51 protein-coding genes, 1 pseudogene and 1 riboswitch (1 of these 53 cut by a window edge) are annotated in these 56,053 nt (G+C 73.5%); of the genes and pseudogenes, 27 read left to right on the top strand and 25 right to left on the bottom strand.

All coding sequences use genetic code 11. From position 1 onward, the window contains the following. Both RBH18_RS09260 and RBH18_RS09255 read left to right on the top strand, forming a co-directional pair. A protein-coding gene (locus RBH18_RS09260; RefSeq protein ID WP_306205767.1) for an NAD(P)/FAD-dependent oxidoreductase crosses the window boundary here: on the top strand, window positions 1–41 show its 3' end. Its footprint begins 907 nt before the window's first position; only the last 41 of its 948 coding nucleotides appear in the window; the start codon falls outside the window, past its left edge; the stop codon is at window positions 39–41. Beyond that, window positions 38–1,597: a DHA2 family efflux MFS transporter permease subunit gene (locus RBH18_RS09255; protein WP_306205764.1), complete on the top strand. Its 1,560-nt coding sequence runs from the start codon at window positions 38–40 to the stop codon at window positions 1,595–1,597. Before RBH18_RS09260 ends, RBH18_RS09255 begins: the two co-directional genes overlap by 4 nt. Window positions 1,598–1,707: 110 nt before the next feature. On the opposite strand, the gene RBH18_RS09250 is transcribed toward RBH18_RS09255, so the two are convergent. Then, window positions 1,708–2,817, bottom strand: a complete 1,110-nt coding sequence (locus tag RBH18_RS09250; RefSeq protein ID WP_306205762.1) for an alpha/beta hydrolase family protein — start codon at window positions 2,815–2,817, stop codon at window positions 1,708–1,710. A gap of 96 nt (window positions 2,818–2,913) precedes the next feature. Here RBH18_RS09250 and RBH18_RS09245 point away from each other — a divergent pair, with 96 nt between their 5' ends. Then, complete coding sequence (locus RBH18_RS09245; protein WP_306205760.1) at window positions 2,914–3,318, top strand: hypothetical protein; 405 nt, start codon at window positions 2,914–2,916, stop codon at window positions 3,316–3,318. Here the strand turns inward: RBH18_RS09245 and RBH18_RS09240 are convergent. Then, complete coding sequence (locus tag RBH18_RS09240; protein ID WP_306205758.1) at window positions 3,291–4,277, bottom strand: Glu/Leu/Phe/Val dehydrogenase dimerization domain-containing protein; 987 nt, start codon at window positions 4,275–4,277, stop codon at window positions 3,291–3,293. The two genes, RBH18_RS09245 and RBH18_RS09240, sit on opposite strands and share 28 nt — an antisense overlap. An 80-nt stretch (window positions 4,278–4,357) precedes the next feature. Here RBH18_RS09240 and RBH18_RS09235 point away from each other — a divergent pair, with 80 nt between their 5' ends. After that, a complete protein-coding gene (locus RBH18_RS09235) occupies window positions 4,358–4,816 on the top strand; it encodes an Lrp/AsnC family transcriptional regulator (protein WP_306205756.1) in 459 nt (152 codons plus the stop codon). Window positions 4,817–4,933: 117 nt separating this feature from the next. Here RBH18_RS09235 and RBH18_RS09230 read toward each other — a convergent pair whose 3' ends face one another. Continuing rightward, on the bottom strand, window positions 4,934–7,120 hold the full coding sequence (locus tag RBH18_RS09230) for an alpha-galactosidase (protein ID WP_306205754.1): 2,187 nt from the start codon (window positions 7,118–7,120) through the stop codon (window positions 4,934–4,936). 48 nt (window positions 7,121–7,168) lie between these two features. On the opposite strand from RBH18_RS09230, the gene RBH18_RS09225 reads away from it, so the two are divergent. From RBH18_RS09225 to RBH18_RS09215, 3 genes are all read left to right on the top strand, one after another. Next, entirely contained in the window at window positions 7,169–8,557 is a 1,389-nt protein-coding gene (locus RBH18_RS09225) for an AMP-binding protein (RefSeq protein ID WP_306205752.1), read from the top strand. Window positions 8,558–8,731: 174 nt separating this feature from the next. Next, a complete protein-coding gene (locus RBH18_RS09220; protein ID WP_306205749.1) occupies window positions 8,732–9,655 on the top strand; it encodes a DUF5995 family protein in 924 nt (307 codons plus the stop codon). Between the two features lie 508 nt (window positions 9,656–10,163). Continuing rightward, window positions 10,164–10,904 (top strand): discoidin domain-containing protein, encoded by a 741-nt coding sequence (locus RBH18_RS09215; protein ID WP_306205748.1) that lies wholly within the window; start codon window positions 10,164–10,166, stop codon window positions 10,902–10,904. A 209-nt stretch (window positions 10,905–11,113) separates the two neighbouring features. Here the strand turns inward: RBH18_RS09215 and RBH18_RS09210 are convergent, their stop codons facing one another. Then, window positions 11,114–12,868 carry a GGDEF domain-containing protein gene (locus RBH18_RS09210; protein ID WP_306205746.1) on the bottom strand — a complete coding sequence of 585 codons (1,755 nt, stop codon included), beginning with the start codon at window positions 12,866–12,868 and terminating at the stop codon, window positions 11,114–11,116. A 421-nt stretch (window positions 12,869–13,289) separates the two neighbouring features. Further along, a complete protein-coding gene (locus RBH18_RS09205; RefSeq protein ID WP_306205744.1) occupies window positions 13,290–13,763 on the bottom strand; it encodes an Hsp20/alpha crystallin family protein in 474 nt (157 codons plus the stop codon). A gap of 191 nt (window positions 13,764–13,954) precedes the next feature. Between RBH18_RS09205 and RBH18_RS09200 the strand changes: the two genes are divergently transcribed. Further along, window positions 13,955–15,079 carry a threonine synthase gene (locus RBH18_RS09200; protein ID WP_306205742.1) on the top strand — a complete coding sequence of 375 codons (1,125 nt, stop codon included), beginning with the start codon at window positions 13,955–13,957 and terminating at the stop codon, window positions 15,077–15,079. Window positions 15,080–15,388: 309 nt separating this feature from the next. Here RBH18_RS09200 and RBH18_RS09195 read toward each other — a convergent pair whose 3' ends face one another. Continuing rightward, window positions 15,389–16,747, bottom strand: a complete 1,359-nt coding sequence (locus tag RBH18_RS09195) for a TIGR04013 family B12-binding domain/radical SAM domain-containing protein (protein ID WP_306205740.1) — start codon at window positions 16,745–16,747, stop codon at window positions 15,389–15,391. A gap of 736 nt (window positions 16,748–17,483) precedes the next feature. Here RBH18_RS09195 and RBH18_RS09190 point away from each other — a divergent pair. The 6 genes and pseudogenes from RBH18_RS09190 (at window position 17,484) to RBH18_RS09165 (ending at window position 26,244) form a co-directional block, all read left to right on the top strand. Next, complete coding sequence (locus RBH18_RS09190) at window positions 17,484–18,605, top strand: uroporphyrinogen-III synthase (protein ID WP_306205738.1); 1,122 nt, start codon at window positions 17,484–17,486, stop codon at window positions 18,603–18,605. Then, entirely contained in the window at window positions 18,602–19,411 is an 810-nt protein-coding gene (locus RBH18_RS09185; protein ID WP_306205736.1) for a sirohydrochlorin chelatase, read from the top strand. The genes RBH18_RS09190 and RBH18_RS09185 overlap by 4 nt, the downstream gene beginning before the upstream one ends. A 69-nt stretch (window positions 19,412–19,480) precedes the next feature. Continuing rightward, a pseudogene (locus RBH18_RS09180) lies at window positions 19,481–21,541 on the top strand (molybdopterin oxidoreductase family protein); the annotation flags it as partial. A gap of 583 nt (window positions 21,542–22,124) precedes the next feature. Beyond that, on the top strand, window positions 22,125–24,578 hold the full coding sequence (nirB, locus tag RBH18_RS09175; RefSeq protein ID WP_306205734.1) for a nitrite reductase large subunit NirB: 2,454 nt from the start codon (window positions 22,125–22,127) through the stop codon (window positions 24,576–24,578). Continuing rightward, window positions 24,575–24,895, top strand: coding sequence for a Rieske (2Fe-2S) protein (locus RBH18_RS09170; protein ID WP_306205732.1), 321 nt, complete (start codon window positions 24,575–24,577; stop codon window positions 24,893–24,895). Before nirB ends, RBH18_RS09170 begins: the two co-directional genes overlap by 4 nt. Then, complete coding sequence (locus tag RBH18_RS09165) at window positions 24,892–26,244, top strand: nitrate/nitrite transporter (protein WP_306205730.1); 1,353 nt, start codon at window positions 24,892–24,894, stop codon at window positions 26,242–26,244. The genes RBH18_RS09170 and RBH18_RS09165 overlap by 4 nt, the downstream gene beginning before the upstream one ends. Before the next feature lie 50 nt (window positions 26,245–26,294). Here the strand turns inward: RBH18_RS09165 and RBH18_RS09160 are convergent, their stop codons facing one another. Together RBH18_RS09160 and RBH18_RS09155 are read right to left on the bottom strand one after the other, a co-directional pair. Further along, window positions 26,295–26,951 carry a carboxypeptidase-like regulatory domain-containing protein gene (locus RBH18_RS09160; RefSeq protein WP_306205728.1) on the bottom strand — a complete coding sequence of 219 codons (657 nt, stop codon included), beginning with the start codon at window positions 26,949–26,951 and terminating at the stop codon, window positions 26,295–26,297. Between the two features lie 10 nt (window positions 26,952–26,961). Further along, window positions 26,962–29,007, bottom strand: a complete 2,046-nt coding sequence (locus tag RBH18_RS09155) for a S9 family peptidase (RefSeq protein WP_306205727.1) — start codon at window positions 29,005–29,007, stop codon at window positions 26,962–26,964. 59 nt (window positions 29,008–29,066) lie between these two features. Between RBH18_RS09155 and RBH18_RS09150 the strand changes: the two genes are divergently transcribed. Then, entirely contained in the window at window positions 29,067–30,290 is a 1,224-nt protein-coding gene (locus tag RBH18_RS09150; protein ID WP_306205725.1) for an AGE family epimerase/isomerase, read from the top strand. Window positions 30,291–30,320: 30 nt separating this feature from the next. Next, window positions 30,321–31,931, top strand: a complete 1,611-nt coding sequence (locus tag RBH18_RS09145; protein ID WP_306205723.1) for a methyl-accepting chemotaxis protein — start codon at window positions 30,321–30,323, stop codon at window positions 31,929–31,931. Here RBH18_RS09145 and RBH18_RS09140 read toward each other — a convergent pair. Then, entirely contained in the window at window positions 31,912–32,205 is a 294-nt protein-coding gene (locus RBH18_RS09140) for a hypothetical protein (protein WP_306205721.1), read from the bottom strand. The genes RBH18_RS09145 and RBH18_RS09140 overlap by 20 nt on opposite strands. Window positions 32,206–32,307: 102 nt before the next feature. Here RBH18_RS09140 and RBH18_RS09135 point away from each other — a divergent pair, with 102 nt between their 5' ends. Next, the gene (locus RBH18_RS09135) at window positions 32,308–32,727 is read left to right on the top strand and encodes a hypothetical protein (protein WP_306205720.1); all 420 of its coding nucleotides are present in this window, start codon (window positions 32,308–32,310) and stop codon (window positions 32,725–32,727) included. Window positions 32,728–32,811: 84 nt separating this feature from the next. Continuing rightward, window positions 32,812–33,750, top strand: coding sequence for a S66 peptidase family protein (locus tag RBH18_RS09130; RefSeq protein ID WP_306205809.1), 939 nt, complete (start codon window positions 32,812–32,814; stop codon window positions 33,748–33,750). On the opposite strand, the gene RBH18_RS09125 is transcribed toward RBH18_RS09130, so the two are convergent. From RBH18_RS09125 to RBH18_RS09115, 3 genes are all read right to left on the bottom strand, one after another. Beyond that, a complete protein-coding gene (locus tag RBH18_RS09125; RefSeq protein ID WP_306205718.1) occupies window positions 33,747–34,781 on the bottom strand; it encodes a hypothetical protein in 1,035 nt (344 codons plus the stop codon). The two genes, RBH18_RS09130 and RBH18_RS09125, sit on opposite strands and share 4 nt — an antisense overlap. A 75-nt stretch (window positions 34,782–34,856) precedes the next feature. Continuing rightward, window positions 34,857–35,924, bottom strand: coding sequence for an alkene reductase (locus RBH18_RS09120; RefSeq protein WP_306205716.1), 1,068 nt, complete (start codon window positions 35,922–35,924; stop codon window positions 34,857–34,859). 71 nt (window positions 35,925–35,995) lie between these two features. Continuing rightward, window positions 35,996–36,739: an SDR family NAD(P)-dependent oxidoreductase gene (locus tag RBH18_RS09115; protein WP_306205714.1), complete on the bottom strand. Its 744-nt coding sequence runs from the start codon at window positions 36,737–36,739 to the stop codon at window positions 35,996–35,998. Window positions 36,740–36,820: 81 nt separating this feature from the next. Here RBH18_RS09115 and RBH18_RS09110 point away from each other — a divergent pair, with 81 nt between their 5' ends. Next, window positions 36,821–37,420, top strand: a complete 600-nt coding sequence (locus RBH18_RS09110; RefSeq protein ID WP_306205712.1) for a TetR/AcrR family transcriptional regulator — start codon at window positions 36,821–36,823, stop codon at window positions 37,418–37,420. Here RBH18_RS09110 and RBH18_RS09105 read toward each other — a convergent pair. The 3 genes from RBH18_RS09105 to RBH18_RS09095 are packed head-to-tail and all read right to left on the bottom strand — an operon-like array spanning window position 37,393 to window position 40,501. Next, window positions 37,393–38,238: an alpha/beta fold hydrolase gene (locus RBH18_RS09105; protein ID WP_306205710.1), complete on the bottom strand. Its 846-nt coding sequence runs from the start codon at window positions 38,236–38,238 to the stop codon at window positions 37,393–37,395. The two genes, RBH18_RS09110 and RBH18_RS09105, sit on opposite strands and share 28 nt — an antisense overlap. Window positions 38,239–38,246: 8 nt before the next feature. Beyond that, entirely contained in the window at window positions 38,247–39,074 is an 828-nt protein-coding gene (locus tag RBH18_RS09100) for an SDR family NAD(P)-dependent oxidoreductase (RefSeq protein WP_306205807.1), read from the bottom strand. A gap of 5 nt (window positions 39,075–39,079) precedes the next feature. Further along, window positions 39,080–40,501: a flavin-containing monooxygenase gene (locus tag RBH18_RS09095; RefSeq protein ID WP_306205708.1), complete on the bottom strand. Its 1,422-nt coding sequence runs from the start codon at window positions 40,499–40,501 to the stop codon at window positions 39,080–39,082. A 69-nt stretch (window positions 40,502–40,570) separates the two neighbouring features. Between RBH18_RS09095 and RBH18_RS09090 the strand changes: the two genes are divergently transcribed. Then, window positions 40,571–41,575, top strand: a complete 1,005-nt coding sequence (locus RBH18_RS09090; RefSeq protein ID WP_306205706.1) for an AraC family transcriptional regulator — start codon at window positions 40,571–40,573, stop codon at window positions 41,573–41,575. Here the strand turns inward: RBH18_RS09090 and RBH18_RS09085 are convergent. Beyond that, window positions 41,529–41,801: a DUF4873 domain-containing protein gene (locus RBH18_RS09085; RefSeq protein WP_306205704.1), complete on the bottom strand. Its 273-nt coding sequence runs from the start codon at window positions 41,799–41,801 to the stop codon at window positions 41,529–41,531. The genes RBH18_RS09090 and RBH18_RS09085 overlap by 47 nt on opposite strands. Then, window positions 41,798–42,427 carry a TetR/AcrR family transcriptional regulator gene (locus RBH18_RS09080; RefSeq protein WP_306205702.1) on the bottom strand — a complete coding sequence of 210 codons (630 nt, stop codon included), beginning with the start codon at window positions 42,425–42,427 and terminating at the stop codon, window positions 41,798–41,800. Before RBH18_RS09080 ends, RBH18_RS09085 begins: the two co-directional genes overlap by 4 nt. Window positions 42,428–42,480: 53 nt before the next feature. Here RBH18_RS09080 and RBH18_RS09075 point away from each other — a divergent pair, with 53 nt between their 5' ends. From RBH18_RS09075 to RBH18_RS09065, 3 genes are all read left to right on the top strand, one after another. Beyond that, window positions 42,481–43,350: an AurF N-oxygenase family protein gene (locus tag RBH18_RS09075; RefSeq protein ID WP_306205700.1), complete on the top strand. Its 870-nt coding sequence runs from the start codon at window positions 42,481–42,483 to the stop codon at window positions 43,348–43,350. Between the two features lie 91 nt (window positions 43,351–43,441). Next, complete coding sequence (locus RBH18_RS09070) at window positions 43,442–44,020, top strand: DUF6642 family protein (RefSeq protein WP_306205698.1); 579 nt, start codon at window positions 43,442–43,444, stop codon at window positions 44,018–44,020. Window positions 44,021–44,305: 285 nt separating this feature from the next. Then, window positions 44,306–44,815 carry an excalibur calcium-binding domain-containing protein gene (locus RBH18_RS09065; protein WP_306205696.1) on the top strand — a complete coding sequence of 170 codons (510 nt, stop codon included), beginning with the start codon at window positions 44,306–44,308 and terminating at the stop codon, window positions 44,813–44,815. A gap of 151 nt (window positions 44,816–44,966) precedes the next feature. Here the strand turns inward: RBH18_RS09065 and RBH18_RS09060 are convergent, their stop codons facing one another. The 3 genes from RBH18_RS09060 to RBH18_RS09050 all read right to left on the bottom strand — a co-directional run bounded on the left by RBH18_RS09060 (window position 44,967) and on the right by RBH18_RS09050 (window position 48,061). After that, on the bottom strand, window positions 44,967–45,908 hold the full coding sequence (locus RBH18_RS09060; protein ID WP_306205694.1) for a ricin-type beta-trefoil lectin domain protein: 942 nt from the start codon (window positions 45,906–45,908) through the stop codon (window positions 44,967–44,969). 72 nt (window positions 45,909–45,980) lie between these two features. Beyond that, window positions 45,981–46,490, bottom strand: coding sequence for a hypothetical protein (locus RBH18_RS09055; RefSeq protein ID WP_306205692.1), 510 nt, complete (start codon window positions 46,488–46,490; stop codon window positions 45,981–45,983). Beyond that, entirely contained in the window at window positions 46,487–48,061 is a 1,575-nt protein-coding gene (locus tag RBH18_RS09050) for a serine/threonine-protein kinase (RefSeq protein WP_306205690.1), read from the bottom strand. Before RBH18_RS09050 ends, RBH18_RS09055 begins: the two co-directional genes overlap by 4 nt. A 32-nt stretch (window positions 48,062–48,093) precedes the next feature. Here RBH18_RS09050 and RBH18_RS09045 point away from each other — a divergent pair, with 32 nt between their 5' ends. The 4 genes from RBH18_RS09045 to RBH18_RS09030 all read left to right on the top strand — a co-directional run bounded on the left by RBH18_RS09045 (window position 48,094) and on the right by RBH18_RS09030 (window position 51,505). Then, a complete protein-coding gene (locus RBH18_RS09045) occupies window positions 48,094–48,861 on the top strand; it encodes a GNAT family N-acetyltransferase (RefSeq protein ID WP_306205688.1) in 768 nt (255 codons plus the stop codon). Then, a complete protein-coding gene (gene menC, locus RBH18_RS09040) occupies window positions 48,858–49,964 on the top strand; it encodes an o-succinylbenzoate synthase (protein ID WP_306205685.1) in 1,107 nt (368 codons plus the stop codon). The genes RBH18_RS09045 and menC overlap by 4 nt, the downstream gene beginning before the upstream one ends. Window positions 49,965–50,004: 40 nt before the next feature. After that, a complete protein-coding gene (locus RBH18_RS09035) occupies window positions 50,005–50,301 on the top strand; it encodes a DUF2064 domain-containing protein (RefSeq protein WP_306205683.1) in 297 nt (98 codons plus the stop codon). A gap of 365 nt (window positions 50,302–50,666) precedes the next feature. Next, a riboswitch (cyclic di-AMP (ydaO/yuaA leader) is annotated at window positions 50,667–50,823 on the top strand. 1 nt (window position 50,824) lies between these two features. After that, window positions 50,825–51,505, top strand: a complete 681-nt coding sequence (locus RBH18_RS09030; RefSeq protein WP_306205681.1) for a LysM peptidoglycan-binding domain-containing protein — start codon at window positions 50,825–50,827, stop codon at window positions 51,503–51,505. A gap of 7 nt (window positions 51,506–51,512) precedes the next feature. Here RBH18_RS09030 and RBH18_RS09025 read toward each other — a convergent pair whose 3' ends face one another. The 5 genes from RBH18_RS09025 to RBH18_RS09005 all read right to left on the bottom strand — a co-directional run bounded on the left by RBH18_RS09025 (window position 51,513) and on the right by RBH18_RS09005 (window position 55,894). Continuing rightward, entirely contained in the window at window positions 51,513–52,697 is a 1,185-nt protein-coding gene (locus tag RBH18_RS09025) for an RNA polymerase sigma factor (protein ID WP_306205679.1), read from the bottom strand. After that, window positions 52,694–53,113 carry a YciI family protein gene (locus tag RBH18_RS09020; RefSeq protein ID WP_306205676.1) on the bottom strand — a complete coding sequence of 140 codons (420 nt, stop codon included), beginning with the start codon at window positions 53,111–53,113 and terminating at the stop codon, window positions 52,694–52,696. The genes RBH18_RS09025 and RBH18_RS09020 overlap by 4 nt, the downstream gene beginning before the upstream one ends. A gap of 274 nt (window positions 53,114–53,387) precedes the next feature. Beyond that, a complete protein-coding gene (locus RBH18_RS09015; protein ID WP_306205674.1) occupies window positions 53,388–54,161 on the bottom strand; it encodes a hypothetical protein in 774 nt (257 codons plus the stop codon). Between the two features lie 47 nt (window positions 54,162–54,208). Continuing rightward, window positions 54,209–55,264: a lipopolysaccharide kinase InaA family protein gene (locus RBH18_RS09010; protein WP_306205673.1), complete on the bottom strand. Its 1,056-nt coding sequence runs from the start codon at window positions 55,262–55,264 to the stop codon at window positions 54,209–54,211. 6 nt (window positions 55,265–55,270) lie between these two features. Next, the gene (locus RBH18_RS09005) at window positions 55,271–55,894 is read right to left on the bottom strand and encodes a vWA domain-containing protein (RefSeq protein ID WP_306205671.1); all 624 of its coding nucleotides are present in this window, start codon (window positions 55,892–55,894) and stop codon (window positions 55,271–55,273) included. Between the last annotated feature and the right edge of the window lie 159 nt (window positions 55,895–56,053).

The following is a 56,053-nucleotide window of genomic DNA, read 5'->3' as shown; positions in this document are numbered from 1 at the left end:
CCCGCCACGCCGTCTTGATCCGGGGGGATTCGACACAGTGAGTACGCAGAGCGCGGCGGCGCCGGGGAAACTCGACGCCGCCGTCCTGAAGATCGCCGGGGTGGTCGTCCTCGGCGCCATCATGTCGATCCTCGACGTGACCGTCGTGAGCGTGGCGCTGCCCACGTTCCAGACCGAGTTCGGCGCCTCCTACGCCGAGGTCGCCTGGACCATGACCGGCTACACCCTGGCCCTGGCCACGGTGATCCCGCTGACCGGCTGGGCGGCCGACCGGTTCGGCACCAAGCGGCTCTACATGGCCGCGATCCTGCTCTTCACGCTGGGCTCCGGCCTGTGCGCGACGGCGGACGGCATCGGGCAGCTCATCGCCTACCGGGTGCTGCAGGGCCTGGGCGGCGGCATGCTGATGCCGCTCGGCATGACCATCATGACCCGGGCGGCGGGCCCGGAGCGCATCGGCCGGCTCATGGCCGTCCTCGGCATCCCGATGCTGCTGGGCCCGATCGGCGGCCCGATCCTCGGCGGCTGGCTGATCGACGCCGCCAGCTGGCACTGGATCTTCCTGATCAACCTGCCGATCGGCGTGATCGCGCTGATCTACGCGCAGTTCGCGCTCCCCAAGGACGACCCGTCGCCGTCGGAGAGCTTCGACTTCGTCGGCATGCTCATGCTGTCCCCGGGCCTGGCCCTCTTCCTGTACGGGGTCTCGTCGCTCCCCGAGACCGGCACGGCGACCGCCACCAAGGTGTGGCTGCCCGCGCTCGCCGGGGCGCTGCTGGTCGTGGGCTTCGTGTTCTACTCGTTCAAGCCCCGGCACCCGCTGCTCGACCTGCGCCTGCTCACCAACCGGAACCTGTCCGTCGCCGCGATCACCCTCGCGGTGTTCACGATCGCGTTCATGGGCGCCGGGCTGCTGTTCCCGAGCTACTTCCTGCAGATCCGCGGGGAGACCACGCTCGCCGCCGGGCTGCTCATGGCGCCGCAGGGCATCGGCGCGATGATCACGATGCCGATCGCGGGCACGCTGGCCGACCGGGTGCCCGTGGGGCGTACGGTGCCGTTCGCGATGCTCCTCATGGCCGTGGGCTTCTTCGGCTTCACGCAGGTGTCGACCGACACGTCGTACTGGCTGCTCGGCGGCTCCCTCTTCGTCATGGGCCTGGGCATGGGCGGCACGATGATGCCGCTGATGACCTCCGCGCTCAAGACGCTGACCAGCCACGAGGTCGCCCGCGGCTCCACGCTGCTCAACATCCTGCAGCAGGTGGCGGGCTCGATCGGCTCGGCCCTGATGTCGGTCATCCTCACCAGCCGCCTCAACGGCTCCCCGGAGATCCCGGGCGCCGGCGTCACCGAGGCCCAGCTGGCCATCGCCGCCGAGCAGGACCCGTCGATCACCCAGCGGATGCCGGTCGAGCCGTCGCTGCTGGAGCGCGGGCTGTCCTTCGCCGCCGACGCGTTCGGCACGACGTTCTGGGTGGCGTTCGGCCTGGTCCTGATCACGCTGATCCCGGCGTACTTCCTGCCGCGCCGCAAGCAGCAGGGCCCCGCCGTCCCCGAGGGCGAAGCAGCGGCAGCGCCCGTCATGCTGCACTGACCGTGATTCGCCGGAGCCGCCCTGCCCGTCCGGGCCGGGCGGCTCCGCTGTGCGTACCCGTCACCGCAGAACCGGAGCTCTGCGGGACGTCGGCCGCCCGTGGCGCCGGGTCACGCCGGCGTTCCCGGCGCCGGGCCGACGAAGGAGACCTCGGGATAGCGGGGCGAGGGCCCGTCGAGCAGCGGCCGCGGCCGCGCGCGCAGGTGCCGGTCGAGGAACGCCCGGTCATAGGCCCGGATGATCTCGATGACCCGGTCGCCGGCCAGGGGCTGCACCGGCTCGCCGATCAGCGGGCCGAACGCCGCGGCGTCGCTGAACGAGAAGTGCTCCACCTGCGCCACCTCGAGCCAGCGCCGCCACCCGGTCAGGTGCGCCCAGGTCGCCGGCCAGGACGGATCGGCGTGCGAGGCCGCACCCATCATCAGGAAGGGCCGGTCGAGCTCGCGCGTGACGTCATGATGGAAGGTCCCGTCCATGTTGATCCCGGCGTCGAAGCGCGCGTCGGCGAGCATGACGGCGGCGGCCGCCGCCCCGCCGAGCGAATGGCCGGCGACGGCGACCCGGCCGGGATCGACGGGCCACCGGCGCGGCGAGCCGAGCAGCCGGTCGAGGACGAACGAGAGGTCCTCGGCCCGGCTCCGGACGATCGCCGCCGGGTCCTTGTCCGCCCGCGCGCAGAGCACGCATCCGATGACGCGCCCGTCCGGGAAGGTGATCGCGGCCGCCTCGTAGGTGTGGTCGACGCCGGCCACCACGTACCCGCGGCTGGCGAGGTCCTCGGCGATCGCCGTCTGCAACCAGCGGGGCGTGCCGAAGCCGGGCGAGAGCAGGACGAGAGGCAGCCGTCCGGCGCTGCGCAGCACGGGCACGCCGGCCCGCGCGTGCGTCCGGACCCGGGTCAGCGCGTCCGGCTCCGCCCCCCGGACGTCGAACAGCTCGACGAACATCGACGACTCGAGCGCCGAGGCGTACGCGACATGCGGGCCGCGGCCGGTCGCGGCCGGATACCAGACGGAGACCATCAGGTGCCGGGGCCCGTCCGGCACCCACGGATCCGTGCGGTCGCCGTCGACCAGGTGCAGATCGTCACGGCCGACCGGGTACGGCCCGGTGGGCCTCGGCAGCGTGACCGAGCCGGCATCGGCGGCGACCGGTGCCGGCCCGGCCACCACAGTCAGTGCGGCAACCAACGCTGCCGTCCATCGCATCAAGGGCTTCATGCCGGCATCATGCGACCGGCCACCTGGGAGCCCGCTGAGGAAGACGGGGGCCGCGTATCTGGGGGCGAGTGCGGGCGCTCTGTGAAGGGTCACCTCATGGGGGAGGTTCCTGTGGTCGTCCAATCACCACCCACCAGCTTCCTGCGGACGCACGGCAAGACCATCGCCGCCTTCGCCGTCACCGTCGCCACCGCGGTCTATCCGCTGCTGCAGCAGGGCCGGATCGGTGCGGCCGGCGCCGTGTCGATCGCCCTTGCCGTCGTGTCGAACGTCGGCGTCTATCTGGTGCCGCTCGCCCCGCGCGCGAAGTCGGCCAAGAGCATCGTCGCGGTGATCCTGGCCGGGCTCAATGTCGCCACGACGCTTGCCCTCGACGGCGGCATCTCGGCCGGCGACTGGGGGCAGATCATCATCGCCGCCGCCGGGGCCGCCGCCGTCTATCTCGCGCCTGCCGCCACACCCGAGACGAACACTCAGGTCGGGTGGGGCAAGGACTCCTGAATCCGCTGCCGGGCCGCTTCGGCCGGGCTTGTTCCCCGGGTACGGGCGGCGGCCAGGATCCCGGTCAGCGTGGCGCCGATGCCGCGCACCCGGGCCGCCGCCGCCTCCGGCGTCTCGTGACCCAGCTCGACGGCGGTCGCGTGGATGATGCCGCCCGCACCGACCACGATGTCCGGTGCCCAGAGGATGCCGCGCTCGTGCAGCATCAGGGCGGTGTCCGGGGCGTCGAGCTGGTTGTTGGCCGGTCCCGCCACGGCGGCACAGCGCAGCCGGGGCACCGACTCCGGCGTGAGCAGCCCGCCCAGCGCGGCGGGCACGAGCACGTCGGCCTCGGCGGTGAGGCAGCTGTCCGGGTCGGTCCAGCGGGCCCCGGAGGCGTGGGCCTTCCGGCGGTCGTCCACGTCGCTCGCGATCAGGGTGGCGCCCTCCTCCGCGAGCAGGCGCAGGATGTGCGATCCGACGCGCCCGACGCCGAGAACGGCGAAAGTGCGGCTGCCGAGGTCGTCGCCGCAGATCGCCCGCAGCGCGGCCAGGGTGCCCTCGGCCGTGTGGACCGACGAGTCGCCGCTGCCCCCGGCGCCGGCGGGCCGACAGAAGACGTGGCCGGTGCGCTCGCCGATGGTGACCATGTCGCCGGGGCCGGTGCCGACGTCGGGCCCGGTCGCGTACGCGCCGCCGAGCCCCTCGATCACGTCACCGACATCGTGCAGGAGCTCGCGGCTCGCCCGGCCGGCGACGACAACCGTCTTGCCGCCCCCGTGCGGAAGACCCGCGAGCGCCGCCTTCCCGGTCATCGCGGCGGACAGTCGCAGGGCGTCCTCGAGCCCCTCCCGCCAGTCCGGATAGGCGGCGACCCGGCACCCGCCGATCGCCGGCCCCCGCGCGGTCGAGTGCACCGCCACGATGATCGTCGCGCCGGAGCGGGCGCCGCGCTCGATGAGAATCTTCTCGTGCGTCATGCCGGGAAACGCTAGCCAGATGATCGGCCGCCACCCGGCCGTCCCGAACATCGTTCGGCAACTCGGGCCATAATCCTCCCGTGGACGAACTTGATGCGGCGATCATCCAGCAGCTCCAGCACGACGCACGGCAGACCAACCGGGAGCTCGCCCGGGCGATCGGCATCGCCCCGTCCAGCTGCCTGGCCCGGGTCCGCGCGCTGCGCTCGCGGGGCGTCATCACCGGCTACCACGCCGAGATCAGCCCGGCGGCGCTCGGCCGCGGCGTCCAGGCCCTGCTGCACGTCCAAGTGCGGCCGCTGAGCCGCACGGTGATCGAGGGCTTCAAGACGTACGCCATGACCCTCCCCGAAGTCCTGTCCGTCTTCGTCCTGGCCGGCGGCGACGACTTCCTCGTGCAGGTGGCGGTGCCGGACGTGGACAGCCTGCACGCCTTCCTGATGGACAAGTTCAGCGGCCGGCGCGAGATCGTGGGCTTCCGCAGCTCGATCATCTACGAACACACCCGCAAACAGGTCATCGAGCCGCTCGACCTCTGAGCACGGCGAGCTTCCACCGTGGTCCGTGGTGGACCGCGCGGCCTTCGGCTCCTCACCGCCGCCTGTTGGGAGGCCGCAGCCACTCTCGGCGCACCCCGGCCGCTCGCCCCTGGACTGCTACACGGCGTCCGCCCGGTAGAGGACGACCTGGTCCGGGAAGAGGCGCGGGGACGCCACGCCGGCGTGTTCGAGGGCTGCTCCGGTGAGGATCAGCTCCTCGCTCCACCACGGCGGCGGGAGCAGGCCGGCGGGTGCGGTGCCTGGCAGGACCGGCTGGATGCGGTAGCGGCGCTCGGGGGGGAGGCCGCGCAGGCGCAGGCGGGGGGCCGGGTCCGGGGTGATGCTGTCGGTCACCGCCATCGCGAGGATCGCCCGGGAGCGGTCCGGTGCCAGCACGCCGTGCACGACGATCCGGTCGTCGTAGCCGTCCATGCGGACCAGGTCGCCGCCCAGCAGGAGGTCGCGGTGCTCCTTGTGGAAGGTGATCCACGAGGCCAGCTCGGTCAGCTCCGCCGGCGTCGCCCCGGCCAGGTCCCATTCGATGCCCAGGTGGCCGAAGACCGCCGTGCCGGCGCGGTAGGCCAGGTCGTGGCGGCGGCCGGTGACGTGGGAGCGGGGCGAGGCGATGTGGGAGCCCAGGTACTCCGGGGGGACGAGCTGGGTGGTCCAGCGGAGGATGCGCTGGCGGTCGTGCGGGTCGATGTTGTCGGAGACCCACACCCGGTCCGTACGCTCCAGCACGCCCAGGTCCACGCGGGCGCCCCCGGACGAGCAGGACTCGATCTCCAGGTCGGGGAACGTGGCGCGCAGCTCGTCGAGCAGCCGGTAGAAGGCCTGCGTCTGGGCGTGGACCGCGGCCCGGCCGCCCCGGGTCTGGTCGCCGGCCTCGGTCAGGTCGCGGTTGTGGTCCCACTTGACGTAGTCGATCGCGTACTCCTGGAGGATCGCGACCAGGTGCGACTTGACGTGCTCGTAGGCGGCCGGGATCGACAGGTTGAGGACCTGCTGGGTACGCGACTCGACCGGCCAGGTCCGGCGCGCGGCCATGATCCAGTCGGGGTGCGCGCGGGCCAGGTCGGAGTCGGGGTTGACCATCTCCGGCTCGAACCAGAGGCCGAACTGCATGCCCAGCGCCCGTACCCGGTCCACCAGGGGGTGCAGCCCGGCCGGCCACACGTCGGGGGAGACGGTCCAGTCGCCGAGGCCGGACGTGTCGTCGCGGCGGGAGCCGAACCAGCCGTCGTCGAGGACGTAGCGCTCGACGCCGGCGGCCGCGGCGCGCTCGGCGAGGTCCACGAGCCGGTCGAGGTCGTGGTCGAAGTACACGGCCTCCCACACGTTGATCGTCACGGGCCGGTCGGGGGAGACCTTGCGGTCGCGCTCGCGCAGGTGGCGGTGGAAGCGGTGGGCGACGGCGTCCAGGCCGTGGCCGTACGAGCCGTAGAGCCAGGGGCTCTCGTACGCGTCCCCGCCCTGCAGGAACAGCTCGCCCGGCAGCAGCAGCTCCCCGCCGCCCAGCAGCTGCTCGCCGGTGTGGGCGCGCTCGGCGTAGTGCAGGTGGTTGCCGCTCCACGCGGTGTGCACGGCCCAGACGTCGCCGGACGCGAAGTCGAAGCCGGTCGTGCCGGCGTGCAGGACGTACGCGCTGTCGGCGCCCGTGCGCCCCTTGCGGTTCTCGCGCGCGTGCACGCCGAACGAGAACGGCGACCGCTGGGGAACGCGCTCCTGGTTGTGCCGTCCGCCGAAGTCGAGCAGCTCGGCGGCCTGCGCGGGGACGGGCAGGGCGACGGCGAGGCCCTGCAGGGCGTACGGGCGGGGTGCCAGATTCTTGATCGTGGCGCGCGTGCGCAGCAGGCCGGTGCCGCGCAGCTCCAGGACGACCCGCAGCTGCAGGCGCTCGGTGTCGTCGACCGCGACCGCCTCGAGCACGCCCGCACCGGCGGCGGTGAACCCCGTCACCGGCGCGCCGTCGAGGGTGACGGACGTGACCGTGAACGCCGGCGACCAGCCCTCGCCCGCGAACGACCCGGCGAAGGGGTTGGCGAACGCGCCGGTCAGGCCGGGGCGCCCGGACCACCCGGTGCTGTGCTCGGGCACCAGCGCCGGCCGGGGCCTCGGCTCGATGTCGTTGGAGCCGGTCATCGGCGCCGCCGCGGTGATCAGGGCGGTGGCCAGCTCCGCGTCGAGCCCGGGCAGCTCCGGTCCCCAGTAGGTCACCGCGGGCAGCCGGTTCCCGCTCGTCTCGACGAGGACGCTGACGCCCCCGGCGGTCAGCGCGCAGACCACGCCGTCGTCGATGCTCATGTCGATGGCCTCCGGTGTGTCAGGGCGGCTTCTGCGATGATCGGGGACATGCGGCTGCTCACAGCGTTGCACGCCCCCGAGGACCGCTCCGCCATGATCATCTCAGACGGCACCGCGGTGTCGCGCCATGAGCTGCTCGAACGGGCCGCCGGGCTCGCCGCGCGGCTGCGGGGAGAGCCCATCGCGGCGGTCCACGCCACGCCCGGGCTCGCCACGATCACCGCCGTCACGGCCGGGCTGCTGGCCGGGGTGCCGATCGTCCCCGTGCCGCCGGACGCCGGCGACGTCGAGCGCGAGCACATCCTGCGCGACTCCGGGGCCGCGGTGTTCCTCTCCGACGATCCCGCCGTTCCCGGCTCGCCGATCACCGGCGTCCCGCCGTCGTCGGACGTCCCGGACGAGCCCGCGCCGGCGGCGCCCGCGCTCGTGCTCTACACCAGCGGCACGACCGGCCCGCCGAAGGGCGTGGTCCTCTCCCGCGCGGCCGTCGCCGCCGACCTCGACGCGCTCGCCGGCGCCTGGCAGTGGACCGCCGACGACACGCTCGTGCACGGCCTGCCGCTCTACCACGTCCACGGGCTCGTGCTGGGCGTGCTGGGCGCGCTCCGGACCGGGTCGCGCCTGGTGCACACCGGCAGACCCACCCCTTCCGCGTACGCCGCAGCGCGCGGCAGCCTCTACTTCGGCGTCCCGACCGTGTGGTCCAGGGTGGTCGCCGAGCCGGAGACCGCGCGCGCCCTCCGCGGCGCGCGGCTGCTCGTGTCGGGGAGCGCGCCGCTGCCCGTGCCCGTGTTCGAGCGGCTCGCCGAGCTGACCGGGCAGGCCCCCGTCGAGCGGTACGGCATGACCGAGACGCTCATCACGGTCAGCGCCCGGGCCGACGGTCCCCGCCGCGCCGGGCACGTCGGGCTGCCGCTGGCCGGCGTCCGCACCCGGCTCGTGGACGAGTCCGGCGCCGAGGTGCCCCGCGACGGCAGCACCATCGGCCAGCTGCAGGTGGCCGGCCCGACGCTGCTGGACGGCTACATCGGGAGGGGCGCGGCGCCCCTGACGGACGGCTGGTTCAGCACCGGGGACGTCGCCACGATCGGCCCCGACGGCTGGCACCGGATCGTCGGGCGGGCGTCCACGGACCTCATCAAGACCGGCGGCTTCCGGGTCGGTGCCGGCGAGGTCGAGGACGCCCTGCTGCTGCACCCGGCCGTGACCGCCGCCGCCGTGGTCGGGACGCCGCACGACGACCTCGGGCAGCAGATCACCGCGTACGTGGTCGCGTCCGGCGTCTCCCCGGACGAGCTGATCGCCTTCGTGGCCGGGCGCCTCGCCGCCCACAAGCGTCCCCGGGTCGTCCACCTCGTCGGCGACCTGCCGCGCAACGCCATGGGCAAGGTCCAGAAGTCCTTACTGTCGGGTAGCCAACGTCACCCTGGACTTTGATTCGACGGATGTGCACTGTGCTCTCGTCGATCCGCGTTTTGCGGCTGCTCGTTGCGCAATCGGGCGCTTGCCCTGCGTGAGGGCGGCCGCGGCGGTGGCTTGAGGGGGCCACCGGCGGGTCGGCATCGGACATCGAGCGCGGCCCGGGCCGCGTGGTTCGGTCAGGGGGCCGTGATGACAGCAACCGTCGCATTCGACCGGAACGGCGTCGAGAGCAGTGCCAGCCTGCTCCGCACCGAGCGCCAGAAGCTGGCGAAGGACGAGCCGGGCCTCGTGCCGCCCGGGCGCGGCTGGGAGCCCGCGTCGGAGCAGATCGCCGAGCTGTGCACCGGGACGCCGGGCACCATCGGCGAGGTGCTGGCCATGCTCCGGCGTACGCAGAAAATCATGGAGCTGCTCCCGCCGCCCGCCAAGAACAGGGTGGCCTCCTTCAACTCGCTCTACTTCACGATCACCGACCGGGTCGACAAGGCGCTGACCGGGCCGGGCGTGCGCGAGCCCGAGTTCCTGGAGCTGCTCGACGTCGAGTTCGCCAAGCGCTACTTCGACGCGCTGCGGCTGTGGGGCGAGGAGGATCTGGCCACCCCGGACGCCTGGGAGGTCCTCTTCCGCCGCGCCCAGGACGAGAAGGTCAGCAAGCTCGCGGCGGCCATCCTCGGCGTCAACGCCCACATCAACCACGATCTCGCGCTGGCGCTCGTCGCCACGTGGGACGGCCTCGGCGTCGAGCCGCCGGAGCACAAGCACCCCGACTATCTGCTGATCAACCAGATCTTCTACGAGGAGATCCCGTCGCTGCGCCGGCGCTACTCGACGCGGTGGCAGCTGCGCATCGACGCGCTCGCCGGCGACCTCGACGACTGGAGCCAGCGGGTGCTCGTCGCGGCCACCCGGGCCCACGCGTGGGACCAGGGGCGGCGGCTGTGGGAGCTGCGCGAGGACCACGACGATCTGGCGCGCGCGAAGCTGATGATGGACCGGGCCTCCGCGTACGTGGGGGAGCTCCTCCTCACCAGTGACGGCCTCCTCAACCGGGTGGGGGACGCGCTGCGGCACGGGCGGTCGTTCTTCCCCCGGCGGCGGGTGGCTCGGGGTTGACGCGGGCGCTTCGCCGGCCGGCTTCCCCGCCGGCCGGCTGCTTTCTTGGTCCGCTTCTTCCTGGCGGCGGGTTTCCGGGCTGGTGACTACTAAGTGACAGGCAAATGATCAGTGCGAAGTGGACCGGGCGGGCGGCGCACTGGTAGACCTCTTCGTCGTGATCGGCAACGAAGCGTCACCGCCCGAGGAGTCCGGCCCGGTCCGGCGGCGACCGTCCAACCTGTCCCGCGCCGTGGGGCGGGGCTCCGCCTTCGGGGGCGCGCCCTCTTCTCCCGCCACCGGAGCGTCTCCGGCCGCTGCCTCTCCGGCCGATGCCGGGTCATTGTCGCGGGCATCCGCGTCTCCAGGCGGCGGCGCGTCCCCTCGCGGTGGCGCGGCTGCGGGCGGTGGCGCATTTCCGGGCGGTGGCGCGGTTCCGGGCGGTGGCGTGTCGTCCGGTGGTGGCGTGGCTTCGGCCGCTGGCGGGTCGTCGGCGGGCTCGGCCGGGGGGCGTGGGCGGCGGTGGTGGGTGATCGGGCCCGCGGCCGCGGTGGTGCTGGCGGCTGCGGTGGGGGTGCCCGTGTGGTTCGCGCTGCAGGCCGAGGCGCCGATCGGCGGGAATCCCGCCGGAGTGCCGCTGACCGGGGGCGGGGCCGCGGCAGGCACGCCCGAGCGGCCCGTCGTGCCGTCGTCCGCCGCGCCCCTGGCTGCCGCGCCGGCGCCCGGGGCGTCCGCGGCCGGGGCGCCGTCGGCCTCGGCGGGCGCGCGGCCCAGCTCTCCGGGCAAGCCGGCGACCGGCAAGACGCCCGGCGCCGCGCCGGCGACCAGCAAGCCGGCCTCGCCGGGCACGCCCGGGCCGGGGGCGACAGCACGTCCCGGGACCGGCGCCGACCTGGCCCTGCGCCGGCCGGTGACCGTGTCCGGCCTGGAGGGCGACGCCTACGCCGCCGCGAAAGCCGTCGACGGCGACGACGCCACCCGGTGGAGCAGCAACTGGTCCGAGGACACCTGGATCGCCGTCGACCTCGGCGACACCTGGGCGGTGTCGCGGGTCGAGGTGCTGTGGGAGCGCTCGTACGCCGAGGAGTACCACATCGACGTCTCCACCGACGGCCGCACCTGGCGCACCGCGGTCAGCGGCGTCGCCGGCGCGGAGGGCAAGGTCGGCACCGCCCTGGCCGACGTCCCGGCCCGCTGGGTGCGCATCGTCAACGACCGCCGCCACCAGGACAAGTACGGCATCTCGCTGTTCTCGCTCGCCGTCCGCTGAGGCCGCTCCCGTCCCTCGCGCTGTCGCGGCCTCCTGTTGCTCGTGCTGTCGCGGTTCATCGTCGCTCGTGCTGTCACGGTCTTTCGTCGTTCGCGCGGCCGCTGCAGTCCTTCGTCGTCCGCGCTGTCGCTGCAGTCCTTCGTTGCTCGCGCTGTCGCTGCAGTCCTTCGTTGCTCGTGTCGCGGGGGTCTCGTCGCTTTGCGGGATGGTCAAAGGAGGCCGAGCGGGCCCGACGGGTCGGCGACGACGGTGTTGCGGCCGGCGCGCTTGGCGGCGTACAGGTGCTCGTCCGCACGCCGGACCACCGACTCGGCCGTGTCGTCGGGGCGCAGCGCGGTGAGGCCGACGCTGGCGGTGACGGCGAGGCCCGGGGCGAGGCTCGCCCAGTCGTACGTCTCGATCGCCGCCCGCAGCCGTTCGCAGCACGCCGCCGCGGCCGCCGGGTCCGCCTCGATCAGCACGATGAACTCCTCGCCGCCGTGCCGCCCCGCGTACCCGCCCGACGCCCGCAGCAGATCCGCCACCCGGCAGAGGACCTCGTCGCCCGTCGCATGCGTGAACGTGTCGTTGACCGCCTTGAAGTGATCAAGATCGAGCAGCGCGACGCCGACGGGGCCGTGCCCGCCCCTGCCGTTCCCATGGCTTCCACCGTTCCCGTGGCTAATGCCGTTTCCGTGGCCACCACCGTCTCCGTGGCTTCCACGACTCCCGGGGCTTCCGGTGCTTCCGTGGCTTCCGGTGCTGCCTTTGCCGCCGCCGATACTCGCGCTGTTGCCGGCGCTTGCGATCGGGGTGGCGCGACGGGCGTGGTCGGTGGCGGCGCTTGCCGGGGCGGCGCCATCGGCTTGGTCGGTGCCGAGGAGGGCGGCCAGTTGGGCGTCGGAGCGCCGGCGGTTCCACAGGCCGGTGAGGGCGTCGCGTTCGGCCATGTCGCGGAAGCGCTCGGTGGTGCGGCGCGCCTCGTCGACGGCGAACTGGGCGTGCGCCACGCGGGCCATCACCTCGCTTCGCTCCTCGCGCCGGACGGTCCAGGCCTCGTGGAACTCGACCATCTCCTGGTACGCCGCCGCGAACTCGCCCAGGTCCGCGTGACATCCGGCGATCATGCGCAGGGCCAGGGCGTCGACGTCCGGGAGCCGGTCGCGCTCCGCCATCTCGCGACAGGCTTGCAGCGTACGCAAGGCAGCTCCGACATTGCCCTCGTGCCGCTGGATGTCCGCGAGCGTGATCAGCGCGCTCGGGATCGCGTCGGCGTCCGTGGGCTGCGCGGACACGATCGCCTGCTCGATGACCCGCAGCGCCTCGCCCGGCTCCCCGGCCTCGAGCAGGATGCGCGCCACGGTGTCCGCGCAGGACGCGTTGAGCGGTTCGTTCGCGGCCTCACTGTAGGCCCGCATCTCCCCGGCCAGCTCGGCGGCCGTCCGAAGGTCCCCCTGCGTGTACGAGCACCACGCCCAGTTGTTCAGGTTGGCCAGAATGAGCGCGGCCGCCCCGGACGCGTCGGCGAGTTCCTGCGCCGCCCGGAACTCCTGATGCGAGATGCCGCCGATGCGCCGGTCGTTCACCAGCGAGGCGAGAATGAGCGCGTGATCCACCCGTAGTGCGGCGGGATCGCCGGGCCCGAGCATCCTGTTCGCCGGGTACGCGTGCCGGACGGCCTGCCCGTTGTCCCCGACCCGCCACAGCCCGCCCGCGATGACCGCGTGCGCGTGCGCCACGACCACCCGGTCGGCGGCCGTCGCCAGGATCTCCCGGGCCTGCGCGATGCCGGCATCGGCCCGCCCCGCGCGGTTGTGCAGGTCGGCGACGACCAGCCGGGCCAGGCCGGCCGTCCGTGAGTCGCCCGCCCGGTCCGCCCCCTCCGCCACGGCGGTGGCCCGCTCCGCCAGCCCGACATGGCTGACGTAGACGCTGACGACCAGCTCGTCGATCACGGAGTCCAGGGTCAGCGGGACAGCGTCCATACCGCGAGCATCGGCACCCGGGCTGCCACTCTGAGCATTTCGGCCCGGGTCCGGCCCGGGTCCGGCGGCAGGTACGGCCGATCAAGGCGGTGCAGTGCCGGCGCAAGGCTTCGACGGGCGAGCGAGCGCGGGGCGAGGCGCGGCCGTGACCAGAGCGAGGCGCGGCTTTAATTGGGAGCGAGCGCGCGGGCCGGCGCGCGGCTTTGATCGGGGGCGAGCGCGCGGGGCGGGCGCGGTCTCGACCGGACCGAGCGCGGGGCGGCCCGGCCGCCGGAGGGGCGAGAATGCCGACGGTGTGTGGAGGAGTTTCGTCGCCGGCGGCCGGGAGCCTGCTGACCGGAGCGGTGATCGTGCGTGCCGGGTGTGTTCCTGGCCCGTCCGGCGGCGAATCGCTCGCCGGACGGGACCTGTCACATCCGGGTCAGGTGCGGGAGATGGCCGGCTTGCCGGACACCGGGCTCTCCAGGGCGGGCGACGCGTCCGTGCCGCGGGCGATCTCGATGCGGCGCGGCTTCGCGGCCTCGGCGACCGGGATGGTCAGGGTGAGCACGCCGTCCTGCCAGGTGGCGGACACCCGGTCCAGGTCGAGGCCGTCGCCGAGCTGGAGGCGGCGCTCGAAGGTGCCGGTCGGGCGCTCGCGGCGCAGCCACTGCACGTCGGCGTCGGTGCGGGCGGACCGCTCGGCGCGGATGGTCAGCGCCTTGCCGTCGACGTTCACCTCGACCGAGCCCGGGTCGACGCCCGCGAGGTCGCAGTGCAGGACGAAGTGGTCACCGGAGCGGTAGAGGTCCATGGGCATCGCCATCGTGGCGGCCCCTGCGCCCCCGGCGGAGGCGCCGAACATCTGACCGGCCAGGCGGTCGAAGTCGCGGAAAGGGTCGAAAGTCAGCACCACGGGTCCACCTCCTCGTGCGGCCCGCCGGCCTGTCCGGCGGGCGTGTGGCGCTCGGCGATCGAGCCGAAGCAGTCGCACGGCACAGCCCGGGGGAGGTGCACTCACCACGGCCTGAGCAGCAGCGACAAGTAATTTTTTAGCACTACGACCCGGCGAGTGCCAGTCCCTCGCCGAAAAAATATGGTGATCGCATGACCTCCCTCGTAGACCGCGCCGGCCGCCACTACCCCCTCGACGAACCACGCTGGCGTGGCGACGACGGCAGCCCGTTGATGGTCACTCCGCTGCGGGGGATCACCCGGGACGACATCGCTCCGCACGTACGCTCGCAGTGGCGCTATGCCGCCGCCCTGCCGGACGGGATCGCGCAGCCGGTGTCGCTCGGCGAGGGATGCACGCCGTTGCTGCCGTTCGACCTCGACGGGCTGCACGTGTCGCTCAAACCGGAATGGTTCAATCCGACCGCCAGCTTCAAGGACCGCGGCACCTCGGTGATGATGTCGCTGCTGCGCGCGCAGGGCGTGCCGGCGATGCTCGAGGACAGCAGCGGCAACGGCGGCTCGTCGGTCGCGGCCTACGCGGCGGCGGCCGGCATCCGCGCGACGATCCTCGCCCCGGAGTCCACGTCACCGGCGAAGATCCAGCAGAGCCGCGTGCACGGCGCCACGGTCGAGCTGATCCCGGGCAGCCGCCAGGCCACGGCGGACGAGGCGGTGCGGCGCTCGGCCGGGGTCTTCTACGCGAGCCACAACTGGCATCCGTTCTTCCTGCAGGGGACCAAGCTGCTGGCGTACGAGATCTGGGAGGACCTGGGCTTCGACGCACCCGACGCGGTCGTCCTGCCGTGCGGGGCGGGCAGCCTCGTGCTCGGGCTGCACCTGGGCTTCGGCGAGCTGCTCGCGTCGGGCGCCATCACCCGCCGGCCGCGGCTCCTCGTCGCGCAGCCCGCCCGGTGCAGCCCCCTCGCTTCGGCGTTCGCTGCGGGCCGCGACACGGTTACCCCTGGGGAGTGGTCACCCACGATTGCGGAGGGTACGTCCATCGCCCGCCCCATCCGCGACCGAGAGGTGCTCGCCGCCGTCCGCACCTCCGGGGGCGCCATGTCCGCGGTCCCGGAAGAGGCCATCGCCCCGGCGGCGTTCGAGCTGGCCGGCCGCGGCCTCTACGCCGAGCCGACGAGCGCGATCGTCCTGCCGGCCCTCCGCGACTTCGCGGCGCGCGGCGACCTGATCCCCGGGCAGACCGTCGTGGTGATCCTCACCGGCACGGCCCTCAAGTCGGCCGACACGATGGGCCGCCTCCTCGCGGCCCGCTGAGATGGGGCGCCATCTCGCCGCCCGCTGAGGAAGGCGCCTCCTCACGGCGCGCTGAGATTGGGGCGCCTCCTCGCCGCGCGCTGAGTTGGGGCGCCTTCCTCGCGGCGCGCCTCGCGGCCCGCTGAGTTGGGACGCTTCCTCGCCGCCCGCTGAGCGAACGTGCAGACCGCGTCAGGTGCGGTTTGCGCATTTGCGCGTTCCGCTCCCTCCGCGCCTGCACTTCTCGCGTCTGGACGTTGCACACTCGCGTGTTCGCTCATGTGGGCGGTCGCTTGGCGCGGGAGGGTTTTCGGGCGCTCGCGTGGGCGCTCACTCCGCGCGGGTGGGCTTGGGGTGGTCGGGCGGGAGCGTGGGGAGGATCGTGCGGCTGCGGCCCGGGCGGGGGTAGGCCTCGGCGGCGGCGGCCAGGCGGGCGGCGTGGTCGCGTTGCTTCTGCCAGTGTCCGTAGAGGGCGCCGCGCCGGGAGAGACGGTCCACCTCGGAGATGGTCGCCGGGTCGACGTCGCCGGGCGGGGCGTCGCGCCACGGGGTGCCGGGCAGGGGCATGAAGGTGTGCGCGTGGATGCGGGCGCCCAGGTCGGCCAGGTCGCGGGCGAGGGAGAGCGAGGCGTCGACGTCCGCCCGGTCCTCGCCCGGCATGCCGAAGATCATGTCGACGTTGATCCGGAAGCCCTCCTCGACGCCGAGGCGCACCGCCCGGCGTACCTCCTCGGTGCCGTGCCCCCGCTTGGCCGCGCCGAGCACCCGGTCCGAGCCGGACTGCGCGCCGACGATGATGTTGGTGTTGTCGCAGTACTTGCGGACCAGCCGCAGTGCCTCCCGGCTCACGTGCTCGGGCCGGATCTCGCTCGGGAACGACCCGAAGAACACCCGCCCGCGCGGCCCGATCCCCTCCCGGCACGTGGCGAGCAGCTCCTCGACGGCGTCCAGGTTCGGGTCCTCGGTCTGGCTGCCGTACGACAGGGCGGTCGGCGTGATGAAACGAACGTCGCGCAATGAGCGTTCGCGCATCTTGTCCACGTGCCAGCGTACGTTGCCGATGCTCCGATGCCGGAACCGCGCCGAGAACATGAACGGCGTCTGACAGAACCGGCACGCGTAGACGCAGCCCCGCGTGATCTCCAGTGCGTTGTAGCGGTTCCACCGGGGCGAGAAACCGCGGAAGTCGTCGAGGGGACGCTGCTTCGCTTTGCCCGTACGGACAAGGGTGCCGGCGGCGTCGCGATAGGCCAGACCGGGGATCCCCGCCGGGTCGCCGGCCGCGTCGACGAGGCTGAGCAGCGTGGTCTCGCCCTCGCCGAGCGCCGCGACGTCCCACCCCGCGTCGAGCGTCTGCACCGGCTCGGCGGTCGCGTGCACCCCACCGGCGAGGTGCGTGACCGAGGGTCCCTGGGCCGAGCGCAGGACCGAGGGGGCGTCCGCGATTGAGCGAATGTCGCGCAGTTCTTGTGCGAGCGTGTCCGCATCAGGCGAATAGAACGACCACAGCACCAGCACTCGCGCACCGGCGGCCACCCCGGCCCGGATCTCCGCCGCGGTCTCCTCGGGAGTATTCGCGAACCGCACGTCGTAGCGCGTCGCGGTGTCGTGCGTCTCGAGCGCGCCGAGCAGGACGTGGAAGCCGTAGGTGACCGCCTTCCGGTACCGCAGCACGAGAACCAGATCCATGCGAGCATCCTGCCAGCACCCGGCGCCGGCATCACCCGTCCGAGCGCCCGCGCCGCCGTGCCGTCGCGCGCCCGAGCCGTCGTGCCGTCGCGCGCCCGAGCCGTCGTGCCGTCGCGCGCCCGAGCCGTCGTGCCGTCGCGCGTCCGAGCCGTCGTGCCGTCGTGCCGTCGCGCGTCCGGGCCGTCGTGCCGTCGTGCCGTCGCGCGTCCGGGCCGTCGTGCCGTCGCGCGTCCGAGCCGTCGTGCCGTCGTGCCGTCGCGCGCCCGAGCCGTCGTGCCCGGGTCGTCGCGGTGACGCGCGTTCGCGCCGCCGTGCCGTCGCGCGCCCGGGCCGTCGTGCCCGGGTCGTCGCGGTGACGCGCGTTCGCGTTGCCGGGTTGTCGTGCGCTCGGGTCGTCGCGGTGGATGTGCGTCCGCGTCGCCGGATTTCGGGTGCTCGGGTCGTCGGGGTGGTTTGCCGTGCTGCCGTGCTGCTGGCCGGCCCGGGACTACCCTGCCCCGGCCTGCGTAGCGTGAGGCGGACGTGTGGCGGATCCGGGCGTGGCGTGAGGCGGACCGGGTGTCGGGGTTGGGTGCGGCGGGTGGCGGGCCGGCGGCGGTTCCGGCGCCGTGGGCGGGCGGGGCCGGGCGGGTTGATCGAGTCCTCACATCGGGGGACGTCGGGTTGTGACACCGCGTTGACAGTGGGGAAACAGGGTGGCACCGCGGGCGAAATAGCTGGTGGCGAGCATCGTGCGGTGACCTCCGAACAGATCGCCGCCGGGCCCGGGCCGCTCGCGGGCTTCACCGTGGCGGTGACCGCGGAGCGGCGGCGGGAGGAGCTGGCCGCGCTGCTGGAGCGGCGCGGCGCCCGGGTTGTCGTCGCGCCCGCGCTCACCATCGTGCCGCTCGGCGACGACGAGGCGCTGCACGCTGCGACCGTGGCCTGCGTCGGGCTGGCTCCGGACATTGTCGTCGCCACCACCGGGATCGGGTTCCGGGGCTGGCTGGAGGCGGCCGAGGGCTGGGGGATGGGGGACACGTTGCGCGTGGCGCTCAGGCGCGCACGACTGATTGCGCGCGGGGCGAAACCGTGCGGGGCGATCCGGGCGGCCGCCCTGAGCGAGGAGTGGTCGGCGGCGACCGAGTCGTCGGAGGAGATCCTGGAACGGCTGCTGGCCCAGGGCATCGCCGGCCGGCGGATCGCGGTGCAGCTGCACGGCGGGCCGCAGGCGGAGTTCACGGGCGCGTTGCGGGCGGCCGGGGCTGCCGTGGTGGAGATCCCCGTGTACCGATGGACGCGCCCGGCGGACGTCACGCCGGTCAAGCGGCTCGTCGGCCAGGTGACTGCCGGCCAGATCGACGCCGTGACCTTCACCAGCTCACCGGCGGTGCAGGCGCTGCTCGACATCGCCGGGGACGAGGCCGCCGGGGTGCTCGCGCAGTTCCGGGGCGCGACGATGGCGGCGTGCGTCGGGCCGGTCACCGCGGCGCCGCTCGTGCGGGAGGACGTACCCGTCGTCGTCCCGCAGCGCTCCCGGCTGGGCGCGCTTGTCAAGATCGTCACCGACGAGCTGCCGCGGCGGGCCGCCCGGCTCTCGGTCGCCGGGGAGCAGCTGGAGATCCGCGGCCACGCCGTCGTCGTCGACAACCGCCTGCAGACGCTGGCGCCCGCCGCCATGGCCATCCTGTCGTCCCTGGCCGAGCGCCCCGGCGCGGTGGTGCCGAAGGACCGGCTGGCGGCGGCGCTGCCCCGGGGCACCGACGGGCACGCCGTCGACGTCGCCATCGCCCGGCTGCGGACGGCGCTCGGCAGCGGCGGCCACATCGAGACGGTCGTCAAGCGGGGCTACCGGCTGCGCGTGGACGAGCCGGCATGAGCGCGCCCGTGCTGCTCGCCGTGGCCCACGGTACGCGGTCCGCGGCGGGGCAGGAGCAGATCCGCGCCCTGGTCGACCGGGTGGCGTGCCGCGCCCCGGACGTGGACGTGCGGCTGGCCTACGTGGACGTGCAGCAGCCGTACGTGGGGGAGGCGATCCCCCGGCCCGGCACGGTGATCGTCCCGTTGCTGCTGTCGGCCGGCTATCACGTACGGGTGGACATCGCCCGCGCCGCCGAGCGGGCCGGCGCGCTCGTCGCCCCGCCGCTCGGACCCGATCCCGTGCTGACCGGGCTGCTCGCCCAGCACACGCGCGGACGTGTCGCCGACCAGCCCATGCGCGGCCGTGTCGCCGCTCAGCCCATGCGCGGCCGTGTCGCCGTTCAGCCCATGCGCGGCCGTGTCGCCGCTCAGCGCACGCGCGGCCGTGTCGCCGACCAGCCCATGCGCGGACGTGTCGCTGATCAGCGCGCGGCGGCAGCCGAGGCGATCGTGCTCGCCGCGGCCGGCTCGTCGGATCCCGGTTGGCGGGCCTCGGTGGACAGCGTCGCCGCCGAGCTCGGGGCCACGGTCGCCTACGCGTCGGGTGACGAGCGGCGGGTCCCCGACGTGGTGGCCGAGCTGCGGGCAGCCGGGGCGCGGAAGATCACCGTGGCGGCGTACCTGCTGGCCGAGGGGTTGTTCTACCGCTCCCTGCACCGCGCCGGGGCCGACGTCGTGACGCCGCCGCTGTGCGCGGAGCCGGCCGTCGAGGAGCTGGTGCTCGCCCGCTACCGCGACCTCACAATGATCTCCGGCGCGTTGTAGGAACTTCCGAACAGGGTGGCAACTGTTCTGCGCGAATGAACGAAACGCGCAGTGACGAGCATCGTTCCTGTGACGGTGACCGAGACGCATTGCCCGTACTGCGCGTTGCAGTGCGGCATGACCCTGCAGGTCGAGGACCGCAGGCAGCTCGTGCAGCTGGAGCCGGCGGACTTCCCCGTGAACCGCGGCGGGCTCTGCGCCAAGGGCTGGACCGCCGGCGAGCTGCTCGGGCACGAGGATCGGCTGCTCACGCCGCTGGTGCGCGATCGCAAGGGCGGCCCGTTGCGGCCGGCGTCGTGGGACGAGGCGCTCGGCGTGATCGCCGAGGCGATCCGGCGCAGCCAGCGGGAGTACGGGCGGGACAGCGTCGGCGCGTTCGGGGGCGGCGGGCTGACGAACGAGAAGGCGTACACGCTCGGGAAGTTCGTGCGGGTCGCGCTGCGGTCGTCGGCGATCGACTACAACGGACGCTTCTGCATGTCGTCGGCGGCGACGGCCGCGAACAGGTCGTTCGGCGTCGACCGGGGGCTGCCGTTCCCGCTCGAGGATGTCGCCCGCGCGCAGACGCTCATGCTCGTCGGCGCCAATCCGGCGGACGCGATGCCGCCGTCGATGCAGTACCTGGACGCGGGGCGGACGGCCGGGTCGCGGCACATCGTGGTGGATCCGCGGCGGACGGCGACGGCCCGGGACGCGTACCTCCACCTGCAACCGCTGCCCGGCACGGACCTGGCGCTGGCCAACGGCCTGCTGCACATCGCGGTCCGGGAGGGGCTGATCGACGAGGCGTTCATCCGCGAGCGGACGACCGGCTTCGACGCCGTGCGCGCGGCGGTCACCCGCTACTGGCCGCAGCGCGTCGAGCGGATGACCGGCGTGAGCGAAACGGACATGCGCGAATGTGTGCGTCTGCTCGCTTCGGCGCGGCCGTCGATGATCCTCACCGCCCGGGGAGCGGAACAGCACAGCAACGGTACGGACACCGCGCAGGCGTGGCTCAACCTCGCGCTCGCGCTCGGGCTCGTGGGCCGGCCGAACGAGGGCTACGGCACGATCACCGGGCAGGGCAACGGGCAGGGCGGCCGGGAGCACGGGCAGAAGGCCGACCAGCTCCCGGGCTACCGGCGGCTCGACGACCCGGCGGCCCGCGCGCACGTCGCTGGGGTGTGGGGCATCGACGCCGGGGAGCTGCCCCGGCCGGGGCTGTCCGCGTACGAGATGCTCGACCGGCTCGGCACCCCCGGCGGCGTCCGCGTGCTGCTGGTGCTCGCGAGCAACATCGCGGTGTCCGCCCCGCACAGTTCGCGCATGCTCGATCGGTTGCGTTCGCTCGATCTGCTCGTGGTCTCCGACATCTTCCTCTCCGAGACGGCCGCGCTCGCCGACGTCGTGCTGCCGACCGCCCAGTGGGCCGAGGAAGAGGGCACGATGACGAACCTCGAAGGCCGCGTGATCAGGCGCAGGAGGGCGCTGCCGCCGCCCGGCGACGTGCGCACGGATCTGCAGGTCCTGAAGGGGCTGGCGGACCGGCTCGGGCGCGGGCAGTACTTCAGCGACCGGCCGCGCGAGGTGTTCGAGGAGCTGCGGCGGGCCAGCGCCGGGGGCATCGCGGACTACGCCGGCATCACGTATGAGCGGATCGACAGCGAGAACGGCGTTTTCTGGCCGTGCCCGGCGGAGGACCACCCCGGGACGCCGCGGCTGTTCGCGGACGGCTTCCCGACCCCCGACGGGCGGGCGCGCTTCCACCGGGCCGAGCACCGCGACCCGCACGAGACGCCCGACCGCCGGTTCCCGTACGTGCTGACGACCGGGCGCCTCATGCGGCAGTACCAGAGCGGGACGCAGACGCGCCGGGTCAAGGAGCTCGACGCCGCCGCGCCGGAGCCCGTGGCGGAGCTGCACCCCGACCTGGCCCGGCGGCACGGCATCGCGAACGGCGACTGGGTCGAGCTGCGCACCCGGCGCGGCGCCGCCCGGATGCGCGCCCGGTGCGATCCCGGCGTGCGGCCGGACACGATCTTCGCGCCCTTTCACTGGTACGGCACCAATGTGCTCACCGACCCGGCGCTCGACCCGCACTCGCGCATGCCGGCCTTCAAGGCGTGCGCGGTCGCCATCACCCGCGTCGCCGGCCCCACGGCTCCCGCCGAGAACTGCGCGAACGAACAAACCGCCGGTGAGCGAATTGGCGGTGGCGTGCGGAGCATGACGACAGCGGCCGGCGCCGCCGGGCCCACCGAAGGCGACGCTCGCGATGGTGGCGTGCGGGGCGTGGCGACAGCGGCCGGCGCCGCCGTGCGGACCGAAGGCGACGCTCGCGATGGTGGCGTGCCAGGCGTGGCCACAGCGGTCGCCGCCGGGCGGATCGACGTTGATGCGGCGCAAAACGCCACCGAGCGCATGGCCGGCGCCGGAAGGGGCGGTGCCGGCGCCCCCGGGGACGAAGCGAGTGATGAGAACGCCGGGCAGCGAAGTGGTCGCGGCCGAGGGGCGACCGTCACGGTCGGCGCTGCCGGGCGTCCCGAAGGCAGTGCCCGCGATCGTGGCGTGCGAGGCGTGGCCACAGCGGTCCCCGCCGGGCCGCCCGAAGGCAGTGCCCGCGGCGGTGCGAGGTGCGCGAACGAGCAGAACGCCGCTGAGCGAAATGACGGCGCCGGTGTGTGGAGGAGTGCGTTGGTGGATGTGGACCGTACCCGTGAAGGGGCCTGAGATGTCACGAACTCGCCTGGTCGTCATCGGCAACGGCATGGCCGGTGCCCGGACGGTGGAGGAGATTCTCGCCCGGGGCGGGGACTTCGCCATCACGATGTTCGGCGACGAGCCGTACGGCAACTACAACCGGATCATGCTCTCGAACGTCCTCGCCGGCGTGGAGGACGAGAGCGGCATCTTCCTCAACGATCTTGCCTGGTACGCCGAGCACGGCATCACCCTGCACACCGGCACGCGGGTCACGCACGTCGACCCCGCCGCCAAGCTGGTGTACGCCGCCGACGGCACCGCCACCGGCTACGACAAGCTGATCATCGCCACGGGGAGCCGGGCCTTCGTGCCGCCGATCCCGGGCATCCACCGGCCGGGGCGCGGCTACCACCAGGGCGTCTTCGCCTTCCGGACGCTGGACGACACCCGCGCCATGATGCGCTACGCGCGGATGCACGAACGCGCGGTCGTCATCGGCGGCGGGCTGCTCGGGCTCGAGGCGGCGCGCGGGCTGCAGAACCATCTCGGTCACGTGACGCTCGTGCACGCGGCCGGGCACCTCATGAACGCGCAGCTCGACGCAAAGGGCGGCGAGACGCTCAGACGCGCGGTCGAGCAGCTGGGGATCGAGGTGGTCACCGGCGCGCACACGACCGAGATTCTCGGCAAGCGCGCGGTCGAGGGCGTGCGGCTGAAGGACGGGCGCACGATCCCGTGCGACGTCGTGGTCGTCGCCGCGGGCATCCGGGCCAACGCCGACGTCGCCGAGGCCAGCGGGCTGCCCGTCGAGCGGGGCATCGTCGTGGACGACCAGATGCGCGTGGCCCCGGACATCTACGCGGTGGGGGAGTGCGCGCAGCACCGCGGGGCGACGTACGGGCTGGTCGCGCCCCTGTGGGACCAGGCCAAGGTGCTCGCCGGGCACCTGACCGGCGCCGACCCGGACGCCGCCTACCACGGCTCCCGGGTCGCCACGAAGCTCAAGGTCGCGGGCGTCGGCGTCGCCGCCATGGGAGTGACCGCGGCGGAGCGGGACGACGACGAGACGCTGGTGTTCAGCGAACCGCGCAAGGGCGTCTACAAGAGCCTGGTCATCCGTGACGGCCGGCTGATCGGTGCCACCCTCGTCGGCGATGTGCGCAAGTACGCGTACCTGCTGCAGGCCTTTGATCGTGGTCTGCCGCTGCCCGAGGAGCGCGCCGAGCTGATGTTCGACCTCGGCGGCCCGCCCGCGGAGGTGAGCGCCGCGGACATGGCCGACGACGCGCAAGTGTGCAACTGCAACGGGGTCAGCAAGCACGCCATCGTGCAAAGCGTGCAGGGCGGCTGCAAAACCGTCACCGGCGTCATGGACAAGACGCGCGCGGGCAAGGGCTGCGGCACGTGCAAGAGCCTGGTGCAGCAGATCGTCGAGTGGGCGGCCGGCGGCGAGGTGGAGAAGGACCCCAAGGCCGACTGGTACGTGCCCGGCGTCCCGATGCCCAAGCCGGAGCTGATGCGCGCGATCCGTGCGCATTCGCTCAAGTCCGTGTCGTCGGTGTTCGCCACGCTCGTCCCCGGCGGCGAGGAGGACGCGAAGAGCAAGATGGGCCTCGCGTCGCTGCTCAAGATGATGTGGGGCGACGAGTACGTCGACGAGCGCGATGCGCGTTTCATCAACGACCGCGTGCACGCGAACATCCAGCGCGACGGCACGTTCTCGGTCGTACCGCAGATGAAGGGCGGCGTCACCACCCCGGCGCAGCTCAAGCGGATCGCGGAGGTCGCCGAGAAGCACCAGGTCCCCATGGTGAAGCTCACCGGCGGCCAGCGCATCGACCTGCTCGGGGTGCCCAAGGAGAAGCTGCCGGAGCTGTGGGCGGAGCTCGACATGCCGTCGGGCTGGGCGTACGGCAAGAGCTTCCGCACGGTGAAGACCTGCGTCGGCTCGGACTTCTGCCGGTTCGGGGTGGGGGACTCGACGGCGCTGGGCATCGCGATCGAGGAGCGCTTCCAGGGCATCGAGGGCCCGGGCAAGATGAAGCTCGCGGTCACCGGGTGCCCGCGCAACTGCGCCGAGGCGTACGTGAAGGATCTCGGCGTGGTGGCCATCGACGGCGGTCGCTGGGAGATCTACGTCGGTGGCGCCGCGGGCGCGCATGTGCGCAAGGGCGATCTGCTCGCGACGGTCGGTTCGGCTGCCGAGGTCATCACGCTGACCGGGCGTTTCCTGCAGTACTACCGGGAGAACGCCAACTGGCTGGAGCGCACGTACGCGTGGGTGCCCCGGGTCGGCATCGAGCACATCCGCGGTGTCGTGGTGGACGACGCCGAGGGCATCGCGGCGGAGCTCGACGCGGCGATGGCGGCCTCCGTCGCGGCGTACCGCGATCCGTGGAAGGAACGCGCCCAGCCGGCGACGCCGGGGCAGTTCCGCACGTCGCTGCCGCTGACGGTCCTGCCCCAGGTGCCGGTCCGATGAGCGCGCGCCTGGGACCGCTCGCCGACATCCCGCTGGGCGAGGGGCGTGCGTTCGTGCTCGACGGCGAGGCGATCGCCGTGTTCCGGCTGCGCGACGGCTCGCTGCGGGCCGTGTCGGCGGTGTGCCCGCACCGGGGCGGGCCGCTCGCCGACGGGCAGATCGACGCACGGATCGTCGTCTGCCCGCTGCATCTGAACGCCTTCGATCTGGCCACCGGGTGTGCGCTCGGGGACAGCGGGCTGCCCGATCTCAGGACCTATCCCGTCGGCGTGGACGCGGACCAGTACATCGTTCTTCTCTCGGAGGTCTCCGCATGAGCACCGCTACCGAATCCACCGCAGGCCTGGCAACGACCACCACGAGCGGCACCCGCCTGCGCGGCCGGTGGATCGACGACTGGCGGCCGGAGGACCCGGAGTTCTGGGCGCGGGGCGGGGCCCGGGTCGCCCGGCGCAACCTGATCTTCTCCATCTTCAGCGAGCACATCGGCTTCTCGGTGTGGACGCTGTGGTCGGTGCTCGTGCTGTTCCTCGGGCCCGCGTACGGGATCGATCCGGCCGGCAAGTTCCTGCTCACGGCGGTGCCGGCGCTGGTCGGATCGGTGCTGCGGATTCCGTACACCTTCGCGGTGGCGCGCTTCGGCGGGCGCAACTGGACGATCGTGAGCGCCTCGCTGCTGCTGATCCCGGCGGGGGCGGCCGCGTTCCTGATCGAGCCGGGGGTGTCCTACGGCACGCTGCTGGTGCTGGCGGCGCTCGCGGGCGTCGGCGGCGGCAACTTCGCGTCGTCCATGGCGAACATCAACGCGTACTACCCGGACCGGCTCAAGGGGTGGGCGCTCGGCATCAACGCCGGCGGCGGCAACCTGGGCGTCGCCGCGGTGCAGCTCGTCGGGCTCTTCGTGCTCGCCGTGTCGGGCGCGGGCCACCCCGGTCTGGTCGCCGGCATCTACCTGCCGCTGATCGTGCTCGCCGCGCTCGGATCCGCGCTGTACATGGACAACCTCTCGCAGGCGCGCAACGAGAAGCGCGGCATGCGCGACGCCGCCCGCGAGCCGCACACCTGGATCATGTCGCTGCTCTACATCGGGACGTTCGGGTCGTTCATCGGCTTCGGGTTCGCGTTCGGCCAGGTGCTGCAGGTGCAGTTCGCCGACGTGTTCAGCACGCCGGTCGAGGCGGCCTGGCTGACCTTCCTCGGGCCGCTGCTCGGCTCGCTCGTCCGGCCCGTCGGCGGTGCGCTGGCCGACCGGCTCGGCGGCGCCCGCGTCACCTTCTGGACGTTCATCGCCATGGCCGCCGGGGCGACGATCGTGCTGGTAGCCTCGCAGCGTCACTCGCTCGGTCTTTACCTGGTCGGCTTCATCGCCCTGTTCGTGCTGAGCGGCCTGGGCAACGGGTCGACCTACAAGATGATCCCGCGGATCTTCCTGCTCAAGCACCCGCACGACCACCACGAGGCCCGGCGGCTGTCCGGCGCGGTCATCGGGATCGCGGGCGCGATCGGGGCGTTCGGCGGCGTCCTGGTCAACCTCGCCTTCCGTCAGTCCTTCCTGACCTGGAAGACGGCCGACGCGGCCTACATCGCGTTCATCGCCTTCTACGCCCTGTGCGTCGTGGTCACATGGGCGGTCTACCGCCGCCGCGACTTCGACAAGACCGCCTGAAAAGCCGCGCCGCGCCACGCCGGGCCGCGCGGGCGGCCCGGCGCGGGTGGTCAGCGGAGGCGGGAGGTGAAGGCGGTGACGGTGTCGGCGACGACGGTGGGCATGCCGATGCCGCGGGTGGCCTGGGTGGTGGGGTCGAAGATGCGGATCGCGGACTGCCCGGCCGGGAGCTCGTCCAGGGTCAGCGTGCCGGTGTCCGTGCAGCCGTCCTTGAGGAAGCGGTTCCCGATCACCTCGCCGCAGAAGGAGAGGATCGGCTGGCCGGCCTTGTCCACGAAGCTCAGCGCCAGCGAGCCGAGGGGGAAGCGGACCTCGTCCACGACCAGCTGCTCGCCCGCGGCGAGCTGGTACTGCTTGGCGCTCGACTCCAGGACCGTCCGGTGGGCCCACTGCGTCCACTGAGTGTGGTCGCCCGAGACGGTGAACTCCACCTTGTAGGTGCCGGCCGGCAGGTCGGGCAGGCTGTAGGTGCCGTCGGCGGCGGTGTGGTCGTACGTGTAGACCGGCGCGCCGGTGGTGACGGACGTGACGCCGACGAACACGCCCGGCAGCGGGTCGCCGTGGGCGGTGGTGAGGGTGCCGGTGATGGATCCGGTGGCCGGGCCGGCGGCGTGGGCGGCCGTGCCCGGCAGCAGGGCCAGGGCCGCCGCGGCACAGGCCGCGGCGACCCGGCGTGCCGGCGATCCCCCGTGGATATCGAGTTTCATGCATGGAACCCTAGTGGGTCACGCCAAGCGACTTTCGGAGGAAGCCGAGCTGGAACTCGAGGAGGTTCGCTACCGCCCCGCCCATGTGCGTGGCGCCGGGCAGCGGCAGCACCTCGTGCGGGCGGCCCGCGGCCAGCAGGGCGGCCGAGAGCTTCATGGTGTGCACCGGCAGGACGTTGTCGTCGACCATGCCGTGGATGAGCAGCAGCGGGCGCCGCAGGTTCGGGGCGTCGGCGATCAGGGACCCGGCGGCGTATCCGGCCGGGTTCTCGTCCGGCAGGCCCAGCGTGCGCTCCTGCCAGTGCGAGCTGTAGAGCAGCTGGTCGGTGACGGGCGCCCCGGCGACGGCGGCGTGGAAGACGTCCGGGCGGCGGAGCACGGCCAGCGCCGCGAGGTAGCCGCCGGCCGACCAGCCCCGGATGGCGACCCGGTCGAGGTCCAGGCCGGGGTGGCGCTCGGCGGCGGCGTGCAGGGCGTCGACCTGGTCCTGCAGGCGGGGGCCGGCATGGTCGCCGTGGCGGGCGCGTTCCCAGCGGGGTCCCCGGCCCGGCGTGCCGCGGCCGTCGGCCACCACGACGGCGAAGCCCTGGTCGGCGAACCACTGGGACATGTAGTACCGATCGCGTGCGGCCACGGCACGCTGGGCCGCGGAGCCCCCGTACGGGTCCATCAGCACCGGCAGCGTGCCGGATCCGGGCTCCCACCCGGTCGGGAAGAGCACCGCCGTCTGCAACGACCGCTCGCCGAGGGCCGCCAGCCGCACCGCCGGCCGCACGGGCGAGATTTCCGAATAGTCCGAGAGTAGCCGCCCGTCCACCGTCACGCGAACGTCCTCCAGGGTGGAGGCGTGCACCACCGTGACGCCGCCCGCCCGCCGGCCGTCGTGCACGCCGGGGGAGGAGGTCACGCGGTTCACACCGGCGGGGGACCACGTCCACAGGTGCAGCGACGAGGGCTCGGTCCGGCCGGAGAAGAGCACAGTGTCCCCGTCCACCGACAGCACCTCCTCCATCTGCAGCCCCGGCGGGGTGACGGCCACCCCGTCGACGGTCAGGCGGCGCGTGTCGCCCTCGTCGACGGTCCAGACCAGCGCGCCGGACGCCGTGTGCGCGGGCACGCCCGGCACGATCGTGGTCCAGTCGGGGTCGGTGCTCTCGTGCCGTACCGAGGTGGCGCCGGTCGCCGGGTCCACGGCGAGGACGCGCATGACGGTCTGGCGCCGGTTCTGCACCACGACGTGCAGGCCGGCGTGGTCCCAGACGACGCGGGTGACGTACTCGAATCCGGTCCTGTCCCAGCCGACCGGCGTGCGGGTGCCGTCCAGGCCGAGCACGTGCAGGCTGACGTCGGCGTTGGGCGTGCCCGCGGACGGGTAGCGCAGCGCGGTGGGCGGCTGCTCCGGGCGGGAGGGGTCGGACACGTACCAGACCTGGACGGGCGAGTTGTCGACCCGCGCGGCGATCAGGCTGCGGCCGCCGGGCGCCCACCAGTAGCCCTCGAAGCGGTCCATCGACTCCGACGCCTCGTGCTCGGGCAGGCCCCAGGTCACCTCCGGGCCGTCCGGGGCGGCGAGCGGGCGGTCGTCGCGGCCGTCGCGGCCGATCACGCGCAGCTCGTCCTCGCAGACGTACGCGATGGTGGTCCCGGACGGATCGATGCGCGCCTCCGCCGCGGGTTCCTTCGCGCCGAGCGTGGTGACCTCGCCGCCGGCCACATCGACGGCGTAGAGCCGGCCCGACACCACGAAGACCGCCGTACGCACGTCCGCGTCGGTGGCGTACGAGCCGATGCCGGCCGACGTGTCGCGGGCCCGCTCCCGCCGTGCCTTCTCGCGCTCGGACAGGGTGCCCTCGGTGCCCAGGGCGGACGCGCGCACCAGCATGCGCTCCTCCGCCGTCTCCAGGGAGTACACCCAGAGGTCCTGCACCGGGTCCTGCCCGCCACCCGATCGGAGGAACAGCACGCGGGACCCGTCGGGCGACACGGTGAAGCCGCGCGGCCGGCCGAGCGAGAAGCCCCGGGTCCGGGCGAGCAGGGCGGGATAGGAGTCAGTCATGGGGCCAGTCTCCCGGCCCGGCGCAGAGTGATCGCCGGGGACTGCCTAAAGTGATCGACATGTCCGTGTGGCCGACCAGTCCCGCTCATCACCGCTGGCTCGACCAGCACAGCCGCGACCTGCTGGCCTTCGGCCGGCGCACCGCCGACCCCGAGGGCGGGGCGCGGTGGCTCGACGGGCGCGGCGACCCGGTGCCCGGACGCCCGCTCACGGCCCTGATCAGCGCCCGCATGACCCACGTGTACGGCATCGGCGCCCTGCTGGGCGTCCCCGGCGCGGGCCTGGTCGCCCGGCAGGCGCTCGCCGGGCTGACCGGCCGGCTGCGCGACACCGGGCACGGCGGGTGGTTCTCCGAGCTGGGGCAGGAGGGGAAGAGCTGCTACGACCACGCGTTCGTGCTGCTCGCCGCCTCGACCGCGGTGCAGGCCGGGCTGCCCGGCGCGGCCGAGCTGCTGGCGGAGGCCGAGGAGACGTTTCTCGCCCGCTTCTGGGACGAGCAGGCCGGCATGTGCGTCGACACGTGGGACACCGCGTTCACGACGCTCGACGACTACCGGGGCATCAACGCCAACATGCACAGCGTCGAGGCGATGCTGTCCGTGGCGAGCGTCACCGGCGACCGCGCGTGGATCGAGCGGGCGCTGCGCATCTGCCGCTTCGTGACCACGACCGCCGAGGCGCACGAGTGGCGCATCCCCGAGCACTACGACGCGCAGTGGCAGCCGCTGCCCGACTACAACAGCGACAAGCCCGACCACCAGTTCAAGCCCTACGGCGCCACGATCGGCCACGGGCTGGAGTGGTCCCGGCTGCTGATGCACGCCGCGTACGCCCCCGGGGCCACCGCCTCGGCCTGGCTGATCGACGCCGCCCGCGCCCTCTTCGACCGGGCGGTGGCCGACGGCTGGGCGGTCGACGGCGCCGACGGCTTCGTCTACACCACCGACTGGACCGGCCGCCCGGTCGTCCGCGACCGCATGCACTGGGTCGCCGCCGAGGGCATCGCCGCCGCGGCCGCCCTGCACGCCCACACCCGCGACCGGGCGTACGCCGACCACTACCGCACCTGGTGGGACTACGCGGCGGCGCACCTGCTCGACCACGAGAACGGCTCGTGGTTCCACCAGCTCGACCCCGCGAACGTGCCGACCGACACCGTGTGGCCGGGCAAGGCGGATCTCTACCACGCGTTCCAGGCGACCCTGGTGCCCCGGCTGCCACTCTGGCCCATGCTGGCCGCGGCCGTGGACCAGCACCTGGCTTCTTCCCCCGAAAGGGGATAAAGCGGCGCCCGGCCGTCATATCCTCCGGGTGTGTCGATCGAACCGGCCCGGTCCCGGCCCTCGCCGGCCGACCTTGGCGTGAACGCGAAAATCTTGATCACGGTCAGCACCGCGGTCGCCCTGGCGATCGTGGTCGGGATCGTCGGACTGCTCGCCCTGAGCAGGGTGAGCGATGCCGCCCAGCGCATCTACGCGAGCAACGTCGCCAGCGTGGGCGCGATCGGCGACATCCAGGCCGCCATGGCCAAGGCCCGGCTCGACCTGGCCAACCAGGCCATCTCGCAGGATCAGGCCACCAACACCAAGTACGAGAACGCCTTCACCGACGATCTCACCGCCGTGGACGCCGCCATCGCGGCCTACCGCAGCAGCAGCCCCGCGGGCGAGGCCTCGGTCATCGACGCCGTGCAGCAGGGCTGGCAGCAGTATCGGCAGATCGCGCTCGACAAGCAGATCCCGAGCGGCCGCGAGAACGACATGGCGGCCTGGCAGCAGACCCGGGACACCGAGATCGCGCCGCTGCTGCAGCAGGTCAGCGACAACGTCGCCAAGCTCCGCGAGGCGGAACGGGCGGACGCCGCCGCGTCGGCCGCGAGCGCCGAGTCCCGCTACACCTCCAGCCGCCTGCTCTCGATCGTGCTCCTGGTGGCCGGCGCGCTGATCGCCCTGGGCCTCGGGCTCGTGGTGGCCCGGTCGATCGTCGGGTCGCTGCGCCGGGTGAAGGACGTCTGCGACGGGCTCGCGACCGGGGATCTGACCCGCAGCAGCGGCATCACCACCCGGGACGAGCTCGGCCAGATGGGCCGCTCCCTGGACGCCGCCGTGGACCAGCTGCGCGCGACGGTGGGCGTCATCGGCGGCTCGGCGGAGACCCTGGCCCGCGCCTCGGAGGAGCTGTCGGCCGTCAGCGCGCAGCTGCAGACCGGCGCCGCCGACGTGGCGGAGAAGGCCACCGCGGCGACTACGGCCACCGAGGAGGTCAACGCGGGCGTGCAGGCGATCGCGGCCGGCGCCGAGCAGATGACCGCGTCGATCACCGAGATCGCCACGAACGCCTCCCAGGCCGCCGAGGTGGCCGGCTCGGGCATGAGCGTGGCGGAGCGCACCAACGGGCAGGTCGCCGAGCTGGGTTCGGCCAGCGCCGAGATCGGCGACGTGGTCAAGCTGATCACCAGCATCGCCGAGCAGACGAACCTGCTGGCCCTCAACGCCACGATCGAGGCGGCGCGCGCCGGCGAGCTGGGCAAGGGCTTCGCCGTCGTGGCCGGCGAGGTCAAGGAGCTGGCCCAGCAGACCTCCCAGGCCACCGAGCAGATCACCGCGCGGATCGCCGCCATCCAGGGCTCCAGCGGCTCGGCGGCCGCCGCGATCGGGGAGATCTTCCAGGTCATCCAGCAGATCGGCGACTACACGACCACGATCGCCTCGGCGGTCGAGGAGCAGACGGCGACCACCGGGGAGATGAGCCGCTCGGTCGCGGAGGCCGCCACGAGCAGCGGCGACGTCGCCCGTACCGTCTCCGGGGTCGCCGAGGTCGCCACGGCCACCTCCGACGGCGCCCGGGCCACCCAGCGCGCCGCCGCCGACCTGACCCGGCTGGCAAGCGAGCTCACCGACGTGGTCAGCGGCTTCCGGCGCTGACCATCTCCCGGACGGCGCTCAGCCGGGTGTGGCACACCAGCCGGATCGTCTGGGCCCGCGCGCACTGCGCCGTCACGCCGCCGGTGGCGGTCATCGTGGCCAGCAGCGTCTCGAGCGAGGCCACGTCGGTCTCGGTGCCGGTGAGGCCGCTGGCGTCGAGCAGCCGCTGCCACGGGGCGGTCTCGCCGTGCCCGGAGACGGCGGCCAGGGCGGCGCGGGTGTCGTCGATGGTGGGGCGGGACAGGCCGTAGACGTCGGAGTCGTTGTGCGGCATGGGGGGCTCCTCGCGGGTCGTCGTTCGTTGCCCCCCTACTGTCGGCCGCCCGCCTCAGGCCCCCCGCAACCCGTCCTCAAGCCCGCCGCAAGAATGGGCGCCATGGCGACGTTCCTGCTCACCTGGAACCCCGGCGGCCGGGGCATGTCCGAGTCCGGCCTGGTGCCGGGCCTGCGCGGCCGGTGGGGCGTGGGCATCCGCCGGACCGGGATCGCGCCCGGCGACCGGGCCTTCCTCCTGCGCCAGCACCGGCAGCGGGGGCTCGTGGCCGCCGGCCGCTTCACCGGCGGGATCTACGCGGACGAGCACTGGGACGGCTCGGGCCGGGTGACCACCTACGCCGACGTCGCGTTCGACGAGGTCGTGGCCGTGGCGGACCGGCTGCCCGTGGAGCTGCTGCGGGCCGAGGTGCCCGGCGTCGCGTGGAACCACCTGCAGGGATCCGGGGTCCAGGTCCGCCCGCCGCACGACCGGGATCTCGAGGACCTGTGGCGGGACCATCTCTCCGCAGTGGACAGATAGCTCCCGACCGGGGAGCCTGTTTGAGTGACTCTCACACGACGTACGGTGATCGGGGCGGCCGCGGCCGGGGGCGCGGTGGCGGCGCTGGGCGAGCCGGCCGACGCTGCCGGGCGGCGGGCGGTGCGGCCGCCGGTCCTGCGGCCGGGGGACCGGGTGCGGATCGTCGCGCCCGCCGGGATCCCAGACCCCGCGCGTCTGGCCCGGGGCGTGCAGATCCTGCAGGGCTTCGGGCTGGTCGTGGAGCTGGGCGAGCACGTCCACGACCGGTACGGCTACCTCGCGGGCACCGACGAGGCACGCCTGGCCGACCTCAACGCCGCGTTCCGGGACCGGGGCGTGCGCGGGGTGTTCGCGGCCCGGGGCGGCTACGGGACGCAGCGGATCATCGACGGGCTGGACCTGCCGGCCGTACGCTCCGATCCCAAGGTCTTCGTGGGTTTCAGCGATCTCACGGTGCTGATCGGGCGGCTGTGGCACGCGGCGCGGCTGATCAGCTTCTACGGGCCGATGATGGCGTGGACCGACACGCGGACCGGCCCGGTGGAGATCGAGTCGCTGCGGTCGGCGGTGATGACCACGGAGCCGGTCGTGCTCACGCGGGACCCGGCGGAGCCGAGCTCGGCCGTGGCGGTGCCCGGGCGGGCGACGGGCACGCTGCTGGGCGGCAACCTCACCATGCTGCAGGCGTCGCTGGACACGCCCGACCTCCCCGGCCTGCGCGGGGCGATCCTGCTGTTCGAGGACACCGACGAGGCGCCGTACAGCTACGACCGCATGCTCACCCACCTGCGCCGCGCCGGGGTGCTGCGGCACGTCGCGGGCATCGCGATCGGCCAGTTCACCAACGCGCCGGTCACGGCCGGGCAGTGGACGGCGGCGCAGGCGGTGCAGGACCGGGTCGGCGACCTGGGCGTCCCGGTGCTCGGCGGCCTGCGGGTCGGTCACGGCGTGGGGCAGCTGACGGTTCCCCTGGGTACGCGAGCCACGATCGACGTGGCCGCCGGCACGCTGACCTGCCGCTAGCGTGCCGCCGGCTTGACGCTGCCGAGCCACCTGGCCGCCTCGTCCGCCGGCAGCGGGGTGACCTCCAGCGTGGGCACCATCGCGGGGTAGAGGCGGCCCGCGTTCCACGACCGCTCGTAGGGCTCGGCATCCAGCACGACCACGCGCACCCCGTCGAGGTGCGGGATGTCGGCCGGCTTGCCCTCGTTCCAGATCCACCCGCCGTACGCGTCGGCGAGGTTGAAACTGCCCCGGATCCCGCCGGCCGGCTCGGGGTCGCCGTCCCGGGCCGCCGCGACCTCCGCCGCCGTGGGCCGGCGCCCGGGCAGGGTGCCGATCAGCGCGTCCGCCAGCAGGGTGTGCAGCTGAAAGTTGTCGCCGATCCCGCCGATCGTGGCCCGCCAGCCCCGCCCGGTGCCGGCGAAGCCCCGGTCCAGCACGATCAGCGGCTCGTCGTCCAGCACGTCGAGCAGCCCGCCCAGCCACGCCGCCGCCCCGAACGTGTCGGCCAGGGGCTCGATCGCCGCCGCGAGCCGGTCCCGCTGCGGCAGGGCCGCCCGCACGTCCGAGCGCTGCGCCAGGTACAGAACGGGCTGGACCCAGTCGTCGGTCGAGTACCACGCCTGGACGAAGAGCTCGGCGCGCTCCGGCCCGATCCCGCGCGCGGCCGCCAGCTCGCCGGCGCGCTGCAGCACCTCGGTGACGTGCTCCTGCTCCTGCGGGTCCGGCGGCTCCCCGAACTCCGCCCGGTACATCTCCGCGAACGCCGCCGCCGTCTCCATCGCCTCGGCCGCGCGGTCGGCGAGGACGGGCAGCAGGGCGGTGGGCTCGGCGCTGCGCTCGGCGAGGCTGCCGGCGAGCAGGGCCACCTCGCTGCCGAACGCGAAGGCCAGCCGGCGCAACGGCTGCTCCAGCCGCGCGAGCGCGTCGCGCACCTCCTCGGGGCCGGCCGTCCCGCCCGCCGCGGCGGCCCCGCCCAGCGCGGCACTGAACGCGTCCGCGTCCGTCGCGGACAGAAGATCATCGATGCGTGCGGCCAGTGCGGAGCTCATCGCGGGAGTGTAGCGGCCCACCACAGTGGACTCTCCCGTGGCGGTGCCCGGGTGCTGCCCCGCCGCGCGGGCGGGTCAGTACTGGTGGGTGGGCCAGGTGATGTATCCCTGGTCGCCCCCGGCGTAGTAGGTACCGGGGTCGGCCTCGCGCAGGGGCAGCCCGGTGCGGAAGCGCTCGACCAGGTCGGGGTTGGCCAGGTAGGCGCGTCCGAAGGAGACGAGGTCGGCGCCGCGGGCGAGCCAGTGCTCACCGTCGGTGCGGCCGGCCGGCCGGCCCACGATGCCGGCCGAGGGGTTCACGATGTAGGTGCCCGGCCATTGCTTGCGGAGCAGGTCGAAGAGGGCGTCGTCGCCGTTCGTCAGCGTGTGTACGTAGGCGAGGCCGAGCGGGGCGAGGGCGCGGTAGAGCTCGGAGTAGAGCGTGGCCGGGTCGTCCTCCGTCACGTGCCAGATCGTGCCGCCCGGGTAGAGGCGCAGGCCGACCCGCTCGGCGCCGATCGCGTCGGCGGCCGCCTCGGCCACCTCGGCCACGAAGCGCACCCGCCCGGCGGTCGAGGCGCCGTACTCGTCGGTGCGCAGGTTCACGTTGGAGGAGAGGAACTGCTGGATGAGGTAGCCGTTCGCCCCGTGCAGCTCCACGCCGTCGAAGCCGGCGTCGACGGCACGGCGGGCGGCGGCGGCGTAGACCTCGACCTCGGCCCGGACCTCGCGGGTGCTCAGGGCGCGCGGCTCGGGGGCGGGCCGCGGCCCCGACGGCGTGAACACCTCGTCCGGCAGCCGGACCGCCGAGGGCGCCACGGGGGCGAGCCCGGTGGTCTCGTGGTGGCCCACCCGCCCGCCGTGCATGAGCTGCGCGAAGATCCGCCCGCCGTTGGCGTGCACCGCCGCGGTGACCGGGCGCCACGCCGCGACGGCCGCCTCGGTGTGCAGGCCGGGACTGTGCGGGTTGGACTGGCCCTGCCGGCTGGGCTGGGCGCCCTCGGTGACGATCAGGCCGGCGGTGGCCCGCTGGGCGTAGTAGGTGGCGGTGCTCGGGCCCGCCAGGCCGTCCGCGGTGGCGCGTACGCGGGTCATCGGGGCCATGACCACGCGGTTGGGCAGGTGCAGCGGGCCGAGCCGGTAGGGCTCGAGGAGGGGTGTCATGCGGACGACGGTAAGACCTGACACTGACGTCAGGGGCAAGGGCCGGGCGGTGCTTTCTGTGACGCGGGTGCTCAGCCCGGCAGGAGGCTGCGCTCGCCGCCGTGGACGGCGACGACGGTGCCGTTCACATAGCTGCTGCCGTCGCCGACCAGGAAGAGCACCACGGCCGCGATCTCCGCCGGGTCGCCGATCCGGCCACGCGCGGTCACCTGGTCCATCGCGTCGCCGGCCGCCGCCAGCATCGGCTCGGTGCCCCGCGTGCGCACCGGGCCGGAGGAGACGCCGTTGACCCGCAGCCCCGCGCCGCCGAACTCGGTGGCCCAGTAGCGGGTCAGGGTCTCGAGGGCGGCCTTGGAGGCGCCGTAGGCGGCGCCCACCGGGGCGACCGAGGTGGCGGCGGTCGAGCTGATGTTGACGATCGCGCCGCGGCCGCGCGCGGCCATGCCGGGGGCGAGGGCCGCGACCAGCTGGAAGGGCGCGCGGGTGTTGATGGCCAGGTGCCGGTCGAAGGCGGTCGCGGTGGTGGCCGGGGTGGTGGAGAACTCGTAGATCCCGGCGTTGTTCACCAGGATGTCGATCTCGCCGGCGTCCTTCGCGAGGCGTTCGACGTCGGCGGCGTCCGCGAGGTCGGCGGCGGCGAAGCGCGCCCGGCCGCCGCGCGCGGTGATCGCCGCCACCAGCTCCGCGCCGCGGTCCGCGTCGCGACCGTGCGCCACGACCTCGGCGCCGGCGTCGGCCAGCCGCTCCGCCACGGCCCGGCCGATGCCCGCCGTCGCGCCGGTCACCAGGGCGGTTCTTCCGGTCAGCTCGTTCATGTCGTCCTCTTTTCTGGGTTGGCCAACCCATTTCTAGCGCCCATGTTTGGGTTGCGCAACCCATTTCGCTAGGCTGGGGTCGTGGCACTGACGCGGAAGGGGCTGGCGACCCGGGAGCGCATCCTCGAGGCGGCGACCGAGGTCATCGCCCAGCGCGGCGTGGCCGGCACCAGCACCGAGGACGTGCGCAAGGCGGCCGGCATCAGTGGCTCGCAGCTCTATCACTACTTCGACAGCAAGCAGGCGCTGATCCGGGCGGTCATCACCCGCCAGGCCGAGGCGCCCCTGGTGCCCGGGCAGCCGATCATGGGCGCGCTGGACAGCCTGGACGCGCTGCAGGCCTGGGCCGACGCCGCGGTCGAGCACCAGGAGCGCACCGGCGGCCGCGGCGAGTGCACGCTGGCCTCGCTGGCGGGCGAGCTGGTGAGCGCCGACGAGCAGGCCCGCGAGGACCTCTCGCACGGCTTCCTGCGCTGGCGCTCCCTGCTGCACGACGGCCTGCGGGCGATGCGCGACCGCGGCGACCTGCGCCCGGAGGCCGACCTGGACGAGCTGGCGCTGGCCCTGCTCACGGCCCTGCAGGGCGGCACGCTGCTCAGCCAGACCCTGCGCACGGCCGAGCCGATGCGCGCGTCGCTGAACGCCGCACTGGCCTACGTGCGGTCGCGCGCCACGGGGTGAGCGGTCAGGAAGTCCGAGGCCAGCTCGGCGAACTCGTCGGCGCGCTCGATCTGCGGCATGTGGCCGGTCGCCGGGAAGAGGTGCCACCGCGCGTCCGGAAAGGCGGTGCGGGCCGCGGCGAGGTGTGCGGACGGCAGGATGAGGTCGCGCTCGCCCCAGACGAGCAGCGTCGGGCGCGGGTGGGCGGCCACCGCGGCGAGCAGGTCGCGGCGCCAGGCCGGGCGGACCCCGCGTACGGTGCCCAGCTCCTTGGCCGTCTCCAGGAAGACCGACACGAAGTCCGCCCGCCCGAACGCCCGCACGGCGAAGGCGACCCGCTCGGGCGTCGCGTGGGAGCGGTCGTGGAAGAGGCTGCGCTCGACGCGCCGGGCCGCGCGCTCGTCGAAGCGGCGCAGCAGCCGCCTGCCGAGCAGCGGGACGGCCAGGGCGCGCAGGTTGACGATCACCTCCTTGCCGAAGCCGGCGCTCGCGACCAGGGTGAGCGTGGCGACCCGGCCGGGGGCGTCGCAGAGCAGGCGCATGGCGACCGCGCCGCCGAGGGAGTTGCCCATCACGTGCAGGGGGCGGTGCTCGCCGAGGGCGTCCAGGGTGGCGAGCACGCCGTCGGCGAGGGAGGGCAGGCCGGCCCGTCCGGGCAGGCGGTCGGACAGCCCGTAGCCGGGGAGGTCCACCGCGATCGTGCGCCAGGACGAGGACAGCCGCTCCTGCACGGGAGCCCAGTCCTCGAGGCTGCGCGCGATGCCGTGCAGGAGCAGGACCGGCGGGTTCGCCGCGTCGCCCTCGTCGCGCACGCGCAGGGCGGCGCCGCGTACCGTCACGGTCCTGATCATCTCGACCGGGCCCGGGTGAGCCGCGCGACCAGGCTCATGTGCGAGGCGGGGAAGAGGCGGGCGAAGGCGTCGGGCACCTTGGCGCTGGTGGCGACGAGCAGCCGGGCCTGGCGCCGGCGCACCGCGCGCAGGATGTCCTCGGCCGCCTTCTCCGCGGGATAGCTGAGCAGGGCCGCGAAGAGCTTGCGGTGCTTCTCGACGTCGTCGCGCGGCACGCCGGCGCCGATCTGGGCGCTCTGCGCGATCCGGGTCCGCACGCCGCCCGGATGCACCGTCGTGACCCCGATGCCGTTCTCCCGCAGCTCCCAGCGCAGCGACTCGCTGAGCCCGCGCAGGGCGAACTTGCTGGCCGCGTACGCCGCCTGGCCGGGCGGCGCGACCAGCCCGAACAGGCTCGACACGTTGACCAGGTGGCCGCCCGCGGGCAGCCTGCCGAGCAGGTGGTGGGTCAGCAGCAGCGGCGCGGTGAAGTTGACCGCCATGACGTGCTCGAACTGCCCGAGGCTGACCTGGTCGAAGCGGCCGCCCAGGGCGACGCCGGCGTTGTTGACGAGCAGGCCGATCTCCGGATGCTGCTCCCGGACCTGGGCGGCCGCGGCGAGGACCTCGGCGCGCTCGGCGAGATCGGCGACGAGCACGTCGACCGTACGGCCGGGATGCTCCTTCTGCACCGCGGCGGCGACGTCGCCGAGCCGGCCGGCGTCACGGTCGATCAGGACCAGGTCGCTGCCCCGGCGGGCGAGCCCGTGCGCGAGCTGTTCGCCGATGCCGCTCGCCGCGCCGGTGACGACGGCCGTGCGCCCGGCGAATCGGTACGGTCCCAGCTTGCTCATGCGGCCCCCTCGAAGTGCATGTCCCGCGTCACGTCGGCCCGGCCGAAGCGCAGCAGGTCGGTCAGATAGTTCTGCCGGACGGACCACGGGTCGCGGTCGCCCTGGCTCGGGAAGCGGTCCAGGGCCCGCTGCACGTACCCGGAGGTCAGCCCGAGCAGCGGCAGCCGGGCGCCGGTCCAGGCGGCGGGCTCGGCGCTGGTGTGGCCGTGCTTGGCCATGTACGCGAGCAGCCGGCACACGTACCGGTGGGAAAGATCCGCCCGAAGCGTCCACGACGCGTTGGTGTAGCCGATGCAGTACGCGAAGTTCGGCACCCCGCTGAGCATCAGCCCCCGGTACGACACCGTGTCGCCGGGCTTGATCTCCCGGCCGTCCACGCTCAGCCGGACGCCGCCGATCGCCTGCAGTTCGAGGCCGGTGGCGCTGACCACCACGTCGGCCCGGAGCACCCGGCCGTCGGTGAGGCGGATGCCCTCAGGCACGAACCGGTCGATGTGCGCGGTCACCACGTCGGCGTCCCCGCGGCGGACGGCCTTGAACAGGTCGCCGCGCGGGACGACGCAGAGCCGCTGGTCCCAGGGGTCGTAGGCGGGGGTGAAGTGCTCGTCGACGTACGCGGGATCCGGGAAGTAGTGCGCCGGGAACCGCCGCAGGAAGCGTCTGACGCGCTCCGGCCGGCGCCGCGCCGCCTGGTAGAACGCCTGCGTGACCAGCAGGTTCTTGGCGCGCACCAGGCGGTGACGGAGGGCGGGGGGCAGGCGGGTCAGGCGCGCGGCGAGCGGGTCGCGGTCCGGCAGGACCGTCATGTACGTGGGGGAGCGCTGCAGCATCGTCACGTGCGCCGCCGCCGGGGCGAGCGCGGGCACCAGCGTCACGGCGGTCGCCCCGCTGCCGATCACCACGACGCGCTTGCCGGTCGTGTCCAGGTCCGCCGGCCAGAACTGCGGGTGCACCAGCTCGCCGCGGAAGTCGGCGACGCCGGCGAACTCGGGCTGGTAGCCGCGGGAGTAGTCGTAGTAGCCCGCGCAGGCGTACAGGAAATTGCAGGTGAAGGTGCCCTTGCCGGTGTGGACCGTCCAGTGTGGCGCCGACCAGCTCGCCGACTCGACGCGCGTGCCGAAGCGGATGTGCGGCAGGATGCCCCCCTCGCGGGCGGTGTCCCGCAGGTACTCGAGGATCGCCGGCCCCGACGCCAGGGACTGGTCGCTGCTCCACGGCCGGAACGGGTAGCTGAGCGTGAACATGTCCGAGTCGGAGCGCACCCCGGGGTAGCGGAAGAGGTCCCACGTGCCGCCGAGCGTCTCGCGGGACTCCAGGATGGCGTACGTGGTGCCGGGGCGCAGCTGCTGCAGGCGCCACGCCGCCCCGATGCCGGACAGCCCCGCGCCGATGATGAGCACGTCGAAGTGGTCGGCCATACCGACAGTGTTCGCCATGTGACGGCTGGGGACTTGCCTTGACGCGACAAGAATTTACCCTGGTGCGACATGGAGGCCATGGTGCGTGCCGCGGGGCTGCGCGGGTTGCCGGCGCTGCTGACCGGCGACGGCCTGCTGGAGCGGTTCGGGGTGTCGGCCGGGGACCTCGACTCCGACGACGCCCTCATCCCGGCGCAGACGGCCGCGCTGATCCTGGAGACCGCCGCCGCCGAGCAGGACTGTCCCGATCTGGGGCTCCGGCTGGCCGGGACGCAGAACGCCTCCGTGCTGGGCCCGCTCGCGCTGGCCATCGAGAACGCCGCGACCTTCGGCGAGGCCCTGGAGATCAGCCGGCGGTTCCTCTTCGTGCACAGCCCGGCGCTCACCGTCGGGCAGGTGCCGGACCCGGCCGGGCGCCCCGGCGTCGCCGGGCTGCGCTACGCGGGCACGGCCGCCCAGCCCCTGCCGCCCCAGTCCGTCGATCTGGGGCTGGGGCTGCTGCACCGGATCACCACGCTGCTGCACGGCGGGCCGTACGGGCTGCGGTCGGTGCATCTGACGCACGACGCGCTGGCGCCCGTGGCGGCGTACACCGGGTTCTTCGCCGCCGAGGTCCGCTTCGCCCAGCCGGACGCCCTGCTGCGGGTGCCCGCCGGGCTGCGCTCCATGCCCGTGCCCGGCGGCAGTGAGGTCCTGCGCGACCTCGCGGTCGACTACCTGGCCGGGCACTTCCCGGAGCCGCAGCGCAGCACCGCCGACCGGGCCCGGGTGCTGCTCACCCAGGCTCTGGGGACCGCGCCCGTTTCCGTCGCCGCGGTGGCGCGCCGGCTGGGGATGCATCCGCGGACGCTGCAGCGGCGGCTCGCCGCGGAGGGGACGACGTTCGAGCGGCTGCTGGACGTGGTGCGGCGGGCGGCCGCCCATCGGCTGATCACCGCGACGGATCTCCCGTTCACGCAGGTCACGGCTATGGTCGGCCTGGCCGAGCAGAGCGCTCTGAGCCGGGCCGCGCGACGGTGGTTCGGGGTCAGTCCGCGGGAGCTGCGGGCCAGGGCGGACGGCCGGTCCCGCTGATCCTGACCCGGCCCCACGGATCGGGCTCGCCCAGTTTGACGGTCCGGGAGTTCTGTCCGATGGTGATGGTGGCGCTCTGTCCCCTTCTCAGGCTTTCGGTCAGGCCGTCGTGGGGGCCGGCGCGGCCCGCCCAGCGGTAACGCCCCTCGACCGGCTCGAAGCGGGCCGACAGGCGCACCTCGACGGTGATGCCGTCGATCGTGGCGGGACCCTGGTAATCCGTCATGATTCCTCCGTCGGTGCCACGCCGGCGACCCCGCTCCACAGGAAGGTCGCCAGGTACTCGGTCAGGGCCGCCCGGCTGATCGGCTGGCGCTGCCGCAGCCACCAGTCACCTACCGTCTGGACGAACCCGACGATGCCGTACGCCCAGGGCAGCGCCGCCCCGGAGTCGAGCCCCAGCGCCCGCAGCCGGTCGCCGACGATCCGGGCGAGCGCGCCGGCGACCGTGTCGATCGCGTCGCCGACCACGTCGTTCCCGTTCTGCTTGGCGACGAACCGGTACAGGTGCGGATCCGCCTCGATGAACGCCAGGTACGCGTCCACCGCCGCCGTCACCACCTCGCGCTCCTCGCGCACGGCGGCCACCGCCGGGGCGATCGCCTCGACCAGTGCGGCCGCGGCCCGGCGCGCCACCGCCTCCCACAGGCCCGACTTGTCGGTGAAGTAGCGGTAGAGCACCGGCTTGCTGACCCCGGCGTGCGCGGCGAGGGCGTCGATGCCCGGCTCGGGGCCGAGGTCGCGGACGGCGGCGACGACGGCGTCGACCAGCTCCTCGCGCCGCTGCTCCCGATGGCCGGTCCAGCGCTGGCTGCGACCGTCCTCCTTGACCGTGTCCCCGCCGGAGTTCATAGTACGAGAAGTACCTGTTACTTCCGGTAACGTCAACGTTCTCGGAGGCCCGCGTGACTTCGCTGTCCGACCGGCTGCTCGTCTCGTCCGCCCAGCACACGTACGACCCCGACGTCGAGATCGACTGGGACGCCGCGCTTTCCCCCACTCATTGGTATGTCCCCGAGCGGCGCTCGTCGCTGTGGGGCACGCCGCTGTGGGAGACCCTGTCGGCCGAGCAGCGGCGGACGCTGACCCGGCACGAGGTGGCCAGCATCGCCGGCCTCGGCGTCTGGTTCGAGACGATCCTCATGCAGCTGCTCGTCCGCGAGTACTACAAGCAGGACCCGACCGACCCCCGCGCCCAGTACGCGCTGACCGAGATCGCCGACGAGTGCCGCCACTCGGTGATGTTCGGCCGGATGATCGCGAAGCTCGGCTGCCCGGTCTACCGGCCCGGGCCCTTCGACCTGGGCCTCGGCAAGTTCATCGCGGCCACGGCCACCGGCCCCCGCATGTACGCGGCCATCCTCATCGCCGAGGAGATCCTCGACGCCCTCCAGCGCGAGGCGGCCGCCGACGAGACCGTCCAGCCCCTGGTCCGGATGGTCTCGCGCATCCACGTGATCGAGGAGGCCCGGCACGTCCGGTACGCCCGCGACGAGCTCGCCTCGGCGGTGCGCGCGGCGGGGCGGCAGCGGCTCGCGTACGACCGGATGATCATCGCCCGGGCGGCGTACCTGACCGGCCGGCGCCTGGTGTCCCCTTCCGTGTACAAGGCTGTGGGGTTGGACCCGCGCCTGGGTGCGCGCGTGGCCTGGGCGAACCCGCACTATCGAGCCACCCTGCGCTGGGCCGGGGAGAAGGTCGTCGCCTTCCTGCGCGACCTCGACCTGATCGCCGGCCCCGGCCTGGCCCTGTGGCGGCGCTCCGGCCTGCTGTGACCTTCGTCCCCCCGCGCTGCTCCGGGCGGCGGCCCGCCGGGTGAGCTAGCGTCGACGTCGCGTCGAAGATCGGTCGTACGGGGGTGGGGTCTTGCGGAAGCCGGGGGGAGTCTTCTGTGTCGAGGGCCAGTGGGAGGAGGACCTGATCGAGCGCACCTCGGTCCTGCCCACCCTGGAGCTGCTCGAGCGGCTGGGCAGCATCCGCTTCATCCACCGCGACACGGCCACCGTCGAGGAGCTGCACTACTACCTGGACACCTGGCTCTCCCGGAAGTACCAGGACTACAAGGTCGGCTTCTTCGCCCTGCACGGCCAGCCCACCCAGCTCTGCCTCACCGAGAAGAACACGGTCGAGCTCGACGAGATCGCCGCCTGGATGTCGGGCCGCTGCGCCGGCCGCACCCTCTACTTCGGCAGCTGCTCGATCCTGCGCGCCTCCGACCGCATCCTCAAGGAGTTCCTCCACGAGACCAAGGCCGCCATGCTCTGCGGCTTCACCAAGGCCGTCGACTGGGTCGAGTCCGCCGCCTTCGAAACCGTCGTCCTCAACGCCCTGGTCAACGGCGGCCGCATCGACAGCGTCGAGCGCCTGGTCCGCTCCTCCCGCTGGACCGCCCTCGCCGACCACCTCGGCTTCCGCGTCGTCTACGCCAACGGCCGCACCGCCTGACGCCGCGAAACCCTTGCCTCTGACGTCAGCGTCAGGTCTTACCATCGCCGGCATGACGCCCCTCCTCGACCGCTTCCGCACCGGGCTGCCCCCGCGCCCCGGCACCTGCTACACCGCCGGCGACCAGGGATACCTCACCTGACCCACCCACCAGTACCGGGCATTCTCCGGGAACGATGGCCCATTCGGCTGTCACGGTGACGTGATCACGCACGGCACACTGCTGCCCATGTCGCAGAAGTCAGCCGGTGATCCGTCCATCGTGCTCGTTCCGGCGGGGCAGCGATGCGCCTGACCATGCCGTGGGAGGGCGCGCTGGCCCGCCGCAGAGCGGAACAGGCTCGCCGCAAGGCGGAGGAGGAGCGACTCAGGCGCAGGAATCTGACAATTCTCGGCGGTGCCGGGGTGGTTCTCGCGGTCGTCATCACGATCGGTGCCCTCACCGAGGACGACCGGAGCGGCCGGCCGGGTAGCGACCGAGCCGCAGCCGATGTGCCGTCGCCCGCACCGGTGCGGGGACGGCCGGCGGGAGCGGTCGTGGCCACCGGATCACCGGCACCGAAACCGGCGACCACGAAGCCCGCTACCAGGAAGCCGGCGACGAAGAAGCCGGCCACCAAGGATCCGGTCGCCGGCAGGCCGGCGCCGGCAGCGACCACGGCCGGCGCGTCGGATCCGCGGTTCAGCACCTGCGCCAAGGCGAACGCCGCCGGCTACGGCCCGTACCGCCGTGGCGCCGACATCGAATACGGCTGGTACCGCGACCGCGACAAGGACGGCGTGGTCTGCGAGTAGGGCGGCCCGCGAAGACCGGCCGGCACCTCCGGCAGGTGGCCGCAGCCGGGCGCCCGGGACCAACGCCGTTGGACCAGCCCGTAGTCGCATCGTCCGCCGGTGCAAGGCTCCCGCGCTGCCGGCTGCCGATTTCCGACAGCCGGGTACGTCGTCAGGGGAGGGCCCAGCCCTGGTTGGCGGCGCCGGTGCAGGGTTCGACGCGGGAGGTCTTGCCGGTGCCGCCGCCGTCGGTGAGGCAGCCGCCGGTGGCCAGGTTGACCAGGGTGCCGGCGGCGCCCGCGCGCCACTGGGAGGTGGCCGCGTCGCCGCAGGTGGTGGATTTGACCTCGCCGGAGCTGGTGGCCTCGGCGCAGTGGCCGGCGACGCGGAGGGTGCCGTCGGTGGCGAAGGTGAACGACTGGTAGCTGATGTTCGAGCAGCCGTTCGTCACGATCGGGGTGCCGTCGACGCCCAGCAGGCCGCCCAGCGCCAGGCAGCGGCCCGACGACGCGGCCTTGACCTTGCCGGTGACCGCGGTGCCCGGCGCCGGGCTCAGCGTCGAGGCGGGGGTGGTCGGGTCGGCGGCGGGTGCGGAGGTGGCCCCGGGCGGGGCTGCCGGGGCTCCGGGGGCGGCCGGCGCCTGGGAGGCCGGGGCGCCGCTGGGGCCCGTGCTGGTGCCGGCGCTGCCGGAGGGGCCGGGGCCGCGGCTGACCCGCGCGGAGCCGGCGACGCCCGGGTCCGGGGCGGCCGACTGACGGGCCGGGCCGGCCGAGCCGCCGCCCAGGTCGGCCGTGGCGGACGCCAGCGGGAAGGTGGGCTGCACGGTCGCCGGCTCGTCGTCGTCACCGCCCGTGACGAGGACCGTGCCGAGGATGCCCGCGGCGAGCACGGTCACGCCGGCGAGGACGAGCAGGCGCTGGCGGCCGAAGGAGGTGGGCCGGGCGGCGGGCGCGGGCGGGGGCTGGACGGGCAGCTCGCCGGTCGGCTGCTCGACGGGCGCCCGCTCCGGCCATTTCTCGCCCAGGCGCGGCGGCACGGCGGGGGAGACGGGCGCGATGTACGGCCGGACCAGCACCGGCTCCGCCGGTTCGTCGAAGTCCCGCTTGTCCGTCATCGTGCGCTCCCGCCTCGGCCGAGCCAGTTTCTCCGGTACGGCACCATACGCGCATCGATCAAGAAAAGATCATCACGGGGTGTACACTTCGGCGATTCTCGTCGCCGTACCGTCCACGACGGTCAGCTGGGCCAGCATCTCGCCGCTGTCCTCGGCGAGCGCGGCGAACTTGGCGGGCGTCAGCTCACACGTGCCGACGATCAGGGTGTCGTCGCCGAAACACTCAGGGTCACCACCATGGATGGTGAGGAGCTCGGCGTCCCCGGCGACCGGGAGGGTCACCCGGGTGTTGCTGTCCTCGGTGTTCCAGTCGCGTTCGCAGCGGGGGTCGCTCGACGGCAGGTGGAACGCCTCGCAGAAGTCGGGGCCCAGCAGGAAGATGGTCGGCTCCGCGACGGCCGAGCGGGCCTTCGCGTCGAACGAGATGAGCTTGACCACCGACGTGCTGTCCCCGCGCGACACGTCCGCGAAGGTCGGGACCGCCGGGGCGGGGGACGGGGACGCGGTCGCGGACGACGGCGCGGGCGCGCTCGAACACGCCGCCAGCGCGCCGGCGGCGGCGAGGGCGAGGAGGATTCTCATACTGACAGGATCTCCACATCGGCGAAGCGGACCTTGCCCGGCTCGGTCTCGGACTCGCTGTCCACGCCGAGCGTGACCCGTCCGGAGGTCAGCCCGGTGGCCATCGGGGGCGCCTGGAAGAGGGGCTTGTCGCCGATCAGGACGGTGGCGACCGTGCCGCGCAGCTCCAGGCGTACGCGGGTGGCGGCGCCCCGGGCGAAGGCCGAGGTGGCCACCGTGGTCAGCGTGCTCGCCGAGCCGTCGTCGGAGAAGTCCAGCTGCAGCTTGTCGCGGCACACCGACAGCAGGTAGCCGGTCTCGCGGATCCAGCGGTAGCGCAGCGTGGCGCAGCTGCCCGGGTTCAGGACGGCGACGTCGGCGGCGATCGTCTGGTCGCCCTCGAAGGTGTCGTCCGGCCCCGGGCACTCGTCGGCGGAGAACGCGTCGACGGTCATCGTCAGGCCGTCGTCGCCGAACACGCAGGACAGGCCGTCGCGGCGCGCCTGCTTCCACTGGCCGGGCCGGGTGAGCGGGTCCACCACGGACAGGCCGCGCACCTGCCGGCTGGCGGGCGCGGCCACGGTCAGCACGTCGGCGCCGTCCCCGCCGCCCGCGTTGGCGTAGTGCAGGCCCAGGCCGGTGCCGATCAGCGCGGCCACGGCGGTGGCGGCGGCCGCTGCGGCGACGAGCAGGCCGCGGCGCCTCGGGCGACCCGATTTCTGTACGGCCTCCGCGGCGCGCCGCAGCTCGGGCTGCCGTACGAAGGTCTCCTCCTCGGCGCCCGACGACAGCAGCAGGTCGAGCAGCTCGTGGGCGGTGGGGCGCTCGCGCGGATCCTTGGCGAGCGTGCGCGCCACGATCCCGCGCAACGGGTCGGGCAGCCCGGACAGCTCCGGCGGCTGGGTGAGGATCTTGGCGGCCGTCACCGCGGGGGAGTCGCCGGCGAAGGGCGTGCGGCCGGTTCCCGCGTACGTGACCACGGCGCCCCACGCGAACACGTCGGCGGCCGGGCCGGTGAGGGTGCTGTCGTTCTCGAAGCGCTCCGGCGCCATGTACGCGACCGTGCCGACCATCTGATCGGTCCTGGTGTGCACGCTGGTGACCTCGACCGCGCGGGCGATGCCGAAGTCGATGACCTTCGGGCTGCCCAGGGAGAACAGCACGTTGCCGGGCTTGAGGTCGCGGTGGATGACCCCGGCGCCGTGGATGGCGGCGATCGCGGTGGCCACCCCGACGGCGACGCTGTGCAGGGCGCCGCCGCTCAGCGGGCCCTGCTCGGAGACGACCTGGGTGAGGTTCGGGCCGTCCACGTACTCGACGACCAGGTAGGGCGTCTCGTGCTCGGGGTCGGCGTCGAGCACCTCGGCGGTGCAGAAGGGCGGCACCTGCCGGGCGCGGTTGACCTCGCTGCGGAACCGGCCGCGGAACTCGGGGTCGGCGGCGTACTCGGCGCGGATGACCTTGACGGCGGCGTACCGGCCGGCGGGGTCGCGCCCCAGGAAGACGGCGCCCATGCCGCCCTCGCCGAGACGCCCCACCAGCTCGTATCCGCCGAGGCGGCGGGGATCGGTGGCCAGCAATGGACGACTCACGCCGACGCACTTTACGTGGTTAGAGTGTCGGCATGGAGCCCGGCATCGAGGTGCGTGTGGTGTCGCAGCCCGGCGAGCTGGCGGCGCTCGACGCGCTGCTCGGCGGCATCTGGAGCCCCGGCCGGCCGATGGTCGGCGGGGAGATGCTGCGCGCGCTCGCCAAGGCCGGCAACTACGTGGCCGGCGCCTACGCGGGCGCCGAGCTGGTCGGCGGCTGTTTCGGGTTCTTCGGCCCGCCGGACGTCCGTGAGCTGCACAGCCACGTCGCCGGGGTGGTGCCCGGTGCGGCCGGCCGCGGCGTCGGCTACGCCCTCAAGCAGCACCAGCGCCGCTGGGCGCAGTCGCGCGGGGCGACCGCGATCACGTGGACCTTCGACCCGCTGGTGGCCCGCAACGCCTACTTCAACCTGGCCAAGCTCGGCGCGGTCCCGGTGGAGTACCTGCCCGACTTCTACGGCCCGATGGACGACACCCGCAACGGCAAGGACCCCTCCGACCGGCTGCTCGTGCGCTGGGAGGTCGCCGGCGGCGCGCCGCTGGAGAGCGATCTGACCGGCGGCACGGTGGTGCTCGACGAGAAGGGGCGCCGCGGTCCCGCGCACGGGGAGAAGCTGCTCGTCGCCGTGCCCCACGACATCGAGCGGCTGCGCACCGAGGACCCCGCCGCGGCGGCCCGCTGGCGTGGCGCCGTCCGCGAGGTGCTGACCGGTCTGCTGGCGTCCGGCGCCCGGTTCACCGGCTTCGACAAGGCCGGCTGGTACGTGCTCACCACCGACCGTGGCCCGGGAGGTCAGCTGTGAAGATCCGTGGAGTCGAGCTGCGGCGCGTCGCCATGCCGCTCGTCGCGCCGTTCCGCACCTCGTTCGGCACCGAGACGACCCGGGACGTGCTGCTCGTCCGGGTCGACACGGGCGACGCCGAGGGCTGGGGCGAGTGCGTGGCGATGGCCGAGCCGCTCTACTCCCCGGAGTACGCGGACGCGGCGGCCGACGTGCTGCGCCGCTTCCTCGTGCCGATGCTCGCCGCGGCACCGCACCTGGACGCCTCCCAGGTCGCCGAGGTCCTCGCCCCGGTCAAGGGCCACCGGATGGCCAAGGCCGCCCTGGAGACCGCCGTGCTCGACGCCGAGCTGCGGGCCGCCGGCCGGTCCTTCGCGCGGGAGCTGGGCGCGGTGCGCGACCGCGTCCCGTGCGGCGTGTCCGTCGGCATCATGGACTCGATCCCGCAGCTGCTCGACGCGGTCGACGGCTACCTGGCCGAGGGCTACGTGCGGATCAAGCTGAAGATCGAGCCGGGCTGGGACGTCGAGCCGGTCCGCGCGGTCCGCGAGCGCTTCGGCGACGACGTGCTGCTGCAGGTGGACGCCAACACCGCGTACACCCTCGCCGACGCCCGGCATCTCGCCCGCCTCGACCCCTTCGGCCTGCTGCTGATCGAGCAGCCGCTGGACGAGGAGGACGTGCTGGGCCACGCCACGCTCGCGCGGCAGATCACCACGCCGGTGTGCCTCGACGAGTCGATCACCTCCGCCCGGACCGCCGCCGCGGCGATCACCCTCGGCGCCTGCTCGGTGGTCAACATCAAGCCGGGCCGGGTGGGCGGCTATCTCGAGGCGCGGCGCATCCACGACCTGTGCGCGGCGCACGGGATCCCGGTCTGGTGCGGCGGGATGTTGGAGACCGGGCTGGGCCGGGCCGCGAACGTGGCGCTGGCCGCGCTGCCCGGCTTCACGCTGCCCGGCGACACGTCGGCGTCCGGGCGCTACTTCGCGACGGATCTCACCGAGCCGTTCGTGCTCCAGGAGGGCACTCTGGCCGTACCGGCGGGGCCTGGTCTGGGGGTGTCGCCCGTCCCCGCGGTGCTGGATGATGTGACGGTCGCCACAGAATGGATTTCCGCGTGAACGCGGGCAACCTTTCCGGCCCGTGTGGACACAGGAGGGCATGACCCGGTACTTCCGCTGCGCCGCGCCGGCGACCGTCGCTCGCCGCACCGACCACCTCATGATCACCATGGAGACCCCGGATCTGACCCCCCAGCTGCTCCGGGACGCCTACGACCTGCTGCGCAACTTCGACGTCGTCATCGGGGCGACGACCGACGGCGGCTGGTACGCCTTCGGGCTGCGCGAGCCGGCGCACGCGTCGGACCTGGACACCGGGGCGGACTCGACCGCGCTCACGCTGGCGGCGCTGCGGCTCGGGCTGCGGGTGGCGCTGCTGCCGACGCTACCGGCCTGATTCCGGGCGCTTTGCCCCGATCGGTGCCGCAGCGGAAGGGGTCTGTGGGCCGCGCCGGAGGGCGTTGCCGGGTGGCGGCCGGGTGGCGCGGCGCCGTCGGCGGTGTGGTGAGGAACCCGCCGGCGGCGCCCCGCGACCCGGCCGCTTCTGGTACACGCGCGTCCGCGCAGGTCCCCGCCGTGCGTTCCGGGTCGCCGAGCGCGGCGTTACGCCCCGTTTCGTGGTGATTCACGGGGCGATCTTCGAGATGTAAACAAGCTCACCTTCGGCCGCGAAAGTTTGCCCCGGGCCCTTCCGCGGTGGTTAACGTCGGCCGGTCCGCTGACGCGGGCCCCGCGGTCGGTAACGCCGAGTCCTTGCCGCCGACCGGGCCGGGACCTCAACCGATATGGCAAGGAGCGGGGGACCCACACGTTCCTCCGGCGCACCGGCGAGTGCGCCTCGGGGTGAAGCTGCCTTCGCGCAGCCGGGCTCCTCGCCCGAACCCGACAGCTGACCTCGCAGGCGTGGAGGTTTGTTTTCCATGGCAAAGCACCTTCGCAAGAGCTCGTCCCTGCGCGCCCTCGGCCTGATGGTGGCGGGAGCCGCCGGCGGCGCCGTCCTGCTCGGCTCCGGCGGGGCCGCGCAGGCCAAGTCCAGCGTCAACTGGGACGCCGTCGCGCAGTGCGAGTCCGGTGGCAACTGGTCCATCAACACGGGCAACGGCTACTACGGCGGCCTGCAGTTCAGCCGCAGCACCTGGAAGGCCTACGGCGGCGGCAAGTACGCGTCGACGGCCAACAAGGCCAGCCGCTCGGAGCAGATCCGCATCGCCGAGAAGGTCCTCGACGGCCAGGGCATCGGCGCCTGGCCGGTGTGCGGCAAGAAGGCCGGCTCGACGAAGTCGTACTCCGGCACGAACACGTCGGGTGCGAAGTCGTCGTCCTCGTCCTCCGCGAAGAAGTCGACCAAGTCGTCCTCCTCGTCGTCTGCGAAGAAGTCGACCAAGTCGTCCTCCTCGTCCTCTTCGAAGAAGTCGACCTCGCGCACCACGGTCAGCGCCAAGGCGACCGGCCGGACCTACGTGGTCAAGTCCGGCGACACGCTGGCGAAGATCGCCGCCGCGCAGCACGTCAAGGGCGGGTGGCGGGCGCTCTACAGCCTGAACACCGGCATCCTGAACGACCCGAACCTGATCTTCCCGGGTCAGCGCCTGGCGCTCTGACGCCGGCTCAGCGCAGTGCTGCTGCCTTGCGCAGCAGCACTGCGCGCTCCTTGTCGTTGCGGCACATGGCCGCCGCCCGTTCCAGCTCCGCCCGGGCCTCGGCGTCGCGGCCCAGCCGGCGGAACAGCTCGCCCCGCACGCTGGGCACGAGATAGCTCGTCAGGCGCGCGGCCACCCCGTCGACGATCGGCAGGGCTTGATCCGGACCGTGGGCCATGGCGACGGCCACGGCCCGGTTCAGTTCGACGATCGGCGAGGGCGCGACGCGGCCCAGCGCCTCGTAGAGCAGCACGATCCGCTCCCAGTCCGTCTCCGCCACGGAGGCGGCGCGGGCGTGGCAGGCGGCGATCGCGGCCTGCAGCCCGTACGGGCCGGTGGTGGACCTGGCCAGGGCAGCCAGCCCGCGCCGGATCGCGGCCCGGTCCCACAACCGCCGGTCCTGGTCCTCGAGCAGCACCGCCTCGCCGTCCGGCCCGGTCCGCGCCGGGAACCGCGCCGCGGTCAGCTCGCACAGCGCCAGCAGCCCCGACACCTCCGGCTCGTCCGGCACCAGCGCGGCGAGCACCCGGGTGAGCCGGATCGCCTCGGCCGCGAGATCCGTGCGCACGAGCCGGTCGCCCGCCGTCGCCGTCGACCCCTCGGTGAAGATGACGTAGAGCACGCTGAGCACCGCCCCGAGCCGCTCCTTGCGCTGCTCGGCGGGGGGCAGCTCGAAACGTACGCCCGCCGCGGCGATCGTCTTCTTCGCGCGCGTGATCCGGGCCTGCACGGTCGGCACCGGCACGAGGAAGGCGCGGGCGATCTCCTCGCTGGTGAGGCCGCCGACCGTACGCAGGGTCAGCGCGACCTTCGCCTCCGGCGCCAGCACCGGATGGCACGCGACGAACATGAGCGCGAGCAGGTCGTCGCCCCTGTCCCCGGCCGTCTCCCACTCCCGGGCCAGCAGGGCGTACTTGCGCTCCAGGGTCTCCCGGCGCCGGAACGCGTCGATCGCCCGGCGCCGCGCGGTCGCCAGCAGCCACCCGGCCGGGTTCGCCGGCGTGCCGTCCCGCTCCCACGCCACGAGCGCCTCGGCCAGCGCCTCCTGCGCCACGTCCTCCGCCAGCGCGAAGTCCCCGGTCCAGCGGGCGAGCGACGCGACGATGCGCGCCGACTCGATCCGCCAGACCGCCTCGAGGGCCTGGGCACTCACAGCTGGCCGGTGCGCTCGCGCCAGGCCCGCTCGATCGCCACCCACTCGTTGTCCTGCGGGAACTCGTCGATCCCGGGCACCCGCCGGATCTCCGTGCGCGACCCCGGGATCGCCGGCATCCTCTTCGCCCACTCCACCGCCTCGTCCCGCGACGCCACCTCGAGCAGGTAGAAGCCGCCGAACAGCTCCTTGGTCTCCCCGTACGGGCCGTCGGTCACCACCGGCGTCTCCCCGTCATAGGCCACGACCACGCCGTCGGCCGGATCCTCGAGCCCCTCCGCGGCGAGCAGCACGCCGGCCCGGATGAGCTCGTCGTTGAACCGCCCCACCCGGTCCAGCATCTCCTCGAACGGCGTCTCCATCATCGTCTTCAGCGACGCGTCGGTGTTCCGCATGATCAGCATGTACTTCGCCATGGTTCCGCTCCCTCGGTGCCGGGGGCCGTCCTCCGGCCCCTCACACTCTCAGGTCGAACGACCCCCGCGCCGGATCGACAACGCCGGGGAAGTTTTTCGCCTTGATCCTGGTGGGTGGCTTCGGCGGCGACGATTCATGGGGGAGGGCGTCATGCCCGATGCAGATCCCGCCCCCGCCCTCGCCGCCGAGCAGGCCTCCCTGGTCCGCGGCGCGCCGGCTCGGGCTGCCCGGCACGCTGCCGCACCCCGTCCCCGCCGCCCCTGACGCGCCCCCTCAACAGGAGCTCACGGAGTGAACGATCTCGTCCGCGACGCGGAGCACTCGTCCGTCCGCGTAGTACAGCGAGACGCCGTTGGCGCCACCGAGCCGGATCACGCAGCCCAGGAAGGGGCGGACCTCCGGGGCGACCACGCCTGGTTCGACCAGGCTCAGACGCGTGCGGGGTGCCTGCAACGCGGGCACCCCGGGCACGATCGGCAGGCTCACGGGCCGCCCGGCACGGATGTCGTCGGCCAGATGGGCGCCGAGCCGGTAGGGCGTCAGCAGCAACGCCACGACAGCGAATCCGATCAGGAAGCCGGCCAGGCCGCTGATGATCTGACCCAGCCGTGGCCGGGCCTCGATCAGCTCGGGCCGCAGGCCGAAGAGCACCGCGAAGGCGGTGACGAGGGCGACCGCGACCGCGGTGATGATCTCGCCGGGGGACACCGGGCTGCCCAGAGTGCCGCGGACAAGGAGCACCACGACCGCCACCGCCAGGCAGCCGCCCACCGTGACGGCGGCGAGCCTGGGACCGGCCAGCCTGGCCGGGCGGTCCGGGACAGCGGTGGCGAAGCGGGCGACCCCCCGGGCGACCAGGAAGATCCCCAGACTCGCCAGCCCGACGAGGAACGCGCGGATCGCCAGCCAGCCGAACGTCACGCCGGCGGACTCGGGGTCGACCCCGAACTCGCCGTAGAAGCGCGCGGTGAGGACCCACCCGAACGCGTACGAGAAGCCCGCGACACCGGTGACGACCTGGGTGGCGTCGGCCGCCCAGAGCGACAACTGACTCAGGGTGCCGGAGACGGCCGCGGCGCTGGGACTTTCCGGCGTCACAGCAGCCCCAGGACGAGAATCGCAGCGAGCGCCGCACCGAGCACGACGCCCACAGCCAGCGATATGCGCCGGGCCGCGTCGCTGCCCGGTCCCTCGTACTCGATCGGCGGAGGTGCCGCCGTGGTGACCTCGGGACGGTCCACGTCGGTTGCCGTATCCGGGCGAAGTGTGGCCGTTGCCACGGTGACCGCTTTCCGCCACTGCACGAGGGACGGCCGCGGAAGCCCAGGGCGGACGGAGTCAACGACCACCGCCGCGAGGGCCTCGGACATCCGATCGGCGGGGAAGCCCTCCCGGCCGTTGTCGGGCGGGCGCCAGTCCGGGTCGGCCAGCACCCGGGCGGTGAGCAGGCCGAGTCCATAGATCATGGAAGCGTGGTCGGGGCGCCGCACGTCACCGGCCAACACCCTCGGATCCGTCCAGTCGACGCTGGTCAGTAGCGGGTCGTCCGCCGTTCTCCCGAGTGGACGCAACGAATCGCAGTCGAGCAGCAACACCCCGGCGCCACCCTCCGTCCGCCACAGCACGTTCTGGGCCGCCAGATCCTCGTGCACCAGGTCGTGGCGATGCAGCCAGTCGAGAGCCTCGATCAGGTCACTGAGCATCTCCAGCTTCTGGCGGCGAGTGGCGGGCGAGATCCCGGCCCTGGCCGCCCGCGTCTCGAACAACAGGTCGTTCAGGTCCCGCACCCGGACCCGGTTGGTGACCAGCGCAGCCTCGAAAGCCGGCGGCACGCGGGGGACGAGCAGTCCGGTCACGTTGCCGTCCCTGCCGATCACCACGGATCTCGGCCAGGCGAAGTGGCGGCGCAAGAAGCTCAGCTCCGGGTCGCCGGCAGCCGATCCGATCGCGACGAGCTGAGCGAGGTGGGTCTCCGAGCGACTGACCGTCCCCGTGCCCGTGTACCTCTTGTACAGCAGGTCCAGCTGTCCGACGAGCTGGAACACCACTGCCGACCCGCCACGACGACCGCGGCCGTCCACCTGGAGCGACGACTCGAGGGTCCGCGCCGGCAGATGTGGCCACGGTATCGCCTGACGCTGCTCATCCATCGGGCGTCACGGGAAGTCCGGGTCGGCGGGCGGAGGATCGAAGACTCTGCTCTCCGGGCGCCTGACGACGACCGAGGTGGTCAGCTCGTGGGCGTACTCGTCCATGACGTCGAAGAGCCACTCGGACAGCCCCATGTCGTGGGCGTCCTGCCAGTGCAGGGCTCGCACGGGTCGCAGCTCACGCAGACCTTCGTCGTCGGGTGCGACGCCGATCGCCACCAGGATCAGCCGGGCCCGGGTCCGGTCCCGGTACTCCGCGTAGGAGTGGTACCAGCCGCTGTCGACCGGCACACCGTCGGTGATGAGGAAGACGAACGGCGAGCTGACGCGGTTGTCGGCGGCGAGCAGCACCCGGCGGTCCCGCTCGAGGACCCGGGCGAGCAACTGAAACAGCGGCCCGTAGCGAGCCACTCCCCGGGCTCGGATCCGCGGCAGCCTGCGTAACTCAGTGAGGTCGCTCAGTGGTACGACGACCTCTGCGGTCTCGTGGAATGCGACTATGCCGACCCGAACCCGCTCCCCGAGGAGCGGGTTCGACAACAGCTCGGTGCTGAGCCGGGCGATCGCCTGCTCAACCGCGGCGATCCGGTCCCCGGCCATCGACGACGAGATGTCGACTGCCAGATACATCGGAAGAACCTGTCCCACGGCCGGCCTCCTGGCGAGCGCGGTGTCCCGGGATGAGTGGCACGGTACAAGGGAACCCGCCCGCCGTCGAGCAATGTCGCTGAGGAGTGGACGGATCGGAGCGGTGCGAGCCGGACGGACTTGCGCAGGGGCCGCTCAGCC

Source organism: Actinoplanes oryzae, assembly GCF_030757795.1.
In the GTDB taxonomy this organism is placed as follows: Bacteria; Actinomycetota; Actinomycetes; order Mycobacteriales; family Micromonosporaceae; genus Actinoplanes.
Note: the sequence above shows the minus strand (reverse complement) of the source record. Positions and strands in the feature narration are given on the sequence as shown.

Coding starts and splice junctions, on each gene's coding strand:
- RBH18_RS09165 (WP_306205730.1), top strand. CDS start 24,892: ATGAGCACCGCTACCGAATCCACCGCAGGCCTGGCAACGACCACCACG.
- RBH18_RS09125 (WP_306205718.1), bottom strand. CDS start 34,781: ATGAGCTCCGCACTGGCCGCACGCATCGATGATCTTCTGTCCGCGACG.
- RBH18_RS09120 (WP_306205716.1), bottom strand. CDS start 35,924: ATGACACCCCTCCTCGAGCCCTACCGGCTCGGCCCGCTGCACCTGCCC.
- RBH18_RS09115 (WP_306205714.1), bottom strand. CDS start 36,739: ATGAACGAGCTGACCGGAAGAACCGCCCTGGTGACCGGCGCGACGGCG.
- RBH18_RS09250 (WP_306205762.1), bottom strand. CDS start 2,817: ATGAAGCCCTTGATGCGATGGACGGCAGCGTTGGTTGCCGCACTGACT.
- RBH18_RS09020 (WP_306205676.1), bottom strand. CDS start 53,113: ATGGCGAAGTACATGCTGATCATGCGGAACACCGACGCGTCGCTGAAG.
- RBH18_RS09005 (WP_306205671.1), bottom strand. CDS start 55,894: ATGTATCTGGCAGTCGACATCTCGTCGTCGATGGCCGGGGACCGGATC.
- nirB (WP_306205734.1), top strand. CDS start 22,125: ATGTCACGAACTCGCCTGGTCGTCATCGGCAACGGCATGGCCGGTGCC.
- RBH18_RS09200 (WP_306205742.1), top strand. CDS start 13,955: ATGACCTCCCTCGTAGACCGCGCCGGCCGCCACTACCCCCTCGACGAA.
- RBH18_RS09035 (WP_306205683.1), top strand. CDS start 50,005: ATGACCCGGTACTTCCGCTGCGCCGCGCCGGCGACCGTCGCTCGCCGC.
- RBH18_RS09045 (WP_306205688.1), top strand. CDS start 48,094: ATGGAGCCCGGCATCGAGGTGCGTGTGGTGTCGCAGCCCGGCGAGCTG.
- RBH18_RS09230 (WP_306205754.1), bottom strand. CDS start 7,120: ATGAGCATCGACGACGGCGTGGTCTGCGCGCTGACCGCCGGGGGCGTC.
- RBH18_RS09155 (WP_306205727.1), bottom strand. CDS start 29,007: ATGACTGACTCCTATCCCGCCCTGCTCGCCCGGACCCGGGGCTTCTCG.
- RBH18_RS09085 (WP_306205704.1), bottom strand. CDS start 41,801: ATGACGGATTACCAGGGTCCCGCCACGATCGACGGCATCACCGTCGAG.
- RBH18_RS09055 (WP_306205692.1), bottom strand. CDS start 46,490: ATGAGAATCCTCCTCGCCCTCGCCGCCGCCGGCGCGCTGGCGGCGTGT.
- RBH18_RS09080 (WP_306205702.1), bottom strand. CDS start 42,427: ATGAACTCCGGCGGGGACACGGTCAAGGAGGACGGTCGCAGCCAGCGC.
- RBH18_RS09170 (WP_306205732.1), top strand. CDS start 24,575: ATGAGCGCGCGCCTGGGACCGCTCGCCGACATCCCGCTGGGCGAGGGG.
- RBH18_RS09140 (WP_306205721.1), bottom strand. CDS start 32,205: ATGCCGCACAACGACTCCGACGTCTACGGCCTGTCCCGCCCCACCATC.
- RBH18_RS09060 (WP_306205694.1), bottom strand. CDS start 45,908: ATGACGGACAAGCGGGACTTCGACGAACCGGCGGAGCCGGTGCTGGTC.
- RBH18_RS09195 (WP_306205740.1), bottom strand. CDS start 16,747: ATGGATCTGGTTCTCGTGCTGCGGTACCGGAAGGCGGTCACCTACGGC.
- RBH18_RS09135 (WP_306205720.1), top strand. CDS start 32,308: ATGGCGACGTTCCTGCTCACCTGGAACCCCGGCGGCCGGGGCATGTCC.
- RBH18_RS09160 (WP_306205728.1), bottom strand. CDS start 26,951: ATGAAACTCGATATCCACGGGGGATCGCCGGCACGCCGGGTCGCCGCG.
- RBH18_RS09010 (WP_306205673.1), bottom strand. CDS start 55,264: ATGGATGAGCAGCGTCAGGCGATACCGTGGCCACATCTGCCGGCGCGG.
- RBH18_RS09185 (WP_306205736.1), top strand. CDS start 18,602: ATGAGCGCGCCCGTGCTGCTCGCCGTGGCCCACGGTACGCGGTCCGCG.
- RBH18_RS09210 (WP_306205746.1), bottom strand. CDS start 12,868: ATGGACGCTGTCCCGCTGACCCTGGACTCCGTGATCGACGAGCTGGTC.
- RBH18_RS09095 (WP_306205708.1), bottom strand. CDS start 40,501: ATGGCCGACCACTTCGACGTGCTCATCATCGGCGCGGGGCTGTCCGGC.
- RBH18_RS09225 (WP_306205752.1), top strand. CDS start 7,169: ATGCGGCTGCTCACAGCGTTGCACGCCCCCGAGGACCGCTCCGCCATG.
- RBH18_RS09245 (WP_306205760.1), top strand. CDS start 2,914: ATGGGGGAGGTTCCTGTGGTCGTCCAATCACCACCCACCAGCTTCCTG.
- RBH18_RS09150 (WP_306205725.1), top strand. CDS start 29,067: ATGTCCGTGTGGCCGACCAGTCCCGCTCATCACCGCTGGCTCGACCAG.
- RBH18_RS09090 (WP_306205706.1), top strand. CDS start 40,571: ATGGAGGCCATGGTGCGTGCCGCGGGGCTGCGCGGGTTGCCGGCGCTG.
- RBH18_RS09240 (WP_306205758.1), bottom strand. CDS start 4,277: ATGACGCACGAGAAGATTCTCATCGAGCGCGGCGCCCGCTCCGGCGCG.
- RBH18_RS09065 (WP_306205696.1), top strand. CDS start 44,306: ATGCGCCTGACCATGCCGTGGGAGGGCGCGCTGGCCCGCCGCAGAGCG.
- RBH18_RS09030 (WP_306205681.1), top strand. CDS start 50,825: ATGGCAAAGCACCTTCGCAAGAGCTCGTCCCTGCGCGCCCTCGGCCTG.
- RBH18_RS09220 (WP_306205749.1), top strand. CDS start 8,732: ATGACAGCAACCGTCGCATTCGACCGGAACGGCGTCGAGAGCAGTGCC.